57 protein-coding genes and 1 riboswitch (1 of these 58 running past the window's edge) are annotated in these 57,671 nt (G+C 38.6%); of the genes, 48 read left to right on the top strand and 9 right to left on the bottom strand.

What is annotated here, in order from left to right; all coding sequences use genetic code 11:
* Window positions 1–394 carry the 5' portion of a fructosamine kinase family protein gene (locus tag ACYVQZ_RS01185; RefSeq protein WP_461239571.1) on the bottom strand. The gene continues 446 nt to the left of window position 1, outside the view, so only the first 394 of its 840 coding nucleotides appear in the window; its start codon is at window positions 392–394; its stop codon lies beyond the left edge, outside the window.
* A gap of 15 nt (window positions 395–409) precedes the next feature.
* Entirely contained in the window at window positions 410–1,270 is an 861-nt protein-coding gene (locus ACYVQZ_RS01180; RefSeq protein WP_461239570.1) for an N-acetylmuramoyl-L-alanine amidase family protein, read from the bottom strand.
* Between the two features lie 370 nt (window positions 1,271–1,640).
* Between ACYVQZ_RS01180 and hisS the strand changes: the two genes are divergently transcribed.
* The 4 genes from hisS to ACYVQZ_RS01160 all read left to right on the top strand — a co-directional run bounded on the left by hisS (window position 1,641) and on the right by ACYVQZ_RS01160 (window position 6,659).
* A complete protein-coding gene (gene hisS, locus ACYVQZ_RS01175) occupies window positions 1,641–2,933 on the top strand; it encodes a histidine--tRNA ligase (RefSeq protein ID WP_461239569.1) in 1,293 nt (430 codons plus the stop codon).
* Between the two features lie 5 nt (window positions 2,934–2,938).
* Window positions 2,939–4,711, top strand: a complete 1,773-nt coding sequence (gene aspS, locus ACYVQZ_RS01170) for an aspartate--tRNA ligase (RefSeq protein ID WP_461239568.1) — start codon at window positions 2,939–2,941, stop codon at window positions 4,709–4,711.
* A 161-nt stretch (window positions 4,712–4,872) separates the two neighbouring features.
* Window positions 4,873–5,748 carry a YitT family protein gene (locus ACYVQZ_RS01165; RefSeq protein WP_461239567.1) on the top strand — a complete coding sequence of 292 codons (876 nt, stop codon included), beginning with the start codon at window positions 4,873–4,875 and terminating at the stop codon, window positions 5,746–5,748.
* Window positions 5,749–5,765: 17 nt separating this feature from the next.
* A complete protein-coding gene (locus tag ACYVQZ_RS01160; protein ID WP_461239566.1) occupies window positions 5,766–6,659 on the top strand; it encodes a deoxyribonuclease IV in 894 nt (297 codons plus the stop codon).
* On the opposite strand, the gene ACYVQZ_RS01155 is transcribed toward ACYVQZ_RS01160, so the two are convergent.
* Window positions 6,656–7,474: a pyruvate, water dikinase regulatory protein gene (locus ACYVQZ_RS01155; RefSeq protein WP_461239565.1), complete on the bottom strand. Its 819-nt coding sequence runs from the start codon at window positions 7,472–7,474 to the stop codon at window positions 6,656–6,658. The genes ACYVQZ_RS01160 and ACYVQZ_RS01155 overlap by 4 nt on opposite strands.
* Window positions 7,475–7,674: 200 nt before the next feature.
* Here ACYVQZ_RS01155 and rpsU point away from each other — a divergent pair, with 200 nt between their 5' ends.
* The 13 genes from rpsU (at window position 7,675) to ACYVQZ_RS01090 (ending at window position 20,921) form a co-directional block, all read left to right on the top strand.
* Window positions 7,675–7,860: a 30S ribosomal protein S21 gene (rpsU, locus tag ACYVQZ_RS01150; protein ID WP_010622233.1), complete on the top strand. Its 186-nt coding sequence runs from the start codon at window positions 7,675–7,677 to the stop codon at window positions 7,858–7,860.
* A gap of 79 nt (window positions 7,861–7,939) precedes the next feature.
* On the top strand, window positions 7,940–8,383 hold the full coding sequence (locus ACYVQZ_RS01145; protein WP_461239564.1) for a GatB/YqeY domain-containing protein: 444 nt from the start codon (window positions 7,940–7,942) through the stop codon (window positions 8,381–8,383).
* A 132-nt stretch (window positions 8,384–8,515) separates the two neighbouring features.
* Window positions 8,516–9,433, top strand: coding sequence for a PhoH family protein (locus ACYVQZ_RS01140; RefSeq protein ID WP_461239718.1), 918 nt, complete (start codon window positions 8,516–8,518; stop codon window positions 9,431–9,433).
* The gene (gene ybeY, locus ACYVQZ_RS01135; protein WP_461239563.1) at window positions 9,433–9,915 is read left to right on the top strand and encodes an rRNA maturation RNase YbeY; all 483 of its coding nucleotides are present in this window, start codon (window positions 9,433–9,435) and stop codon (window positions 9,913–9,915) included. Before ACYVQZ_RS01140 ends, ybeY begins: the two co-directional genes overlap by 1 nt.
* A complete protein-coding gene (locus ACYVQZ_RS01130; protein WP_461239717.1) occupies window positions 9,899–10,279 on the top strand; it encodes a diacylglycerol kinase family protein in 381 nt (126 codons plus the stop codon). The genes ybeY and ACYVQZ_RS01130 overlap by 17 nt, the downstream gene beginning before the upstream one ends.
* Window positions 10,280–10,294: 15 nt before the next feature.
* The gene (era, locus tag ACYVQZ_RS01125) at window positions 10,295–11,200 is read left to right on the top strand and encodes a GTPase Era (protein WP_461239562.1); all 906 of its coding nucleotides are present in this window, start codon (window positions 10,295–10,297) and stop codon (window positions 11,198–11,200) included.
* A 20-nt stretch (window positions 11,201–11,220) separates the two neighbouring features.
* A complete protein-coding gene (gene recO / locus ACYVQZ_RS01120) occupies window positions 11,221–12,009 on the top strand; it encodes a DNA repair protein RecO (RefSeq protein ID WP_461239561.1) in 789 nt (262 codons plus the stop codon).
* A 258-nt stretch (window positions 12,010–12,267) separates the two neighbouring features.
* Window positions 12,268–13,194 (top strand): glycine--tRNA ligase subunit alpha, encoded by a 927-nt coding sequence (glyQ, locus tag ACYVQZ_RS01115; protein WP_461239560.1) that lies wholly within the window; start codon window positions 12,268–12,270, stop codon window positions 13,192–13,194.
* Window positions 13,194–15,272 carry a glycine--tRNA ligase subunit beta gene (glyS, locus tag ACYVQZ_RS01110; protein WP_461239559.1) on the top strand — a complete coding sequence of 693 codons (2,079 nt, stop codon included), beginning with the start codon at window positions 13,194–13,196 and terminating at the stop codon, window positions 15,270–15,272. The genes glyQ and glyS overlap by 1 nt, the downstream gene beginning before the upstream one ends.
* 159 nt (window positions 15,273–15,431) lie before the next feature.
* Window positions 15,432–17,267, top strand: a complete 1,836-nt coding sequence (gene dnaG / locus ACYVQZ_RS01105; protein ID WP_461239558.1) for a DNA primase — start codon at window positions 15,432–15,434, stop codon at window positions 17,265–17,267.
* A gap of 17 nt (window positions 17,268–17,284) precedes the next feature.
* Window positions 17,285–18,433 carry an RNA polymerase sigma factor RpoD gene (rpoD, locus tag ACYVQZ_RS01100; protein WP_461239557.1) on the top strand — a complete coding sequence of 383 codons (1,149 nt, stop codon included), beginning with the start codon at window positions 17,285–17,287 and terminating at the stop codon, window positions 18,431–18,433.
* Window positions 18,434–18,733: 300 nt separating this feature from the next.
* Window positions 18,734–19,105, top strand: a complete 372-nt coding sequence (locus ACYVQZ_RS01095; RefSeq protein ID WP_461239556.1) for an MORN repeat-containing protein — start codon at window positions 18,734–18,736, stop codon at window positions 19,103–19,105.
* A complete protein-coding gene (locus ACYVQZ_RS01090; RefSeq protein WP_461239555.1) occupies window positions 19,095–20,921 on the top strand; it encodes an acyltransferase family protein in 1,827 nt (608 codons plus the stop codon). The genes ACYVQZ_RS01095 and ACYVQZ_RS01090 overlap by 11 nt, the downstream gene beginning before the upstream one ends.
* Before the next feature lie 91 nt (window positions 20,922–21,012).
* Here the strand turns inward: ACYVQZ_RS01090 and ACYVQZ_RS01085 are convergent, their stop codons facing one another.
* From ACYVQZ_RS01085 to ACYVQZ_RS01075, 3 genes are all read right to left on the bottom strand, one after another.
* Entirely contained in the window at window positions 21,013–21,441 is a 429-nt protein-coding gene (locus ACYVQZ_RS01085; RefSeq protein WP_461239554.1) for an Rrf2 family transcriptional regulator, read from the bottom strand.
* Between the two features lie 54 nt (window positions 21,442–21,495).
* A complete protein-coding gene (locus ACYVQZ_RS01080) occupies window positions 21,496–22,350 on the bottom strand; it encodes an NAD(P)H-binding protein (protein ID WP_461239553.1) in 855 nt (284 codons plus the stop codon).
* Window positions 22,351–22,510: 160 nt separating this feature from the next.
* Window positions 22,511–23,668: a multidrug effflux MFS transporter gene (locus ACYVQZ_RS01075; RefSeq protein ID WP_461239552.1), complete on the bottom strand. Its 1,158-nt coding sequence runs from the start codon at window positions 23,666–23,668 to the stop codon at window positions 22,511–22,513.
* Window positions 23,669–23,797: 129 nt separating this feature from the next.
* Between ACYVQZ_RS01075 and ACYVQZ_RS01070 the strand changes: the two genes are divergently transcribed.
* Genes ACYVQZ_RS01070 through pepT form a run of 3 tightly spaced genes read left to right on the top strand, consistent with a single transcriptional unit; the run spans window position 23,798 to window position 26,542 of the window.
* Window positions 23,798–24,493 (top strand): tRNA (adenine(22)-N(1))-methyltransferase, encoded by a 696-nt coding sequence (locus tag ACYVQZ_RS01070; RefSeq protein WP_461239551.1) that lies wholly within the window; start codon window positions 23,798–23,800, stop codon window positions 24,491–24,493.
* Window positions 24,490–25,305, top strand: a complete 816-nt coding sequence (locus ACYVQZ_RS01065) for a Nif3-like dinuclear metal center hexameric protein (protein WP_461239550.1) — start codon at window positions 24,490–24,492, stop codon at window positions 25,303–25,305. Before ACYVQZ_RS01070 ends, ACYVQZ_RS01065 begins: the two co-directional genes overlap by 4 nt.
* 4 nt (window positions 25,306–25,309) lie before the next feature.
* On the top strand, window positions 25,310–26,542 hold the full coding sequence (gene pepT / locus ACYVQZ_RS01060; RefSeq protein ID WP_461239549.1) for a peptidase T: 1,233 nt from the start codon (window positions 25,310–25,312) through the stop codon (window positions 26,540–26,542).
* A 51-nt stretch (window positions 26,543–26,593) separates the two neighbouring features.
* On the opposite strand, the gene ACYVQZ_RS01055 is transcribed toward pepT, so the two are convergent.
* Window positions 26,594–26,779, bottom strand: coding sequence for a YjzD family protein (locus tag ACYVQZ_RS01055; RefSeq protein WP_461239548.1), 186 nt, complete (start codon window positions 26,777–26,779; stop codon window positions 26,594–26,596).
* Between the two features lie 278 nt (window positions 26,780–27,057).
* Here ACYVQZ_RS01055 and dnaE point away from each other — a divergent pair, with 278 nt between their 5' ends.
* The 18 genes from dnaE (at window position 27,058) to ACYVQZ_RS00965 (ending at window position 46,958) form a co-directional block, all read left to right on the top strand.
* The gene (gene dnaE / locus ACYVQZ_RS01050; RefSeq protein WP_461239547.1) at window positions 27,058–30,417 is read left to right on the top strand and encodes a DNA polymerase III subunit alpha; all 3,360 of its coding nucleotides are present in this window, start codon (window positions 27,058–27,060) and stop codon (window positions 30,415–30,417) included.
* A gap of 6 nt (window positions 30,418–30,423) precedes the next feature.
* Complete coding sequence (locus tag ACYVQZ_RS01045) at window positions 30,424–31,140, top strand: transaldolase family protein (protein ID WP_461239546.1); 717 nt, start codon at window positions 30,424–30,426, stop codon at window positions 31,138–31,140.
* Window positions 31,141–31,363: 223 nt separating this feature from the next.
* Window positions 31,364–33,118 carry a pyruvate kinase gene (gene pyk / locus ACYVQZ_RS01040; protein ID WP_461239545.1) on the top strand — a complete coding sequence of 585 codons (1,755 nt, stop codon included), beginning with the start codon at window positions 31,364–31,366 and terminating at the stop codon, window positions 33,116–33,118.
* Window positions 33,119–33,295: 177 nt separating this feature from the next.
* Entirely contained in the window at window positions 33,296–34,171 is an 876-nt protein-coding gene (locus ACYVQZ_RS01035; RefSeq protein ID WP_461239544.1) for a CvfB family protein, read from the top strand.
* Between the two features lie 21 nt (window positions 34,172–34,192).
* Complete coding sequence (gene xerD, locus ACYVQZ_RS01030; protein ID WP_461239716.1) at window positions 34,193–35,080, top strand: site-specific tyrosine recombinase XerD; 888 nt, start codon at window positions 34,193–34,195, stop codon at window positions 35,078–35,080.
* A 38-nt stretch (window positions 35,081–35,118) separates the two neighbouring features.
* Window positions 35,119–35,481, top strand: a complete 363-nt coding sequence (locus ACYVQZ_RS01025; RefSeq protein ID WP_461239543.1) for a reductase — start codon at window positions 35,119–35,121, stop codon at window positions 35,479–35,481.
* Window positions 35,471–36,268, top strand: coding sequence for a segregation and condensation protein A (locus tag ACYVQZ_RS01020; RefSeq protein ID WP_461239542.1), 798 nt, complete (start codon window positions 35,471–35,473; stop codon window positions 36,266–36,268). The genes ACYVQZ_RS01025 and ACYVQZ_RS01020 overlap by 11 nt, the downstream gene beginning before the upstream one ends.
* Window positions 36,246–36,857: an SMC-Scp complex subunit ScpB gene (scpB, locus tag ACYVQZ_RS01015; RefSeq protein WP_461239541.1), complete on the top strand. Its 612-nt coding sequence runs from the start codon at window positions 36,246–36,248 to the stop codon at window positions 36,855–36,857. Before ACYVQZ_RS01020 ends, scpB begins: the two co-directional genes overlap by 23 nt.
* The gene (locus ACYVQZ_RS01010; protein WP_461239540.1) at window positions 36,829–37,539 is read left to right on the top strand and encodes a pseudouridine synthase; all 711 of its coding nucleotides are present in this window, start codon (window positions 36,829–36,831) and stop codon (window positions 37,537–37,539) included. Before scpB ends, ACYVQZ_RS01010 begins: the two co-directional genes overlap by 29 nt.
* A gap of 65 nt (window positions 37,540–37,604) precedes the next feature.
* Window positions 37,605–37,726: riboswitch (FMN riboswitch) on the top strand.
* A gap of 95 nt (window positions 37,727–37,821) precedes the next feature.
* The gene (locus ACYVQZ_RS01005) at window positions 37,822–38,388 is read left to right on the top strand and encodes an ECF transporter S component (RefSeq protein ID WP_461239539.1); all 567 of its coding nucleotides are present in this window, start codon (window positions 37,822–37,824) and stop codon (window positions 38,386–38,388) included.
* 80 nt (window positions 38,389–38,468) lie between these two features.
* On the top strand, window positions 38,469–39,497 hold the full coding sequence (locus ACYVQZ_RS01000) for a helix-turn-helix domain-containing protein (RefSeq protein ID WP_461239538.1): 1,029 nt from the start codon (window positions 38,469–38,471) through the stop codon (window positions 39,495–39,497).
* On the top strand, window positions 39,490–40,941 hold the full coding sequence (locus ACYVQZ_RS00995) for a RecQ family ATP-dependent DNA helicase (RefSeq protein WP_461239537.1): 1,452 nt from the start codon (window positions 39,490–39,492) through the stop codon (window positions 40,939–40,941). Before ACYVQZ_RS01000 ends, ACYVQZ_RS00995 begins: the two co-directional genes overlap by 8 nt.
* Before the next feature lie 62 nt (window positions 40,942–41,003).
* Window positions 41,004–41,540: an SAG1386/EF1546 family surface-associated protein gene (locus ACYVQZ_RS00990; RefSeq protein ID WP_461239536.1), complete on the top strand. Its 537-nt coding sequence runs from the start codon at window positions 41,004–41,006 to the stop codon at window positions 41,538–41,540.
* A 26-nt stretch (window positions 41,541–41,566) separates the two neighbouring features.
* A complete protein-coding gene (cmk, locus tag ACYVQZ_RS00985) occupies window positions 41,567–42,253 on the top strand; it encodes a (d)CMP kinase (RefSeq protein ID WP_461239535.1) in 687 nt (228 codons plus the stop codon).
* 70 nt (window positions 42,254–42,323) lie between these two features.
* Window positions 42,324–43,529, top strand: a complete 1,206-nt coding sequence (gene rpsA / locus ACYVQZ_RS00980) for a 30S ribosomal protein S1 (protein WP_461239534.1) — start codon at window positions 42,324–42,326, stop codon at window positions 43,527–43,529.
* 82 nt (window positions 43,530–43,611) lie between these two features.
* Window positions 43,612–44,922, top strand: a complete 1,311-nt coding sequence (gene der, locus ACYVQZ_RS00975; protein ID WP_461239533.1) for a ribosome biogenesis GTPase Der — start codon at window positions 43,612–43,614, stop codon at window positions 44,920–44,922.
* A 367-nt stretch (window positions 44,923–45,289) separates the two neighbouring features.
* The gene (locus tag ACYVQZ_RS00970) at window positions 45,290–45,565 is read left to right on the top strand and encodes an HU family DNA-binding protein (RefSeq protein ID WP_461239532.1); all 276 of its coding nucleotides are present in this window, start codon (window positions 45,290–45,292) and stop codon (window positions 45,563–45,565) included.
* Between the two features lie 139 nt (window positions 45,566–45,704).
* The gene (locus ACYVQZ_RS00965) at window positions 45,705–46,958 is read left to right on the top strand and encodes a tetratricopeptide repeat protein (protein WP_461239531.1); all 1,254 of its coding nucleotides are present in this window, start codon (window positions 45,705–45,707) and stop codon (window positions 46,956–46,958) included.
* A 57-nt stretch (window positions 46,959–47,015) separates the two neighbouring features.
* On the opposite strand, the gene ACYVQZ_RS00960 is transcribed toward ACYVQZ_RS00965, so the two are convergent.
* Window positions 47,016–47,834 (bottom strand): recombinase XerD, encoded by an 819-nt coding sequence (locus ACYVQZ_RS00960; RefSeq protein ID WP_461239530.1) that lies wholly within the window; start codon window positions 47,832–47,834, stop codon window positions 47,016–47,018.
* A 161-nt stretch (window positions 47,835–47,995) separates the two neighbouring features.
* Between ACYVQZ_RS00960 and dapB the strand changes: the two genes are divergently transcribed.
* Genes dapB through ACYVQZ_RS00935 form a run of 5 tightly spaced genes read left to right on the top strand, consistent with a single transcriptional unit; the run spans window position 47,996 to window position 53,360 of the window.
* Window positions 47,996–48,763, top strand: a complete 768-nt coding sequence (gene dapB / locus ACYVQZ_RS00955) for a 4-hydroxy-tetrahydrodipicolinate reductase (protein WP_461239529.1) — start codon at window positions 47,996–47,998, stop codon at window positions 48,761–48,763.
* Window positions 48,760–49,977 carry a CCA tRNA nucleotidyltransferase gene (locus ACYVQZ_RS00950; RefSeq protein ID WP_461239528.1) on the top strand — a complete coding sequence of 406 codons (1,218 nt, stop codon included), beginning with the start codon at window positions 48,760–48,762 and terminating at the stop codon, window positions 49,975–49,977. The genes dapB and ACYVQZ_RS00950 overlap by 4 nt, the downstream gene beginning before the upstream one ends.
* A 5-nt stretch (window positions 49,978–49,982) precedes the next feature.
* Window positions 49,983–51,875, top strand: a complete 1,893-nt coding sequence (locus tag ACYVQZ_RS00945; protein WP_461239527.1) for an ABC-F family ATP-binding cassette domain-containing protein — start codon at window positions 49,983–49,985, stop codon at window positions 51,873–51,875.
* Between the two features lie 15 nt (window positions 51,876–51,890).
* Window positions 51,891–52,850: a thymidylate synthase gene (locus ACYVQZ_RS00940; protein ID WP_461239526.1), complete on the top strand. Its 960-nt coding sequence runs from the start codon at window positions 51,891–51,893 to the stop codon at window positions 52,848–52,850.
* 27 nt (window positions 52,851–52,877) lie between these two features.
* Window positions 52,878–53,360 carry a dihydrofolate reductase gene (locus ACYVQZ_RS00935; protein WP_461239525.1) on the top strand — a complete coding sequence of 161 codons (483 nt, stop codon included), beginning with the start codon at window positions 52,878–52,880 and terminating at the stop codon, window positions 53,358–53,360.
* Between the two features lie 18 nt (window positions 53,361–53,378).
* Here the strand turns inward: ACYVQZ_RS00935 and trhA are convergent, their stop codons facing one another.
* A complete protein-coding gene (gene trhA / locus ACYVQZ_RS00930; protein ID WP_461239524.1) occupies window positions 53,379–54,017 on the bottom strand; it encodes a PAQR family membrane homeostasis protein TrhA in 639 nt (212 codons plus the stop codon).
* A gap of 209 nt (window positions 54,018–54,226) precedes the next feature.
* Here trhA and ACYVQZ_RS00925 point away from each other — a divergent pair, with 209 nt between their 5' ends.
* From ACYVQZ_RS00925 to ACYVQZ_RS00905, 5 genes are all read left to right on the top strand, one after another.
* The gene (locus tag ACYVQZ_RS00925) at window positions 54,227–55,069 is read left to right on the top strand and encodes a DegV family protein (RefSeq protein ID WP_461239523.1); all 843 of its coding nucleotides are present in this window, start codon (window positions 54,227–54,229) and stop codon (window positions 55,067–55,069) included.
* Window positions 55,070–55,153: 84 nt separating this feature from the next.
* Window positions 55,154–56,089, top strand: coding sequence for an SGNH/GDSL hydrolase family protein (locus ACYVQZ_RS00920; protein ID WP_461239522.1), 936 nt, complete (start codon window positions 55,154–55,156; stop codon window positions 56,087–56,089).
* Window positions 56,090–56,095: 6 nt separating this feature from the next.
* Window positions 56,096–56,704 carry a YpmS family protein gene (locus tag ACYVQZ_RS00915; RefSeq protein ID WP_461239521.1) on the top strand — a complete coding sequence of 203 codons (609 nt, stop codon included), beginning with the start codon at window positions 56,096–56,098 and terminating at the stop codon, window positions 56,702–56,704.
* Between the two features lie 20 nt (window positions 56,705–56,724).
* Window positions 56,725–56,946: a YozE family protein gene (locus ACYVQZ_RS00910; RefSeq protein WP_461239520.1), complete on the top strand. Its 222-nt coding sequence runs from the start codon at window positions 56,725–56,727 to the stop codon at window positions 56,944–56,946.
* Window positions 56,947–57,189: 243 nt separating this feature from the next.
* On the top strand, window positions 57,190–57,654 hold the full coding sequence (locus ACYVQZ_RS00905) for a DUF1307 domain-containing protein (protein ID WP_461239519.1): 465 nt from the start codon (window positions 57,190–57,192) through the stop codon (window positions 57,652–57,654).
* Window positions 57,655–57,671: the final 17 nt, after the last annotated feature.

The raw sequence follows: 57,671 nt of genomic DNA, 5'->3' as shown, positions 1-57,671 counted from the left end.
ATTGCCAAGTATTGTCTTTTTTGATGGCGCCTGATTCATGCACGCTATCGAAACCAAATTGTTGGGCACTTTGATGGTGCATTTGTGCCACTGCCTGGCCTAAATCTGCTTGGCTACCAGTACCGGTTTCAATCCAATTTAACATCAGATAGGCATCACCATTGATATTACCTTGGGCGATTGGTTTAGGAGTTGTCACCACTTGACCAATCAATTTTAAACCAGCAGCCTCGTGATCAAAGTAGGTCGATGGATGATGTGGTTGAACCTTTAAAAAATAAGTTTGAGTAGGTGTTTGAAGTTGATAGGCGTCGTTAATGTCACCTCCGCTAACCGGTTTAACCTGAGTAATATTGTCGAGTGGTAATTGGCTAATCCATTGTTGATTGATCATATTCAGACTTCCTTTTTAATTTGATGCATTAAAGTACTCTTTTAATCCAGTTGTAACTCGTGATGCGACCTTGAGTTGATAAGATAATTTTTGAATTTGTTTGAAATCATGTTTGTCATTGATGTAACCCATTTCACACAGCACAGCGGGACGGGTATTGTCACGAATAACTAAGAAATCACCGAATTCAACGCCCCGGTTTGCTAGACCTAAATTATCAAAATTAGCATTCAACGTTTCTGCTAAATGATGAGAAGTCTTTTTATGATAATAATAGGTGGTTAAGCCAGTGGCCTCGTTGCGATGAGGGGATGAATCAAAGTGAAAACTGATAAAAGCATCTGCATGCACCTTTTCGGCCAGGGCAGGGCGTGGTTTAAGGCCCACATACTTATCATCATCGCGCACCATAATTACGTGGGCACCTTGCATACGTAGTTCAGTTGCTACTGCTTGGGCCATTTTTAAGGTGTACGTTTTTTCCATATAGGACGCATTATTAGAATTTTTGTACTCTGCGCCAGAATCCGAGCCACCATGGCCGGCATCAAGAACAATCGTTGCTTCCGATAAGCGAGTTGCTTTTTTGAGATTGTCACGTCGATTCACTAACCAGCTAGCTACCCAGCCAAATTCGTGATCATTAATCCGAACCTTGTACCAGTCATTTTTTTCGTCTAAAACATTTAAACGGGTTTTATGGTTAACCGTTTTTAAAACTTTATTATTTAAGCCGGGACCTTTTCGAATATTAACGTTGGTCACACTAACGACAATTGTTTTTTGCCGTGTTAAGGCAAACACCAGGCCAAGGGTGCAAATAATAAACGTGATTAAAATAATGAGTTGTCGATGAGTTGGACGAAAATCTGGCATGAGCTACTCCTTCAGCAGTGTATTCTAAAAGTTAAGTTTAAGAATTATTCAAGCCAAAAGCAAGTAATTCGTGAAATACCTTGACTTTAAAGTCAATTTCGAGTAATTTTTAATAGTAAATTAATATTTTGCCGATGACAAAGAATGCTAACAGGCTTGTTTTTAAAGAGAACAAAACACCGCTGAAAGTTTTGTAAACGATAATGTTAGTTGACACTTTTGAGGTGGGAATCTATCCCGTCATTATTGACGTTATCCAAGAGATACACTAAGGTGGTACCGTGCGAAAGCACCCTTGTTATTTAACAGGGGTGCTTTTTATTCGGTTCATTAATCGACATATACCTATTATTAAAAGGAGGGATCGTGCATGCGTTATCAACGTCCAAAAGGGACAGCTGACATTTTACCGGGTCAGTCTGAGATTTGGCACTATGTTGAAGAAACAGCACGTTTATTATTTGAGGATTATCGTTATCGCGAAATCCGGACACCGTTATTTGAAAACTTTGAAATTTTTGCTCGCTCAGCGGGTGATACATCTGATGTTGTGACAAAAGAAATGTATGATTTCAAGGATAAAGGAGATCGTCATATTGCGTTACGACCAGAGGGTACTGCTGGTGTCGTACGGGCCTATGTAGAAAATAAATTATATGGTCCAGATCATACGAAGCCTTACAAGGCTTATTACATGGGACCAATGTATCGCTATGAACGACCGCAATCAGGCCGCCAGCGTGAATTTCACCAAATTGGTGTTGAAGCGCTCGGTGCAGATTCTCCTGCTTTAGACGTTGAAGTGATTGCAATGGCCATGGAATTTTTCAAGCAATTAGGAATTACGGGGCTTAAAGTGGCCATGAATACGTTAGGTGATTTAGAAAGTCGACAAGCCTATCACCAAGCCCTAGTCAATTACTTAACACCATTTAAAGATCAGTTAAGTGAGGATTCACAAGAACGCCTAGATAAAAATCCGTTACGTGTTTTAGATAGTAAAGACGAACAAGATAAAACAATCGTGGCTAATGCACCTTCAATTCTAGATTATTTAACCGATAGTGCGCGTCAACATTTTGAACAAGTAAAAACATTATTAAATGCACTGAATATCGAGTATGAAATCGATTCAAACATGGTTCGCGGCCTCGATTATTATAATCATACGATTTTTGAAATTATGGTGAATGACAAAGCGCTTGGCCATGGATACACGACAATTTGTGGTGGTGGTCGTTACGGCGGTTTAGTCGAGCAATTGGGTGGCCCAGATGATAGTGGAATTGGATTTGCGATTGGGTTTGAACGTTTATTGCTGTTATTAGAATCACAACAAGTTGAGATTCCTAATCGAAATCCACTAAATGTCTACGTTGTCGGTATCGGGGCAGAGACACAAAGTGAGTCTTTGAAACTCGTTCAAGCGATTCGTGATGCTGGCTTTAGTGCTGATCGTGACTATTTAGATCGTAAGCCAAAAGCGCAGTTCAAGACGGCAGATAAGGAACAAGCACAGTTTGTGATGACCATTGGTCAAAGTGAATTAGAAAAGCAAGAGGTTCACTTTAAGTCGATGGCAACTGGTGAAGAAGATACATTAGCACTATCCGATGTTTACCAAGACTTCGGCAAAATTTATGATCAATACACAAAGGGGTAAGAGAAATGAAACGAACAAGTTATGCAGGATTGGTTGACGCATCATTTGTTGACCAAGATGTTGTTTTAAAAGGATGGGTTCAAAAGCGTCGTGATTTAGGTGGTTTAATTTTTATCGATCTGCGTGATCGCGAAGGAATCGTTCAATTAGTGTTCAGCCAAGAATACGGTAAAGAAGCTTGGACGGTTGCTGATGGTCTTCGTAACGAATACGTGATCGAAGTTAAGGGAACAGTCAAGAAGCGTTCTGAAAACGAAATTAACCCCAAAATGAAAACTGGTCAAGTTGAAGTTGAAATTCATGAAGCGCAATTATTAGCTGCTGCTAAGAATCCACCATTTTATATTGAAGACGACATCAATGTTTCTGAGGAATTAAAATTAAAATATCGTTATTTAGACTTACGTCGTCCAGAAATGCAACAAGCACTCAAAATTCGCAATGAAATTACAAAAGCCACACATCGTTATTTCGATGATAATGGTTTTTACGACATTGAGACACCTGATTTGACTGCATCTACCCCTGAAGGAGCACGTGATTACTTAGTTCCTTCACGTGTCTACCCAGGTTCATTTTATGCATTACCACAATCACCTCAATTATTTAAGCAATTATTAATGGGCGCCGGTTTCGATCGTTATTACCAGATTGCGCGATGCTTCCGTGATGAAGATTTACGTGGTGATCGCCAACCAGAGTTTACACAAATTGATATGGAAACCAGTTTCTTATCTGCAGAAGAAATTCAAGAAGAAACAGAAGGGTTATTAAAACAAGTCATGCATGATGTGATGGGGATTGATATTACAACACCAATTCCACACATTGATTGGCAAGAAGCCATGGATCGTTTTGGCTCTGATAAACCGGATATTCGATTTGGCATGGAATTAACTGATCTGTCAGATGTTGTTAAAGACATTGATTTTAAAGTATTCCAAAATGCACTTAATAATGGCGGTTTTGTTAAAGCAATCTGTGTTCCAGGTGGTGCAGAACAATATTCACGTAAGGACCTAGATGTTAAGACACAATACATCGAACGGTTTGGTGCTAAAGGAATGGCGTGGATTAAAGTCACTGACGAAGGATTTACCGGACCAGTTGGGAAGTTCTTAAAAGTGAAACAAGATGAAATTAGTGCCGCAGTCGGTGCTAAACCAGGTGATTTAATCTTGTTTGCAGCCGATAACTTCAAGATTGTTTCTGATACATTAGGTTATTTGCGTAAAGCAATTGCTAAAGAAATGAAGATGATTGATGAAGATCGCTTTGCCTTTAGTTGGGTCGTTAACTGGCCACTCTTCGAATACGACGAAGGTATTAAGCGTTGGACAGCTGCTCATCATCCATTTACAATGCCAAACGAAGAAGATGTTCACTACTTAAATGATGGTGAAGACCCACATAAGGCACATGCCCAAAGTTATGATATTGTCTTGAATGGCTATGAATTGGGTGGTGGTTCAATCCGTATCCATACTCGTGAAGTTCAAGAAAAGATGCTGAAAGCACTTGGATTTACGCCAGAACGTGCTGAAAAAGCATTTGGTTTCTTGATGGAAGCCTTAGATATGGGCTTTCCACCTCATGGTGGTTTAGCAATTGGATTAGATCGTTTCGCAATGTTATTGGCTAAACGCGACAATATTCGTGACGTGATTGCCTTTCCTAAGAATTCAAAAGCCACAGAACCAATGACTAAAGCCCCATCAAGAGTAGGCGACAAACAATTGATGGAATTGGGATTATATGTTGCTCCTGAAGAAGACTAATTGTTAAAACTGACAATTAAAGATGAAAAATGATGCCCTTCGATTGATTAATCGATGAGCATCATTTTTTAAATTCTGACAAACCTTGTAAAATGAAGTTGTTCAAACTGTGGTCTTTGTTATAATCAACATACGAAATAAATTCAAGAAACGAGAAATTCATGGACGACTTACAAAAATTAATTGAACGACATCAATACATTGGTAGAGCGGGGACTGCATTTATTTATTCCATTTTTGTTTCAATTGCAGTGAATTTTTTTTGGACCCCTGGGAAAATTTATTCATCAGGTGTCACTGGATTAGCTCAATTGGTCACCACCTTGACGCAACGCTATGCACCTTTTGAACTCAGCACTGCCTTAATGCTGTTTGTCTTAAATATTCCGTTGTTTATTTTGGCCTGGTTTAAAATTGGTCACAAATTTACTATTTTTACATTTATGGCAGTTGCGTTTGCTAGTATTATGATTCGACTGGTCAAACCGATGACATTGACGCATGATCCATTAATTTGTGCATTATTTGGTGGTGCGATTAACGGGTTTGGAACCGGGATGGCGTTAAGATATGGGATCTCAACCGGTGGACTCGATATTTTAGGAATTGTGTTACGGAAAAAAACAGGTAGTAAAATGGGTACGATTAACATTATGTTTAATTCATTAATCGTGGTGGCTGCCGGATTCGTCTTTGGTTGGCCGTATGCCCTATATTCAGCCATTGGTTTAGTGGTGAATGCCCGTGTTCTCGACATGATTTATACCAGACAACAGTTGCTCCAAGTCATGATTGTGACTGGTCGACCGAAATCAGTCACTGACAGTATTCAAAATCACATGCGTCGCGGAATTACGATTGTTCATGATGCTGAAGGCGCCTATCATCATGATGATAAAGCTGTTTTGTTTACGGTCATCTCGCGATATGAAATGTATGAATTACAAGAAGCTATGCAAGAATCGGATCCGAAAGCTTTCGTCTCAATGACTGAAACAATTCGAATTATGGGCCGTTTTTACGAACCGAAACTTTAATTAAAGGAGCAAGTTAAATGTTAATTGGATCACACGTGGGAATGAAAAACCCCAATATGTTACTTGGTGCAGCTAAAGAGGCGGTCAGCTATGATGCGAATACCTTTATGATTTATACGGGTGCACCACAAAACACGAAAAGAAAACCAATTTCAGAAATGAAGGTTGAAGAAGGCGCGCAGTTCATTGCTGAACACCATCTCTCACATATTGTCGTGCATGCGCCTTATATCGTGAACTTGGGTAATACAATCAAACCCGAAAACTTCAAATTTGGGGTGGAATTTTTACATGAGGAAGTAAAAAGAGCTGCTGCCTTAGGCGCAACTCAAATTACCCTTCATCCGGGTGCTCATGTTGGTGCTGGTGCGCAAGCTGGTTTGAATCAGATTATTAAGGGACTCAATGAAATTATCGAAGCCGACCAAGTTCCCCAAATTGCCATTGAAACAATGGCGGGCAAGGGCACAGAAGTGGGCATTAATTTTGAACAATTAGCTAAAATGATTGATGGCATCACTTTAAATGATAAAGTGTCAGTGACTTTTGATACCTGCCATACTAATGACGCAGGCTACGATATCAAAAATGATTTTGATGGTGTTTTGAATGAATTTGACCACGTGGTCGGAATTGATCGTTTGAAAGTATTGCATTTAAATGATTCCAAAAACGAACAGGGGGCACACAAAGATCGGCATGCTAATATCGGCATGGGCACCATTGGTTTTGAAACCCTGAATTATATTGCCCATCATCCACAATTAGAGACGGTACCAAAAATATTAGAGACACCTTACGTTAAAATTGACGATAAACATAAGGTGTCTCCATATGGAGCAGAAATTAAAATGTTAAAAGAACAAAAATTTAATCCACAGTTTATGGATCAATTAATTGAACAGGCTTAGTCCATCATCATTGGATCAAGTCCTAGTTCAGTTGTGATTAGCGTGGCAGTTTCTTCAATTGATTTATTCGCCACGTTAATGACCAAACAACCTAATTTTTTAAAAATTTCATTGGCATGCTCAAGTTCTTGATGAATTTGTTTTTGATCAGTGTAATTACTATCCGGGTTCATACCATAAGAAATTAAGCGTTGTTGCCGAATTTTTTCCAAGATGGCAGGAGAATTAGTTAAACCGACAATTTTAGCTGGGTCAACGTCCCAAAGCTCTTTAGGCACTTCTGTGTGCGGTACTAATGGCAGATTCGCCACGCGAAAGTTTTGATTTGCTAAGAATAGTGATAATGGCGTTTTGGATGTTCGTGAAACACCAACTAAGACAAGATCCGCAGCCAAGAAACCGGCTGGGTTTTTTCCATCATCATTAGTGACCGCAAATTCCATTGCGGCAATCCGGTCGAAATATGCATCTGTCAGACTGTGATTAATGCCGGGTTCTTGCACAGGTTGCTGACCGGTCACGGCACTTAATGTTGCGATGGCAGAATTTAAGGCATCATATTGAGTAAGATTATTTTGCTGACAAAAATCGATGATAATGCTTGAAAAGTCATGTTTCATTAAGGTATGAAAAATGAGTGCATGTTGCTCTTTAGCGGTTTCTAAAATGGTTAACAACCGTTCTTTGGAAGTTGTAAAGGGAAACCGTTTAATTTTGACTTTGATTTTCGGAAATTGTGAAATAGCTGTTTGGAGAGTTGAAATAGCAGTTTCTCCACTAGAATCTGAAACAACAAATATATTTAATGTCTGCATAAGCCGATGCTCCTCAATAGATTTAATGTCAGTATACAAAATAATTAAAGTGAACACAAAATCATGAAAATATTTTCATGAATTCAATTCACAGTATTGACGATAAAAAATTAGTTTTGTATAATGGTTTCTGACAGTATAACTATGTCTTTTTTTGGACAGTTTACCGTGAACTTTTAGCTCGGAGGGAGGGAATTCATATGGCAAAAACAGTCGTTCGTAAGAATGAATCTCTTGATGACGCTCTTCGACGCTTTAAACGCACGGTTTCAAAAAACGGTACGCTTCAAGAATACCGTAAACGCGAGTTTTACGAGAAACCAAGTGTAAAACGTAAGTTGAAATCAGAAGCGGCCCGGAAACGTAAGAACAAGAAGCGCTTCTAGTCGTTAATGCTCCTGAGTCGAATGTGTTTTCATTCGGTCAGGAGCTTTTCTTTTTGAATTAAAATTGGAGGCTAATTAAATGAGTTTATTAGAAACTTTAAATAATGATATGAAAACAGCCATGAAGGCAAAAGATAAAGAGACATTAAGTGTTGTGCGAATGCTTAAGTCTGCTGTGATGAACGAACAAATTAACTTAGGCCATGATTTAACTGAAGATGAAGAAATTGCAGTGTTATCACGTGAATTGAAACAACGCAAAGACTCTGTCGCCGAATTTAAAAAGGCCGATCGTGATGATCTTGTTCAAAGTACGAGTGACGAAATTAAAGTTGTCGAAAAATACTTACCTGCACAACTTTCTGAAGAAGAGGTGCAAACAATTATTAAAGAAACCGTTGACCAACTTGGTGCTAATAGCATGGCTGACTTTGGGAAAGTCATGGGTGCTGTTATGCCTAAATTAAAAGGCCAAGCAGATGGTAAATTAGTTAATCAAACAGTTAAAAAACTCTTACAGTAAGCTTTCATTGGTTTAATAAAATAAGCATGGTAAAATTAACTAAATGCTTTTAAAGGAGATTGCTATTTGAACAACGATACAACGCAACCAACTGAACAGAAATTTAAAATTTCAAATCCAAAAGTTGAAGCAATGCTTTTGGGAACACAAGATAAATACGTGACGGTGATGGAAGAAGGACTAGATGTCACCGTTGCGCCATTTGGAGATCAACTCAACATTTCAGGTACTGAGGAAAACGTCACATTGACAATTGCGGTGTTGCGAAAGCTAACCCAGTTGATTCAACAAGGAATGGCGATTGGTAGTCCTGATATTGTGAGTGCCATTAAGATGGCTCAAAAAGGAACATTAGACTACTTTTTGGATTTGTACAATGAAATTCTCATTAAGGATCGCAAGAATCAACCAATTCGTGTTAAAAACTATGGTCAACGGCAGTATGTGAAAGCAATTCAAGAAAATGATGTTGCTTTCGGAATTGGACCTGCAGGAACTGGGAAAACGTTTTTAGCAGTCGCCTTAGCCGTTGCGGCACTCAAAAAGGGCGATGTAGAACGCATTGTTCTGACACGACCAGCTGTTGAAGCGGGCGAGAGCCTGGGTTTCTTGCCAGGGGACTTACGAGAAAAAGTGGATCCGTATTTACGGCCGATTTATGATGCACTTTATCAAATTTTAGGTGCAGAACACACACAACGTTTAATGGACCGGGAAGTCATTGAAATTGCGCCATTAGCATATATGCGTGGTCGAACACTGGATAACGCGTTTGTTATCTTAGATGAGGCCCAAAACACGACCAATTCGCAAATGAAGATGTTTTTAACGCGTCTAGGGTTTGGATCAAAGATGGTTGTTAACGGTGATATTTCACAAATTGACTTGCCACGTGGTTCTAAGAGTGGATTAGTCAATGCCCAAAACATTTTGAAGAATGTGAAGCAAATTGAGTTTGTGTCATTTAGTGCAGATGATGTCGTTCGTCACCCTGTTGTTGCAAGTATTATCACAGCTTATGAAAAGATTGAAAGTAAGGATAACCGCTAATGGATCTCGAAATATATGATGAAACTAAAGACAAAGTTGATCAAGAACACGTCCAATTAGTTCGTGACGTACTACAGTACGCTGGTGAATATTTAAAGTTAAAAGACGATACCGAAATGTCGGTTACGTTTGTTAATAACCCACGCATTCAAGAATTAAATAAACAGTATCGCAATGTTGATCGGGCAACTGATGTGATTAGTTTTGCGATTGAAGACGACGCGGATGATGATTTTCCGGTGATTATGGACGATGAATTAGCTCAACAAATTCCTGAAAATTTGGGTGATATTTTTGTCTCAGTGGATAAAGTTGGCGAACAGGCTAAGTTTTTAGGCCATTCGAATGAACGCGAATTAGGCTTTTTGGTTGTTCATGGATTTCTGCATTTAAATGGGTATGATCATCAAACACAGGCTGATGAAGATGAAATGTTTACCCTACAGAGGAATATTTTAGATGACTATGGGCTCAAACGATAAACAAGTTAATAAGAATCACCGATTGATTCAGGCTTTGAAGCACGCAGTTCAAGGTAGTCGATCTGTTGTTTTACAGGAGCCCAACATGCGCTATCATATTGGAGCAGCAGTGATTGCTATTATTGCGGGCTTTTATTTTCAGATAGATGAATTTGAATGGCTCTGGATAATTTTAGCTATTTTTAGTGTGTTTTTGAGTGAGTTTGCTAATACCGTGGCAGAATCATTGACTGATCTAATCGTGCAAAAAAAGTATGATCCGTTAGCAAAACGCATTAAAGATGTGTCAGCTGGTGGTGTTTTATTATCAGCGATTTTTGCTGTAATTGTCGGTGCAATTATTTTTATCCCAAAACTTTTCTAAATGGAGGTAATTTAAGTGGATAATCCCAACTTTAAATCAGGTTTTGTCGCCTTAATTGGACGCCCAAACGTTGGTAAATCAACGTTATTAAATTATGTAATTGGCCAAAAAGTGGCCATTATGAGCAATGTGGCGCAAACGACCCGTAATAAAATTCAAGGTATTTACACTACTGATGATGCCCAGATTGTGTTTATTGATACGCCTGGTATTCATAAGCCACAAACTAAACTGGGCGACTTTATGGAAAAATCAAGTTTGTCCGCGTTAGACGAAGTTGATGCGATCTTGTATGTTGTTAACGCGCAAGAAGATCGTGGTGCCGGTGATAATTTTATTATCGATCGATTAAAAACGGTTAAGCAGCCAATTTATTTGATCATCAATAAAATTGATCAGGTCACACCAGACCGGCTTGTTGCGGTTACTGAACAATATAAAAATGTTTTACCATTTGATCAGATCATTCCAGTCTCAGCCTTACAAGGTAATAATGTGAATGCATTATTAAAACAACTCGTGTCTGATTTACCAAATGGACCACAATATTATCCTGCAGATCAAGTTAGTGATCATCCGGAACGATTTGTTGTAGCGGAACTAATTCGGGAAAAAATTTTTGAATTAACTCGTCAAGAAATTCCGCATTCTGTGGCGGTTGATATTGAATCAATTAAGCGTAAAAATGAAACGACCATTGATGTCTCAGCAACGATTATTGTTGAGCGTGATTCTCAAAAGGGAATCGTGATTGGTAAAGGTGGTTCAATGTTAAAAAAAATTGGGACATTGGCCAGACAAGATATTGAACGGTTGATGGGTGATAAAGTGTACCTACAATTGTGGGTGAAGGTCGTGGACCATTGGCGTGATAAAGCATCAATGCTAAAAGCATATGGGTACCGTAAGACAGATTATTAAAGAGTGAAGGAGCGATCACGATGGCATTACAAAATAGCCAGTTTAATGGCATTATTATGTATCGGCGTGACTATCGTGAACGTGATTTACTGGTTAAATTATTAACCCAAAAATTTGGCAAAAAAATGTTTTTGGTTAAAAATGCCAAAAAAAGAGGTGCATTGATTGCACCGGATATTTTGCCGTTTACAATGGGCAGTTATATTGGTGCGATTAATCAACAAGGAATTAGCTTTTTAAATGCCGCAAAAGAAGTAACCCATTTGGAAGGTATCACAAACGATATCAGTAAAAATGCCTATACGACTTACATTCTAAGCTTAATTGACAGTGCATTTCATGATGATCAACCAATCAGTCTTTGGTATCAAAAAGCTAGGACTGCAATGACGTTAATTAATGAAGGCGCGGATGAAGAAATTATTACGAATATCGTTGAAGTGCAGTTGTTACCATTCTTTGGCGTGGCGCCACATTGGCAAGATTGCGTTGTTTGTCATCGGACCGATTTAAAATTGGATTATTCGAGTAAGTATGGTGGCTTGATTTGCCAAAATCATTTTCATTTAGATGACTTTCGCCTTCATTTGGATCAAAAAACAGTGTACTATTTGCGACAATTTTCAGTAATCAAATTAGATCAAATTTCGTCAATCAATGTGAAACCAGCAACAAAAAAAATGTTGCGCAAAGTAATTGATGAACTCTACGAAGAAAATGTCGGATTACATTTGAAGGCCAAACATTTTATTGATCAGATGGGTGCGTGGGCAGATCAATTATCGCAATCGCGTCGAGATGAGGATTGACAATTAAGCACCCGTCTACTATTATTAATTAGAAATCAACAGTGATGACGAAGAATAAATTAATCAACGCAGCGAAGTGGGATAGTGGAAGCCACGACTAGATTAATTAAGGCACTTCAGCAGCTGAACTGAATAGTTATGAAATGAAGCTGTTTTGCGTAAGCAAAAAAGCAGGGTGGAACCGCGAAAAATCGTCCCTGTAGAGACTCTATCAGTCTTTACAAGACGATTTTTTATTTTTGAGAGGAGAGACAAATAATGACTAAGAAATTAGCTGTACAAGATATTATTCTAACGTTGCAAAAATATTGGGCCAGTCAAGGCTGCATGTTGATGCAAGCTTACGATACTGAAAAAGGGGCCGGAACAATGAGTCCGTACACTTTTTTACGCGCCATTGGACCTGAACCATGGAATGCTGCCTATGTCGAACCATCAAGACGTCCAGCTGATGGTCGTTATGGGAATAACCCTAATCGGTTGTATCAACATCATCAATTTCAAGTCGTTATGAAACCTTCACCAGACGATATTCAAGAACTGTATTTGAATAGTCTGCGAGAACTAGGCATTGAACCACTAGAACATGATATTCGCTTTGTCGAAGATAACTGGGAAAACCCATCAATGGGTTGTGCCGGTGTTGGTTGGGAAGTTTGGCTTGATGGGATGGAAGTCACCCAATTTACATACTTCCAAGTGGTTGGGGGACTGGAAATGGACCCCGTGGCATCTGAAGTTACTTATGGACTTGAACGATTAGCACAATACATTCAAGACGTGAATAATGTGTTTGATCTAGAGTGGGCTGATGGTGTGCATTACGGTGATATTTTTAAGGAACCTGAATTTGAACACTCAAAATATAGTTTTGAAATGAGCAATGAAACCATGCTCATGAACTTCTTTGAAGAATATGAAAAAGAAGCTAAGCGGCTAATTGCAGCAGGATTGGTCCATCCCGCTTATGATTATGTTTTAAAGTGTAGCCATACATTCAATTTACTGGATGCCAGAGGAGTCGTTTCAGTGACCGAACGTGCCGGCTATTTATCGCGCATTCGCAATATGGCCCGTTCAATTGCCAAAGCTTTTGTGGCCGAACGAAAGAAACTTGGTTTTCCATTAATAAAAGACGAAGCAAAGAGACAAGCATTATTACAAGATGAGGAGGCGACTAAGTAATGACACATTCATTTTTGTTAGAAATCGGTGTTGAAGAAATGCCCGCTCATGTTGTGACACCTAGCATTGTACAATTAGTCGCACGGGTATCTGATTATTTGGCTAAGGAACGGATTGAATTTGGTGAAATTAAACCATTTGCAACACCCCGAAGGTTAGCAATTCTTATTACTGATTTAGCAGATAAACAACCAGATATTGATACCCAAGCAAAGGGTCCTGCTAAAAAGATTGCTCAAGATGAGAATGGTAACTGGACAAAAGCTGCCATTGGTTTTACCCGAGGCCAAGGATTGAGTGTTGACGATATTACATTTAAAGAAATTAAAGGTACTGAGTATGTCTTTGTGGACAAACACATTACTGGAAAACCAGTGACCGAGGTGTTGACGGGCTTAAATGAAATTATTGAAGCGATGAACTTCCCCACAATGATGAAGTGGTCGACACATAAATTCCAATTTGTGCGCCCTATCAAATGGTTAGTCGCATTACTTGATCAAGAAGTTGTACCATTTTCTATTTTAGATGTGACAACGGGTAACCAAACTAAAGGACACCGCTTCTTAGGCCATGACATCACGTTGAACAATGCTACTGATTATGAAGCAGCACTAGAAAAAGAATTTGTCATTGCGGATCAAGATAAACGCAAGCAATTAATTACTGAGCAAATTAATACAATCGCCACTGAAAATGACTGGGTGGTTGATTTAGATGCTGATTTATTAGAAGAAGTTAATAACTTAGTTGAATGGCCAACTGCTTTTAGTGGATCGTTTGATGAACAGTATTTAATTTTACCTGATGAGGTTTTGATTACCTCAATGAAAGAACACCAACGGTTCTTTTATGCTCGGGACCATGCTGGTAAATTATTACCTAACTTTATTTCAGTTAGAAACGGTAATACTGATTTTCTGGATAACGTGGTACGCGGGAATCAACGTGTGTTGACAGCCCGCTTAGAAGACGCCAAGTTTTTTTATGAAGAAGATCAGCAATATACGATTGCTCAATATGTTGATCGATTAAAACATGTTAGTTTCCATGATAAGATCGGTTCAATGTATGAAAAAATGCAACGTGTTGAAGTGATTGCTCAGGTAATTGGTCAACAAGTTGGCTTGTCACAAGATAAATTAGCAGATCTGAAACGTGCTAGTCAAATTTATAAGTTTGACTTAACCACGGGGATGGTGGGTGAATTTTCTGAATTGCAAGGTGTGATGGGTGAAAAATACGCCTTGTTGCAAGGAGAAAATAAGGCTGTAGCTACCGCTATTCGTGAACACTACATGCCAATTTCAGCAGAAGGTGAATTACCACAAACTACAATAGGGGCAGTTCTATCAATTGCTGATAAATTAGATACATTGGAAAGTTTCTTTGCTGTAGGAATGATCCCAAGTGGATCCAATGATCCGTACGCACTTCGTCGCCAGAACTTTGGCGTCGTGCGCATTATAGCAGAGCGTAACTGGCATATGCCATTATTAAATATGATGCCAGTATTTGTGGAACAGATGAAAAATGCCCATGTCTTACCAAACTTTGATATGACTGCTCATCAAGACGAATTACATGGCTTTATGATGGACAGAATCAAACAGTGGTTTAGTGATTCAGACATTCGTCACGATATTGTTGATACAGTTGTTGAAGGTAATCAACCAGATATTGCTAACATCTTGGAATCAGCCAAAACAATCAATGATCATAAAGATGATGCTCATTTTAAGAATGCCATTGAAGCATTGACACGGGTATTGAGAATTTCTAAGAAGGCCCAATATGACGCCAACGAATTAACAGTTGATCCAACCTTATTTGAACATCCATCAGAACAAAAACTTTATGATGCGGTTCAAACGCTGAATCAACAGGCAGTTCACCAAAGTATGACTGATAATTTTGCAGCATTAACGAAGCTGGAACCACTGATTGAAGCCTATTTTGATGAGAACATGATTATGGCTGATGATGAGAAGATCAGAGATAATCGTTTGAAGCAACTCTCTATTTTAGCCAAATTAATTTTTATGGTTGGTGATCTAGACGAATTAATCGTCAAATAGAGGAGATACTTGACAAAGTTGTGCTAAAAAGTTTCATTTTATTGACAAAAAAATTGTTTGTGTTAACATGTATTTTGTATAAGTTTGAAGATTTAAGTCGCATCCGGTTGGAAGCGACTTTTCGTGACTTACAGGTAAATGGAACGGGGTGAATGATGGATGGCAACAAAAATTCCAGAAGAAGTAATTGACTCTGTTCGCGACGGCGTTAATATTGCTGATGTCGTCGGTCAATATGTGCAACTCAAGAAATCAGGTAAAAACCTGTTTGGATTATGTCCATTTCATGAGGAAAGAACTGCTTCGTTTTCAGTCAATGAAGACAAGCAGATTTTTCATTGTTTTAGCTGCGGTCGTGGTGGTAACGTTTTTCGTTTTATTATGGAAATTGAAAATCTGAGTTTCCCACAAGCAATTTTAAAAGTTGCCGCAGATGCTGGTATTACTGTTCCAGAACAATATCAGTCTGTTGGTCAAAGTAAGCCAGTTGATACTAAACAAGGCAAGCTCATTGAGTTACACGAGCAAGCTGCCAAATTATATCATCATATTCTTGTGAATACGGATCTCGGTAAACCGGCACTGGCCTATTTAAACAAACGTGGTATGAGTGACGCCACCATTGATCAGTTTAATATTGGCTATGCACCCAATTCGCGTTTACTTTTACCATTCTTCACGGAAAAAAAGATTGATTATCAAGAAATGCGCCGAAGTGGCTTGTTCGGTGAAGATGAGACCGGTCAGTTGCATGATCGATTTGTTGATCGTGTGATGTTTCCAATTCGAAATGACCGTGGGGCAACGATTGCCTTTTCCGGGCGGTTACTGTCAACCGAACAAACGGACATGCCGAAGTATTTGAACAGTCCAGAAACGGAAATTTTTAATAAACGCAGAACCTTATTTAACTTTGATGTCGCCAAAAAAAGTGCACGCAAAACACAAGATTTGATTTTATTTGAAGGCTTTATGGATGTGATTGCAGCGACGAGTGCTGGTGTGACAAATGGTATTGCGTCAATGGGAACAAGTTTGACCGAAGAACAAGTCAATATGGTGGAACGTGTTACCAGTAATATTCAAATTTGCTATGACGGCGATAGTGCGGGTCAAAATGCGACTAAACGGGCGATTGAGTTAATCAGTAATCAATCCAATCGACTGGAAATTGGCGTTATTGCCATGCCTAGTGGAATTGATCCAGATGAGTTTTTGCAACAAAATGGTCAACAAGCGTTTCAAGACCGCATTAACGATGCCCGCGAAACGCCGATTGCGTTTCAGATGCGCTTTTTACGCCATGGCATGAATCTCGATAATGAAGCAGATCAACTTGATTACTTGAACAGTGCATTAAAGTTAATTGGTCGCTTATCGCAACCGATTGAGCAAGATATTTATTTAAATCAGTTAGCGACGCAATTTAATTTGGATAAGGATCAGTTAAAACGCCAATTGCATCAAATTGCACAAAATGATGCAGCTTTGCAAAATAATCAGCGTCAAGCAAATCATTCACATAAAGAAAAAACGCCAGTGTATCGGCATCAAGTTGAACAAATCGACCAAGTTCAATTAGCTGAAAAAACATTGCTGAAGGCGATGTTAAATGATCATGATGTCTGGTTGCACGTGCAAAGTGTGGACGGCTTCAGTTTTGCCCATGAACAGTATCAAACACTGTATCTACTAGCGGGTAGTTACTTTGCGGAGCATCAAACGTATCAGGTGGCCGAGTTTAGTGATTTTATTGATGATGAGCAGTTACGTCAATTATTGATCGAAATTGATTTAATGGATGGTACCTCGCAATTTAGTTTGGAAGCAGCTAATGATTGCATGGCCATCATTATGAAGAAGGCACCGTTGAAACAGCAAATTCAAAGTAAAAAAGCGCAATTACGCGAAGCAACACATTTGAATAATGAAAAATTACAGCAACAATTAACCATTGAGTTAGTTGAATTATTGAAACAACAACAGCAAATATAAACGGGGGCAACAAATTTATGGCAGATCAAGAAAAAAACAAAAAAGTCGTTGAACAACAAGCAAGTGCCAAAATTGATCAAAAAAAGATGGAAAAAGCTGTCCAAAAGTTGATCAAGGATTACAAGAACAAAAAAGAGATTCAATACGATGAACTGACTGATCGCATTGCGACACCATTTGAATTGGAAGCTCCCGCCATGGATAAGTTAATTCAATTGGTTGAAGACGCTGGAATTAGTGTGGTGGATGAAAATGGTGAACCAGATCCCCGTGCATTAAAGAGCGCCCAACGTGTTTCCAAAAAAGAATTAGATGATACTTCAGCACCCGCTGGCGTTAAAATTAATGACCCTGTCCGGATGTATTTGAAAGAAATCGGACGCGTTAACTTGTTAACAGCAGATGAAGAAGTACAACTAGCGTTGCGAATTGAACAAGGCGACGAAAGTGCTAAGCAAGAATTAGCTGAAGCCAACTTACGATTGGTGGTATCAATTGCCAAACGATATGTCGGTCGGGGGATGCAATTCCTTGATTTAATCCAAGAAGGTAATATGGGGTTGATGAAGGCCGTCGAAAAGTTTGATTACCGTAAAGGGTTTAAATTTTCAACCTATGCCACTTGGTGGATTCGTCAGGCGATTACACGTGCAATTGCTGACCAAGCTAGAACAATTCGAATTCCCGTGCATATGGTGGAAACCATTAATAAGTTGATCCGTATTCAACGTCAACTACTTCAAGATTTAGGTCGCGAACCGACGCCTGAAGAAATTGGTGCTGAAATGGATATGCCAACTGAAAAAGTTCGTGAGATTTTAAAAATTGCTCAAGAACCTGTTTCATTGGAAACCCCAATTGGTGAAGAAGATGATTCTCACTTAGGTGATTTTATTGAGGACCAAGATGCCACTAGTCCAGCAGACCATGCTGCCTACGAATTGCTTAAAGAACAATTGGAAAGTGTGTTAGACACATTAACAGACCGCGAAGAAAATGTGTTACGTCTGCGCTTTGGTTTGGATGATGGCCGAACTCGCACACTTGAAGAAGTGGGGAAAGTCTTTGGTGTGACGCGTGAACGAATTCGACAAATTGAGGCTAAGGCGTTGCGCAAGCTTCGTCATCCATCACGTTCAAAACAGCTTAAAGATTTCTTGGAATAACAGATAGATAAAAATAACAACCGTTACTAATAATGGTTGTTATTTTTTTGTAAACACAAAAAAATTTTTAAGGCCTTAACTGCGTGGTTGGTGTGGTGTCATAAATATGGATTCACATGACGACAAATAATGAAGGTGATTTTTTAAATATATTAAGATATTTGTAAATAGATTCTGATAAGCTATATTCATTGATCTATTATTTTAGTATAATTAATAGGTGATTTTCTGGGAGGAAATAAAAATGAAAAATTGCGTCTTTTTGAAGAAAACGGCTTTGCGAAACGGGGACTATTAACAATGAAACGTAGCATCATAGAAATCTTAGTTGTGCTATGTTTAATTGCTGCTGGCGTTTTTAGCATGATTAATCTGTCATCTCATCAGGCTCATTATGTATTAGATCATCAGCGAATTAATTATACAGGGCGCATTTTTAAAAATAAATTTAACGGCCAAGGCAAGTTATCTTTTGCTAACCACGACCAATATGTTGGTAATTTTAAAGATGGGCAATTTAATGGAAAAGGTAGTTTTGTTTCGCACAAAAAGTGGACATATAAAGGAACATTTCGTGCAGGCTTACCGCATGGTAAAGGGACGCTAACGACTGCTGATCACCATGTCTATCATGGCGTATTTAAAAAAGGAGCGTTAGAACATGCGAATTAAATGGTTTAGTTTAATTAGAATTGCCGGATTGTGTTCTGTTTTAACGTATCATTTTTTTGCGAATATGTATCCAGGTGGCTTTATTGGCGTCGACATATTTTTTACTTTTTCTGGTTTTTTGATTACGGCTTTGATGATTGATGAGTTTTCCAAAACAAATGGTTTTGGCTTAATTGCTTTTTATCGTCGCCGATTCTACCGAATTGTACCGCCATTGATTATGTCAATATTAATTGTCACACCACTGACTTATCTGGTAAACCCAGATTATATTGTCGGACTAGGCAAACAAATTGCTGCCGCTGCAGGCTTTGTGACGAATTATTTTGAAATTGCAACTGGTGGAAGTTACGAAAGTAAATTCATTCCTCATTTGTTTGTTCATACTTGGTCATTAGCTGTGGAAATGCATTTTTATATTATTTGGGGATTACTTGCAGCTATCTGTGCGCACGTCGTTAGTCGTCGTGGTTACTTCACGGCTAAAGCGACACAAGTTTTTCGTAAATGTATTGGTATTCTTTCCTTTATTGTTGCAGTTACCAGTGCCACTTTGATGGCATTGAATAGTGCAGGATTAACTGATTTTTCTAAAGTCTATTTTTCAAGTGTCACGCATAGTTTCCCATTTTTTATTGGCGCAATATTGGCGAGCCTGACGGGCATTAAAACAACTACTTATAGATATGAACGGATTTCAAGAAGTGCAAACAGGATTGTCACAATTTTGTTCTTAGTGGTTGATCTGGGCATCTTATTTTATTTGGGGCGAACACTTCAATTTTCATTACGTTCAACGTATATTTGGGGAATTTTGGTTGCTAGTTTATGCTCGACAATTGGAATATTTTTGACGCGTATTTTGCATGATGTCACACCGAATATCGATGAACCTAAGTGGATAACATTTATTGCAGATACGAGTTACAGTATGTATCTGTACCATTGGCCGCTCTTCGTTATTTTTTCAAAATTGATGAGTGTCCCATATGCAACATTATTGACTGTTGTGATTGGACTACCATTATCAGCAACTTCTTATTATGTGATTGAACCGTTGATTGCTGGAAAACGCCCCAACTTCATGGGCACCAGATTTTTGACCGGTATTAAAGTATGTATTGCCTTAATTGCAATTGAATTGATCGGTATTGCTGGATATACAGTTCATATTGCACCCAAATTGACGAGTCTTGAGCAACGTCTTTGGATTAGCGGTTTATATCAATCTGCAGATCAAATTAAAACATCTAAAGACGTTATTCTGGCAGCTGTTAAGAATGGCGGTAGTAATATCGGTGCGATTCCAAAAGGGGTTTCAATTGTGGGCGACAGCGTGACATTGGGTACCCGTTCTTATTTGAGTCAGCATGTGCCCGACAGTACTGTTGATGCTGCAGGGGAACGGACAATGGATTTGGCATATAATGTTGTGATGACTGCGCAAAAAAATAATGTTTTGCGCAGGAATGTGGTGATATGCATTGGGACCAATGCATTGGATGGCACCCAGGATCAACTTGATAAATTAATTTCCGATCTTGCTCCGGGTCATCGGTTGATTTTAATGACACCATATGATCAACGTGCAGATCCAAGCTGGAATTCTTCAAAATTAGCTGACTATGAAAGGACGCTACCGGCTAAACATAAATTTATCACAATTGCAGACTGGCAAAGAGAAGCTGCTAAACATCCAGATGTGTTTGCTGGAACTGATGGTGTCCATTTTGGTGGTCGTCATAGCGGCGATGTGATTTATGCTCAGACTGTGAATGACGCACTTGTGAGAGCCAAAAACACACCAGTCAAGTAGCTTATTATGAAGTTTTGAAGATACTAATCTGTAATACAAAAAGGACTAACGCCTCATATCTTGAGGTGTTGGTCCTTTATTCTTAACTGCATTATTTGGTTTGGTCGCGAACCAAAATATCATCAATCAAACTTTGTAAACTAATAGCTGCCATTTGTTTTTGAGCGGCTTCTTGCACTTGTTGATAAGCCTGATTTAAAGTTGCCTGGATATTACCACCAACGATGCATTGCATGTTGGTTTTATCGTCTACATGAAGGAGTTGAGGGTCATCTTCAATCGCTAAATAGATATCTAATAAGGAAATGTCATTGGCCGATCGTGCAAGCTTAGGATCAATTTTTCCGGGGCTAGTTTTTAATAAACCAGCTTGAACCAGCAAAGACATTAAGCGCCGAATTAAACTGGGATTGGAATCAACACTGGCTGCAATGGCACTACTAGATAGATCAGTATCAGGAAGGATATCAATATAGGCTAAGATGTGGACTGCATCACTTAATTTGTGTGAATATTTCATAGCACTCACTCATTTCTTTAGATTAACAAGTCTATGATAACGTAACTAACACAATTATTTAACTAGTTTTTGGAGTGCATCTGTTAGAGATGGTAATTGATGGCCCAATACATCGGTTAAATCAGTTGATTCCTCAGCTAAGTCACCAATTTTGATGAGCTGTTGAATGCCACTGATAATATCAATCGTTGCTGAATCGAGACCAGCTTGATTGAGTTGGCCACGGTAGGTACTGTCACTGACGCTTTGGATAGCAAAAGATTGATTAGTTACTTTTTGGAGAGCGACAGCTAAATCTGCGTAGGTTCTTGATGGGCCTGCAAATTCGTAAATAGTTTTAGGGTTATCTAATAGTAAAACTTTTGCGGCTGCTTGAGCATAATCTTGTTCTAGTGCCCAGCCAACATGACCATCACCAGCTGAATAAACAAACGGCTGACCAGCTTGTGCGCTTTTGATATAAGACATTTCATTTTCTAGATACCAATTATTACGTAGAAAACTTGCGGGTATTTGAGTTTCTTTAATTAAAGCTTCTGTTGCTTTGTGGTCACTGGCAAGTGGTGCCTTGGCACGATCTGCATGTGGGAAACTGGTATAGGCGATAAACTTAACATTTGCTGATTTAGCCGCATTTACAACATTTCGGTGTTGCTCTAAGCGAGGCACTTCTGCGCCAGGTTGTGAAGAAATAAATAACAAGCGATCAACGCCAGCTAACGATTGTACTAATTGTTCAGGTTCTTCGTAACTAGCAGGGAGAATCTCAACGCCCTCTGGGAGAACTTCTTTTGCTTTAGCAGTGTTCCGTGCTAAGGCAATAATGTCAGAATTATCAATTTTTGAGCTGAGTAACTGAATAGCACTTTGTCCGAATTTACCGGTTGCGCCTGTGATTGCATATTTCATAATAAACGAATCTCCTTTTTTTATTAACAAGTTATTTTAAAAGTAACATGTTACAAATAAAAAAACAAGTATTTTATTTTGATGAAATTATTTTTACCCCAAAACAAAACCAGAAATTCAAATGAACTGAATTTCTGGTTTTGTTAAGTGTGCAAAGAGATTAGTTGCGCAGGAGATAGTAACTAACTAATGCTAATAGTTGAAAAGCAATAATCACACCAATCATTGGGGCTGCTGAACTGGTACCAAATAGCCCGACAATTGGAGAACTGAGACCACCCATGATATTACCGCACAATCCTAAAATAGCAGAAGCACTGCCTGCGTTTGTGCCAGGTGCTTGCATTGCTAGAGCGGTCGTGATTGCTGATAAACAACCAAAACTAGCAATAATAATGAAAATTCCTAAAATCGTGAGGAGATTAATATTAATGGTTTGTGTATTGACTAAAATCAGTACGGCGATTAGAAGTGGAATAATTAACGATGTGGTTAAAATTTGCCGATTAGTAAAACGATCGACTAGTCGTCCGGCTAAATAACTCATCAAGGCAATTCCACTACCGTTAATGGCGTAGAGCAGACTAAACATTTGCGTTGAGAGATGAAAAACCTGTTGATAGACAAACGAGGAACCTGCAATATATGAAAATAGAACACCACTACCAAATCCTAAAATTAAAGTCGGCTGCAAAAAAGATTTACTGAAATAGGCGCGCCGATTTGTCGGTAATGCTTCAACTGTCACCATTTTTGTTTCTGGTAAGATAATGATAGTACCGAGTAACAAAAGCAGACCAATCACTGTCAGACAGCCAAAAATCATTTGCCATTCAAAAAAAGTTAAAATTCCCGCGCCAATAATAGGCGAAATTACGGGAAAAATGCCATTGATTGCCATTAAAGTGGCATAAAACTGTGTTAATTTGCGTCCACTAAATAGATCTTTGGCAATTGCACGGGATAAGACTTGACCAGCGGAGCCGGCTAAACCTTGAATAAAACGAATACCCAAAAATAACCAAATATTATGGACAAACATCAAAATTGCAGAAGTAATTGTAAATACCAATAAGCCGATAATTAAGGGGTTTCGGCGACCAATACGATCGCTAAGTGGTCCAATAACCAATTGGCCCAGTGCCAGACCAATTAAGCAAGTGCTAATACTTAATTGCACTAATGAGGTATTGGTTGATAAAGCATGTTGAATCGCAGGTAAGGCTGGTAAATACATATCCAATGATAACGGCCCAAAAGCACTGAGTGTTCCTAATAATAAAGTTAATGTCCATTTTACTTTGGGCTGATTTTGCATAATGGTCGCTCCTAGAATAAATTAATGTTTCTATCATAACTTATTTGACGGGTATTTAGCTAGTTTTCCTTTTGCCAAACTTGCTTTATACTAATATTAAATGATTTTTACACGAGAGAGAGGAACAACATGGATGCACATCATTTATCAGATCGACTGGCGACGGTGGCAGCCTATGTCCCGTTTGGCGCCCGTTTAGCAGATATCGGGTCTGATCATGCTTATTTACCAGTTAACCTAGTTTTAACTAAACAAATAAAATATGCCGTGGCGGGGGAAGTTGTCCGTGGACCATACGAAAATGCCCAACATGAGATCGAACAAGCACAGGTTAAAGAACAAGTTATGCCACGACTAGCTGACGGGTTAGCAGCAATAAACACTGAAGATCAAATCGATACTGTGACGATTGCTGGAATGGGTGGTGCACTAATCACCCATATTTTATCGACTGGAGAAACTAGTTTAGTAGGTATTAAACAGCTCATTTTGCAACCAAATGTGGGTGAGATGCTCGTGAGAACCTGGCTAATGGAACATCACTTTAAAATTGACGCAGAACGAATTGTAAAGGAAGACGATCACATCTATGAGGTTATAGTGGCAAAACGCATTAAAGGTAGTGTGCATTATTCAGAAAGAGAGCTTAAATTTGGTCCATTCTTGTTGCAAGCAAAAACATCAATCTTTATTGAAAAATGGAAACTGGCTTTGCAACGACTTGAGCATTCTTTAGCAGAAATGAAAAAGGCCCAGCAAATGCCGGCTAGTAAGATACAAGATTTTGAGAAGCAAATTAGTGAAATTAAGGAGATGATTGCATGATTGCACAAGATTTAATTGATCAATTTGAATTATTTGCATCACCCAAGATTGCGTGGGAACACGATCCAGTTGGATTACAACTTGGTGATCCAAATCGAGAAGTGAAAACGGTGATGACTACGCTAGATGTTCGCCCTGAAGTGGTAGATGAGGCAATTGAACAAAAAGTTGATTTTATTTTTGCTCATCATCCAATGATTTTTCATCCAGCCAAAAATTTGAACTTAACAGATCCACAAAATGCGATGTATGCACAATTAATTAAACATAATATAGTTGTCTATGGTGCTCATACGAACCTGGATAATGCCAATGGTGGCATGAATGACTGGCTAGCTGAACAATTAGGCATAACACAAGTTCAACCTTTATTAGATGGTGGTAGTGATCCCGTGAGCGGTGAACGTTATGGCATGGGGCGAATTGGTCAATTGGATCAGGCATTTACCCCACATGAATTTGCCAATTATTGTCGAGAACGGTTCGGTGTCACAGGTGTTCGACTGATTGATGATGGCAACAAAAAAGAGATAAGCAAGGTAGCTATTTTAGGCGGCGCTGGTGGCGAATTTTATTTAGATGCACTTAAACAAGGAGCAGATGCTTATGTTACGGGAGATGTATCGTATCACGTGGGTCATGATATGATTGCCCATCACCTAACTGTTGTCGACCCAGGTCATCATATTGAACAAATTTGTAAACCTAAACTGCGTGCATTATTTCAAGAATGGAACGTCAGGTTTAACTGGGGCATCCAAGTGAGTGAATCACAACTTAACACAGATCCATTTGAATTTATAACGAGGTGACGTTATGTCAAAGTATCCACAACTTTTACCACGATTTTTAAAATATGTTAAACAGGAAACACGTTCAGATGAAACATCTCAAACGATTCCTTCGAGTCCGTTAGAAACTAAATTTGCGCAAAATTTGTGTGATGAACTTCAAAATCTAGGGCTCACGAACGTGCGAATTCATGAAAAAAATGGCTATGTTTTGGCAACTCTTCCCAGTAACTTAGCATTTGATGTACCGAAGATTGGCTTGATTGCCCATATTGATACAGCCGACTTTAATGCTCATAATGTTAATCCACAAATTATCGAAAATTACGATGGTCAGAGTGAAATTCAATTAAATGAAACATTTAAACTAACCAGGGATGAATTTCCAGCGTTAGAAAACTATAGAGGACAGACGTTAATTACCACTGATGGAACTACATTGTTGGGTGCAGATGATAAAGCAGGTGTTGCCGAAATCATAACGATGGTGCAGTATCTACTAGCTCACCCAGAAATCAAACATGGAACCATCCAGATTGGCTTTGGACCAGACGAAGAAATCGGGACGGGGGCAGATCATTTTGATGTAGCAGATTTTGATGCTGATTTTGCCTATACAGTCGATGGTGGACCACTTGGCGAACTAGAGTATGAAACTTTTAATGCAGCGCAGGCGCGTATTGAAATTCAAGGTAAGGAAGTTCATACGGCTACTGCAAAGGGCGTTATGGTTAATGCCTTACAACTGGCAATCGATCTGCATAATCAATTGCCAGAACATGACCGTCCTGAATTAACTGAGGGTCGTGAAGGGTTTTACCACTTGGACAAATTGACAGGTAATGTTGATCACGCAACGATGAATTATATTATTCGTGATCATGATCGCCAGCAGTTTGAGTATCGGAAGCAAACAATCGCCAAAATTTTGGCAATGCTAAATGATCAGTTTGCGACACCCAGAATTGAACTGACATTAACTGATCAATACTACAATATGAAAGAAGTTATTGAGAATCATTTTGAGGTTGTGACATTGGCAAAACAGGCCATGGAGGCACTCGGCATTAAACCTGATATATATCCCGTTAGGGGCGGAACGGATGGTTCAAAAATTTCATTTATGGGGCTACCAACCCCTAATTTATTTGCTGGTGGAGAAAATATGCATTCACGATTTGAATTTGTGTCACTGCAAGTGATGGAACAGGCTGTCGATGTCTTATTGAAAATTAGTGAATTAAATAGTCAGCAATAAAAAACGACCGTGAAAGTGGGACTTTCACGGTCGTTTTTTTGTTTAAGTTGATTAATTCGCTTTTTTACTAATTGCAGTAATCGCATTAACTGCGATGAATGCAGTAACCATAGCGACAATACCCATCTGCGTTGGGTCAGCAGTTGCGCCTTGAAGTTGACCACCAATGTAACCTAATACTTCACCAAGTAAAAAGGCCCAAAACAAGACAACAATATTTTTAATTAGCCATTGCATTTCATTCACCTCACGTTTTACAGACTCAAGTGTATCACATTTTCTAGAAGAGTGGTTAAAATAATTCTGCAAAAACATTTAAAATGATTGGTATAGATTAATTGATAAAATTGGTAAATTTGTAAATATTCCATAAAATCCTTGACAATTAAAGCAATAAACTTCAGTATTGAATTTGGTATAACAAATCTAATCTGATTGGTATACCTTTTTAATAATTTTAAAAATGAAGAGATGGAGGCGGTTTTTGGTATAATCATTTTGAGAGGATGATTGCGATGAATTTTGTGTCTTTGCAGGTATTAAGTACCTATAGTCTATTGCAAAGTACAACTACCATAACCGAACTAGTACAAGAGGCCAAGCAACGTGGGTATCAGTCACTGGCATTGACGGATATGAATGTGTTATATGGCGCAGTTGATTTTTATAATGCTGCAACAAAAGCAGGAATTCATCCAATTATTGGATTAACGTTAGAAACTGCTGGATTAACTAGCGATACTACTTTTCCAATTGTATTGCTAGCAAAAGATCAGCAAGGTTACCAGAACCTAATGCGGTTATCAACGGCCTATCAAACAAAGCAACCTAATACATCACTTGATCTCACCAGCTTATTATCGCTATTACCTCATCTATTTGTGATATTACCAGCGAACGGTGAATTTATGACACTGCTGAAAAATGGGCAGCAGGCTGATGCTATCAAGTATATTCAACTACTAAAAAAGGCCTGTGATGCTGACAGCCTACTTATTGCCATTAATACGCAGCTGGATACAATTTTACGCGCAACATTAGTTGATTTTAGTGAGCAACAAGCAATTAAGTTGGTGGCAATGAATCGAGTTGGTTATTTAAACAGCGAGGATCATTTTGCATTAGAGGTCTTACGGTCGATTGATCGGGGTGACAAATTCAATCACCCATTAGCATTGGCTGACCAAAAAGGAACCCATTGGTTAAAACCAATGCAAGAAGTCATGACCGATTATGAAAAAGTGCAGTTGGACGAAGCTGTTTTTCAAACACAGTGGGTGAGTGATCATTGCAATGTGCAATTTGAATTTAAAGCACCAGTCTTGCCTCATTTTGTTAATGATCAGAACTTATCATCAGCACAATATTTGAAACAGTTATGCATTGATGGACTTCGCCACAAACAAATGGCGCCGAACGTGGCATTGACCGCATATCAACAACGGTTAAAAACGGAGTTAAACACCATTCATGAAATGGGCTTTGACGATTATTTTTTGATTATTGCTGATGTGATGCAGTTTGCCCATCAAGCGAAGATTACCACCGGACCTGGACGAGGATCTGCTGCTGGGTCATTAGTGGCTTACGCACTGTCAATTACGGATGTCGATCCCTTAAGGTATCAATTGTTGTTTGAACGCTTTTTAAATCCACAAAGAGCCCAAATGCCTGATATTGATTTGGATATTCCAGATAATCGTCGTGAAGAAGTGTTGCAATATGTGCACAATAAATATGGTCATGATCGAGTAGCGCAAATTATTACGTTTGGGACCTTAGCGGCTAAACAAGTTATTCGTGATGTTGGTCGAGTGTTTGGCCTAACAACCACTGCCCAGGCAGCTTGGAGTAAAGCAATTCCAAATCAATTGCATATTTCATTACAACAGGCCTACCAAGATTCGCAGCGGTTGCAAAATATGGTGAAAGATAATCAGACCAATCAATTACTGTTTCAAACAGCTTTAAGATTGGAAGGGCTTCCAAGACATTATTCGACACATGCTGCGGGAATAGTCTTGTCTGACCAGCCGCTGGATCAAATTGTGCCACTACAGGATGGTAGCGATGGATTGTTAATGACGCAGTTTCCTAAGGATACTGTTGAGGCACTAGGGTTGTTAAAGATGGATTTCTTAGGGCTTCGTAATCTAACGATTATGGATCGCACGCTGAAGTTAATTCATCAAAAAGGTCAACAGTTTGATATTAAACAAATCAATTTGGAAGACCCGCAAACGCTTGGCTTATTTCAAGCAGGTGACACAAATGGTGTGTTTCAGTTTGAATCGAGTGGAATTAAAAATGTGTTGCGCAATCTGCATCCAGATAATTTCGAATTGATTGTGGCGGTTAACGCACTGTATCGTCCGGGACCTATGGAAAATATTGATCAATTTATCAAACGAAAAAATGGTCAAGAACCCATTGAATATCCAGATAGCTCATTAGAACCCATTTTAAAACCAACCTATGGAATATTGGTTTATCAAGAACAGGTCATGCAAGTTGCTTCACAAATGGCCGGTTTCTCATTAGGCGAAGCCGATTTATTACGGCGCGCAATGAGTAAAAAGAAAACAGCAACGATGGAAAAGATGCGGTCAAAATTTGTGACAGGTGCTGAGCAAAATGGCTACGCTCATCAGGTTGCTGAGCAAGTGTTTGATTATATCGATCGTTTTGCAAATTACGGGTTTAATCGCTCGCATGCGGTGGCTTATTCTAAAATGGCGTTTGAAATGGCTTATTTAAAAGTTCACTTTCCGGAGTGCTTTTTTCCATCATTGCTTAATTCGGTGACTAATAATCCAGCTAAAATTAAGATTTACTTAGTGGAAGCCAAACAACATGGTGTACAAGTGGTCGGACCACAAATTAACCACAGTCAGGCGCAGTTCGTAACGGTGGATCAGCAAATTATCTTTGGCTTTAGTAGCATTAAAGGGTTGCGTCGCGATTTTGTGCAAGAAATTTTGCAGGAGCGTGAAGCCAATGGTTCATTTAAAAATCTTACCAATTTTATACAACGAATTGATGTCAAATGGCGCAAGCCTGATTATCTGGAACCTTTGATTTATACCGGAGCTTTTGATGGCTTAGGTTATAATCGTGCTGAATTAATTGAAGCATTACCTAAGTTATTAGATAGTATCGAACTCACCGGTGCATCGCTTAGTTTATTTGAAGAACTGGCGCCAACGATTGAACCACGTTCGGAATTTTCACTTGAACAACGCTTGTCGTTTGAAGAACAATATTTGGGTGCCTACTTATCAGGTCATCCAGTTAGTCAATATCAGCTGTTGGCTGACAGACAGCAAGTTAGTCAAATTGCAACACTGCAAGCAAATCAGACCGTGACAATTTTATTATTTGTAAACCATGTGAAAACGATTCGTACCAAACGCGGTGATCAAATGGCGTTTGTCTCTGGTAGTGATCAAACTTCAGCCATTGATGTGACTGTTTTTCCAAATTTGTATAAGCAGGTAGCTGAGTTACTTGTTAAAAACAAAGTCCTATTGATTAATGGTCAAGTAGAAACAAATCGAGGCTTGCAGGTGGTTGCCAAAAAGATTGTTGACGCCAAAGTGGCGTCACAAAAAATTCAGCGACCAGCAAAACAACGCTGGGTATTAAGAATTGACGAGCATCATCAGCAAAACGAGGTTGATCAGCGATTACGAAACTTTTTAAAACAACATTCAGGTCAAGTGCCAGTTGTTTTATTTTATCCAACTACTGATCAAAAGATTATGTTAGAAAAAGAATTTTGGCTGAGTGATGATCAAACATTAAAGCATCAATTAGCAACAATTATTGGCTCTCAAAATGTAGTATTACAAAAACTTCCCCTACGAAAGGATTGACAGACAATGGAACCTAAATTTGATATTGAAGTATATTCAGACGGAGCAATTATTGACGACATGCGTGAGGTCGCTAAACACGATTATGTGACGGGCTTTACTACTAACCCATCGTTAATGAAAAAAGCGGGCATCACTAACTATATGGCATTTGCCAAACAAGTTTTAAGTGAATTCCCAGGCTACAGCATTTCTTTTGAGGTGTTCGGTCATGATAAAGATACAATGTTAAAAGAAGCCAAGACCATTTCCGCCTTAAGCCCAGATGTTTTTGTTAAAATTCCAGTCTTATTAGCAAATGGTGATAGTAATGCTGATTTAATTCATGAACTATCTCATGCTGGTGTGAAAGTAAACGTGACAGCAATTGCCACAATTGACCAAGTGAAAGAAGCATTGGCTGCAGTTGACGACAATACCGACTCAATCATTTCAATTTTTGTGGGCCGAGTTGCTGATGCTGGTAACGATTCAGAAAGTTTTGTTACTGAAAGTGTTAAATTGACCAATGCCCATCCAAAAGCCAAATTGTTGTGGGCTTCAACGCGTGAAGTTTATAATGTTTATCAGGCGCAAGCGGCAGGAGTAGATATCATTACTGTGCCACCAACGATTTTAGCTAAACTAGCAAAAGTGGGCAAAAGTCCACTGCAAGTTTCCCTTGATACCGTTAAGGGATTCGATAAGGATATAACTGAATTAGGATTTAGTATTTTAGATTAATTTCAACTTATTATTAAAATTAATTTTTAATTAATAAAAATAGTTAAATAAAAGCGACTTCATTGGGGCAAAGGATCGTCAAAAAGGCTCTATGAAGCCGCTTTCATTTATAAAAAAAGAAAAAATCAGCAGACAATAATTTTTAAAAGTGTTAGAATGTTTCCTGTATGAAAAAGGGAATTTCCCGAACTATTCAGATTACGCTAAAGGAGAGATTTTACTTATGAAAAAAACCAAGATTGTAAGTACACTTGGTCCCGCTAGTACTGACGTGGATACAATTGTTAAATTGATTAATGCTGGAGCAAACATTTTTCGTTTTAACTTTTCTCATGGCGACCATGAAGAACATTTAGGTCGGATGACAAACGTCCACAAAGCGGAAGAAATTACTGGTAAAACCGTTGGTATCATGCTTGATACAAAGGGCGCTGAAATCAGAACCACAGTTCAAAAAGAAGGTAAAATTGAATATAATATTGGCGATCAAGTTCGCATCTCAATGGATGACTCTATTGAAGGAACAAAAGAAAAAATCGCTGTGACATATCCTGGTTTGTTTGACGATGTTCACGAAGGTGGCCACGTCTTATTTGATGATGGTTTAATTGACATGTTAATTGACCAAAAGGATGAAGCCAAAAAAGAATTAGTATGTACCGTTCAAAATCATGGACTACTTGGCTCACGTAAAGGGGTCAATGCACCAGGTGTTTCAATTAATCTTCCAGGGATTACTGAAAAAGATGCTAGTGATATTCGTTTTGGTTTAGATAACGAAATTAACTTTATTGCAGCTTCATTTGTGCGTAAACCTCAAGACGTGATGGATATTCGTGAATTACTTGAAGAAAAGCATATGGAACATGTTCAAATCTTTCCCAAGATTGAATCTCAAGAAGGTATCGACAACTTTGATGAAATTTTAAAAGTTTCCGATGGTTTGATGGTTGCTCGTGGTGACATGGGTGTCGAAATTCCGGCAGAAAATGTACCGTTGGTGCAAAAATCATTGATTAGAAAATGTAACTTGATTGGCAAGCCAGTGATCACTGCTACTCAAATGTTAGATTCAATGCAAGAAAACCCACGTCCAACCCGTGCTGAAGCTTCAGACGTTGCCAATGCCGTCTTTGATGGTACAGATGCAACGATGCTTTCTGGTGAAAGTGCCAACGGTGACTATCCAGTTGAAGCCGTTGCCACAATGAATCGCATTGACATGAAGTCAGAAGATCGTCTTGAAGATTTTGGTACTGAAACATTTGATTTCAATACTTCAGACGTCACTGAATCAATTGGTTCAGCTGTTGCTCGTACAGCCAAGGCTTTAGGCATTCACACAATTGTTGCGGCCACTAATTCTGGTTACACAGCTCGTATGATTTCTAAGTATCGTCCTAATGCTGACATTCTGGCATTAACTTTTGATGAACGAACACAACGTGGATTAATGATTAACTGGGGCGTTCAACCATATATTGTTGACAAGCCATCAAACACAGATGATATGTTTGATTTAGCAGCACAACAAGCTGTCGAATTAGGCTTTGCTAAAGAAGGCGAACAAATCATTATTACTGCTGGTGTTCCAGTTGGCGAACGCGGTACAACTAACTTGATGCGTGTTCAATTAATTGGTTCAAAGCTTGTTCAAGGCCAAGGTGTGGGGGATCAATCTGTTGTCGGTAACGCCGTCGTTGTTGATTCAGCTAGCGATGCAATTGCCAATGTCACTGAAGGCAGTGTCCTAGTGGCTAAGACAACCGATAAAGACTTTTTACCAGCCATTGAAAAAGCTAGTGCGCTAGTCGTTGAAAATGGCGGTTTAACGTCACACGCCGCTGTTGTGGGCATTTCAATGGGTATTCCAGTTGTTGTAGGCGCTAAAGAGGCTACGACTAAAATTGGTAATGGCCAACAAGTAACAGTTGATGCTCGCAATGGTTCTGTTTACAAAGGCTCAGCAAACGTTTAAAAAATAATTGAAAAAATTATCTGAATTAAGAAGGGAGACCGTGACGATTCGCCACAGTCTCCCTTTTACATAGTATTGTCTAAAATGAAAATTAGCTTTTTCATTCACCGCACAATCTTTGCAAAACCAAGGTAGACGTGTAAAATGATTGTCAGTAAAGAAAATGAGGAATATAAAATGAATGACATATTAGGTCGCGTGATAACCGCCGTAATGACGGATGAAAACGAAAAGTATTACTTTGTCCAACATGATAAAAATGGACAAACGTTTCAATTGGCCAAAACTGATTACCAAGAAACACTGCATATTGGTGGCCAGGTAAAAGGGTTTGCCTATGAGAATGAAGATCATCAGTTACAACTCACCACTAAAATTCCGACTATTTCAGTGGATCATTATGATTATGGGACTGTAGTGGCCGTTCGTCGTGATTTAGGCGTGTTCGTAGATATTGGGTTACCGAATAAAGATATTGTCGTTTCCATTGATGACTTACCGACGCTAAAGGAACTATGGCCTCAAAAAGGTGATCGATTATTAATTAGTTTGACGGTCGATCATAAAGATCGGCTATGGGGGATCCTCGCCGACGAAGGTATTTATGATGCAATTAGCAATCGTGCAGATGCTAGTTTTAAAAATCGAGACATGTTTGCGACGGTTTATCGGCTAAAGATGGCGGGCACACTCGTCTTAACGGATACCTATGAGTTAGGCTTTATCCATCCAAGTGAACGCGATCAAGAACCACGACTGGGTGAACATGTTAAGGTTCGGGTGATTGGTATTTCTGATTACGGAATTTTAAATCTATCCATGAAACCACGTGCCTATGAAGCTATTGGTGAAGATGCACAAATGTTATTAGCAATGTTAGAGCACAGTCAAAATGGTGAATTACCTTACACGGATAAAACAGATCCCGACACGATTCGTGAAATTTTCGGGATCAGTAAAGGACAGTTCAAACGGGCCATTGGTCATTTGTTAAAGCAGCGACTCGTTAAACAAGAAGATGGCAAGTTGATCTTGTTAGCAAGTCAAGATTAGGCAGGGGATGTGAATCATTTGATTCAAGATCAAATTAATGATTATTTACATTATCTAAAAGTCGAACGTGGTCTAGTTAATAATACGATCGTTAGCTATCGGCAGGACCTGCTGGCTTTTGCTGCTTATTTGGCGCAGCAAAAAATCACTGACCTACAAGCTGTTGACCGATATGTTATTTTAAATTATTTAGCAAGTTTACAAGACGCCAATAAGGCAAAAACGTCTATTAGTCATGTTGTTTCGACTTTGCGACGTTTTTTTGCGTATCTGGTGGACATGGACCAAATCAGCAATGATCCAATGCTCCATGTTGATCCTCCTAAAACGGGACATCATTTACCGCAGGTGTTAACAAAAAATGAAGTTGAAACATTATTGCACGCACCAGATTTACAAAAAACATTAGGGGTTCGTGATCGCGCTATTTTAGAAGTGATGTATGCAACAGGACTACGGGTGAGCGAACTGGTTAACTTGACGCTTGATGAATTGCACTTAGAAATGGGCTTGATTCAACCTTTAGGAAAAGGGGACAAGGAGCGGATTATTCCGATCGGTGATGTGGCGGTCAAGTGGTTAACACGCTATCTTCAAGAAGTTAGACCCAAACTATTGAAACAACAGCATAGTCCCTATGTTTTTTTAAATGCTCATGGCCGTCATCTGAGTCGCCAAGGTATTTGGAAGAATTTGAAACAGTATGTGCAGGCTGCAGGCATTACCAAAAACGTGACCCCGCATACGTTGCGCCACTCTTTTGCCACTCACATTTTAGAAAATGGCGCCGATTTAAGAGTTGTTCAAGAATTACTTGGGCATTCCGATATTTCAACGACGCAGATCTACACCCATATTTCACAAAAGCGGTTGACTGAGGTTTATCAGAAATATCATCCGCGAGCATGATATAATACAAAGGTAACTAAATTGGAGGACACAAAGTAGTGCTGATTAAGTACAGAGATGACTATGAAAAAATTACGATGGGACTTTTGTCATTTGTCCCAGAGTTAAAAAATATCAAACGCCTAAAAGCTGAAATGAATTGGTACACCTCTGGCGAAGACCGGGCTCTATACCTATGGCGTAGTGAAGATGAACACTTTACTGGCGTCGTCTGTATTGAAACTGGTGAACACTATATTTTAGTGCAACGCTTGTCGTTTACACCGGCTGAAAGAACAGGTCGCAATATTTTTGCCTTGTTGTCCGCAATTTCTAATTTAGCACCGACCAAAAAAATGATGGGCACGTTGGCCACGCAGCCACTGATTACGAACTGGGGGCGCACTCATTATGGCAAATAATGAAGATTTTACACTTGTATCGCAGCCTAAAATTAAAGTCAGTGATTTTGAGGGGCCACTGGATTTATTACTCCATTTGATCAGAAGTTCTGAAATGGATATTTATGATATTCAAATTAGTGCCATCACGGAACAATATTTAGCCTATCTTCATCAGATGCAAGATCACCAATTAGAAGTGGCTGGTGATTATCTGGTGATGGCGGCCACATTAATGGCCATTAAAAGTAAATTGTTGTTGCCGACTGATGATGAGCCACTGGAGCTGGATGATCAGCAAGAAGAACCTGTTGATCCAAGACAAGAGCTAGTTGATCAGTTATTGGAATATCAACGCTATAAAAAAGCGGCGGTTGAATTAAAACAAAAAGAACATGATCGTCAGCAAGAATTTACCCGGCAAGCGGCCAGCATTCCAGCCGGTGTAACGGGTAGCAAATTAGCGCCAGGTTTAACACTGGAACAATTACAACAGGCATTTAGTAAAGTTTTGAAACGCCAGCAATACAATACGGTGGTTAATCAGACAGTTCAAAGCGAACAAGTCAGCATTGCAGAAAAGATCAAACAAGTGTTTATGACGGTGAAACACGGACCGGTATTGTTTGAGGAGTTATTTACGGGTCAGATTTTACTAGATGACCTCGTCACTACGTTTTTGGCGGTGTTAGAGTTAGCAAAACACCAAGCAATCGTTGTCGCTCAGTCGACATTATTTGGTGATTTAACCCTTGATTCTGGTCCCCAAAGTGAGGAATATGCGCATGACCAATTTGGAACAGATTGAAAGTTTATTATTTATTAGTGGCGATGAAGGTATTTCATTGACCGACCTAGAAAATATTACTGGTTTTATGCGGCCAGCCATTACATTAATGTTGGAAAACTTAGCGTCCAAGTATGAAGCAGATGCAGATAGTGCTCTGATTTTATTGAATAGTGATTCAACGTATCGGCTAGCAACTAAAAAAGAGTTGGCATCCTTAATTAAACGTTATTTCGAAGTGCCATTAACCACACCATTATCACCGGCACTGTTGGAAGTTTTGGCAATAATTGCCTATCGTCAACCAATTACGCGCATTGAAATTGATGATATTCGTGGGGTACAAAGTTCGGCTTCGATCCAAAAATTAATTTTGCGAAATTTAATCGAGGAAAAAGGACGCCTAGATGCACCGGGAAGACCGTTTTTGTATGCTACAAGTAACTATTTCTTAGACTATTTTGGCTTGACTGCCTTAGACCAATTGCCACCATTGAGTGAACAATCAGAAATCGATCCACAAGAATTATCGGGAGATTTATTCTTACAAGCTTTTGAAAATCGGAAAAATGGAGAACATAATGGAACGACTACAGAAAATAATGGCTGAAGCCGGTGTTGCGTCCCGACGAGCCTCAGAAAAATTAATTGAAAGTGGCCACGTCAAGGTTAATGGCGAAGTCATTACGCAACTCGGCACAAAAGTGAGTCGCACTGACGAAATTGAAGTTGACGGAGTGCCACTTGAAAAACAGCGTCTTGAATATTATTTATTAAATAAACCACGTGGGGTTATTTCGAGCGCGCATGATGAAAAAGGCCGAAAAACGGTCGTTGATGTGTTAGCTCCAGAAGTGACAACCCGTGTTTATCCAGTAGGACGCTTAGATTATGATACGACCGGTGCCCTACTGTTAACTAACGATGGTGAATTGGCCAATCAGATGACGCATCCTAAATTTGAAGTGGAAAAAAGCTACATTGCTAAAATTAAAGGAATTCCTAATAATGACGAATTGAAGCAATTGCGATTGGGTGTCATGATTGACGGTCATAAAACGAAACCAGCGAAAACAAAGTTGTTAGAAGTAGATCGTCAAAAAAAGACAGCCATTGTCAGAATTGTGATTCATGAAGGTCGCAATCATCAAGTTAAAAATATGTTTCAAAAAATTGGTCACGACGTGCTGAAATTGCACCGAGAAAGTGATGGTATTTTAAACGTGCAAGGCTTGCAACCAGGCAAATGGCGTCGGTTGAAACAAGAAGAAATCAAACGACTAAAGGATTAAAAACAAATCTTTGACACAACTTAATTCCGTGATATACTTACATTGTGCTAGTAAAAAATAAATAGGTTCGTCTTCAGGGCAGGGTGTAATTCCCGACCGGCGGTGATAGCCCGCGACCTGCATTTAGCAGTTGAATCTGGTGGAATTCCAGGTGCCGACAGTAAAGTCTGGTATAAAGAAGATTTTTGGCTGATAAATTGCAACCGTAAATCTTTTTGATTTGCGGTTTTTTTATTGGTCTGCTTCATCATTTGAAGATGGCCTTCACGCGGAGGTAGTAAAATGAAAGTAGCTAGTATTCGTACCACAGTTGGTGTTGCTCTTTTGGGTGCCATTTCGTTTCTGTTGATGTTTATCGAGTTTCCGGTGATTCCAATCGCACCATTTTTGAAGATTGATTTTTCGGATGTCCCGGTTCTCATTGGTCTGTTAGTTTATGGACCACTGGGCGCAACGGTGATCACGGCTTTGAAATGTTTAATTCATGCAATGGCCTATGGCATGTCGTTACCAGAATTGATTGGTGTCTTTAGTAGCTTTTTAGCTTCAATGACATTAATTTTGCCATTTTGGTTAGTGATGAAACAACATCATTTAACGCTCAAAAAACGGTATGTGCTGGGAATTGTGCTCGCCACCATTTCAATGACTGTTGTGATGTCATTGACTAACTGGTTAGTTGTTTTGCCATTATACATGCAAGTCTTGGGCATGAAACTTAGCATTGCTTTACCAAAATTAGTTTTGTTTGCAGTTGTGCCATTCAACTTGATCAAAGGTGTTTTAGTGGGGACGGTCTTTGCCCTAATTGCTAACCGGCTGCAACACTGGCTCAATCATCAAATTTAAATCAAAATTTATTCAGAAGTCTGGTAATTTACCAGGCTTTTCTTTATGCTTAATGTTAATGAAGTTCAAAGGAGTTTGCAGTGACGTATTTAATCACATTATTATCAAATACACAGGCGCGACGTATTCGAGTCATCGAAAATATCTTGACCAATCATCGCACGGTGGCAACCTTATTTTGGGGGATGCGGTATCAAATTTTGCCGTATTTAGATTTTGATCATGGTTTGCGGCGACCATTGTACGAACAACAACTCAGGCAAATGCAAAGTAATGGGTTAGTGACAATTGAAAATCAACAGATCATGTTGACAAGCAATGGGCAAGCAGCTAAAGAAAATTATATTACCAGTCACTATCAGCCGCAATTTGTAGATAAGTGGCTTCAATTTCAGACAGATAACATTCAAATTTTAATGTTGTTAGCTGTGCAGGTGGTCTCTGAATATAGCTACCAAAATACTCATTACGCGCCCTTAGTTGATAACGAACAGGCAAAACGAACAGTTAAAAGATGGTTTCATGCGCAACAGAAATCAGTCATGGTCGAACAATTTAGTCAGGAAATAGCGCAGTTTTTAGAAACGTTGCCAGACAACGAAGCTAATTTTTTAGCATATCAATTAGTGGGACACCAATCCTCGGGATTGGCTGGAAGTCAAATTACAACATTGGTGGGCCAGTCAAATGACGACATTCAAATCATGCAAAAAGATTTATGGAGTGGCTTCGCTGCTTTTGAAATTGACCTGCAAGGAATAATTAGTCAGTTATTAAAGCCATATCAAGCAAACTTACCAGTGAGCCAAAGTGCCCAGCAGTCATTTGAATTATTTGATCGCGGTAGAACACTTTCTCAAATTGCACACCAACGGCGGTTAAAATTAAGTACGGTGAGGGAGCATTTGCTGGAAGTCGCCATTTTTACAAAAAATCAGTTTCCTTACCCTAAGTTACTGAACCAGCAACAAATTGCACAATACAATCAATTATATAAAGGCAACATTGATACGTGGCAATTTCACCCAATTGACGGTGAAGATGCTTCTGAACAGTTCTTTTTGTATCGGATGTTTCAAATTATGAGGAGTTATCAAGATCATGGTTAGTGAAACGCAGTTAACACAAGTGTTACAAGATAAGTTTGGCTTTGATCATTTTCGTGAAGGCCAATTGCCAGTTTTACAGTCAGTTTTAAACGGCCAAAATACATTAGCTGTGTTGCCAACTGGGGCCGGAAAAACACTACTGTATCAATTACCGGGTTACCTACTAAAAGGTAGTATCTTGATAGTGTCTCCATTACTATCGCTGATGCAAGATCAAGTCGCTAGGTTGCAAATGAGCGGACAAAAAAAAGTTGTGATGCTCAGCTCAATGCAAAATTTCCAAGAACGACAAATAGCGTTAAATCACCTACAACAATTTGATTACATTTTTGCATCTCCGGAAATTTTGGCGCAAGAGAATGTCAAAAAGGCGCTAATGCGAATTGAATTAGGATTATTTGTGATTGATGAAGCCCATTGTGTTTCTCAATGGGGACCAGATTTTAGACCAGAATATTTGATGCTTAAACAACTACTGACGATGTTACATATGCCACCAGTTTTAATGTTGACGGCAACTGCTCCCAAAAAAGTGCAACAAGATATTATCGACAAATTAGGACTAAAGGATCAAAGTGTCAAAAAAGTCATTCAATCAGTGGATCGTCCGAATATTTATTTAGCTACACAAAAGTTGGCCAATGAACAGGAAAAAAATGAACGATTGGTGCAGTTATTAAACCAGATTCATGGACGAGGCATTGTCTATTTTTCCAGCCGGAAACAAGCAACTCAAATTGCGCAATATTTGCAGGAGCATCAAATTAACGCTCAAGCTTACCATGCTGGTATTAGCGCAACGACTCGTTATAAGTTACTACATCAATTTATGCATAATGACATTGATGTGATTTGTGCAACTAGTGCCTTTGGGATGGGCATTGATAAGGATGATATTCGTTTTGTGATTCACTATCATTTACCTGCTAATATCGAAAATTATGTTCAAGAAATTGGTCGTGCTGGACGTGATGGTCAGCAAAGTTTGGCTGTTTTACTGTATAGTGGAGGGGATGAATTTATTCCTCGACGATTAAAAGCATTGACGATACCAAGTAATCAGGTGATTGCAGATTTTGTGCATGGACGCTTAAAAAAAGACACGTTGGGTGATCTAGGTGAATTGTTAGATTATTATGTTCGCAGTGGTCAAAGCGAAACACAAATTAACGAGTCATTTACACAAAGTAAACAACTATTTGAAGAAAAATTGCAACGAATGCTAGATTATGCCAACGCACAGACGTGCTTACGCCAACAAATTTTGCAATATTTTGACGAGCAAGTTAATCAACATGAAGAGAATTGTTGTAACTTCACCACCCACGAAATTAGCAATGAGATATTGGCACACTTACCGCAAGAAAAACAACTCACAAAAACAACACCACTTAAATTAAATTGGCGTAACCAATTATCCAAATTATTTTTTGTTAATTCTTAATTATTTAAAAATCGTGGTATGATACAATAATTGCAGGAAAGATTGCAAAGGAGGCTCATTTGATGAGTGATAAAGAACAAAAAGAGCCCAAACATGAGCAAAAGCCATGGGACAAAACTTTTGCCGATGGTGAGGATCGTGATCAAGAAGGTAATTTATCACGAACCAAACATCGCAAACAGAATTCACATAATTCAATGATTACGACTGTCTTAGTTTTGTTAATTATTGTCTTAGCAGCAACACCAGTCTTTTATTGGTGGAATAATCAAAGCTCATTTAACCATCCTAAGTCAGATACTGAGCAAGTTGCACAGTCAAGTAGCAGCCATAAAAAGGCGACTAAGAAAAAAGCTAGTTCTACTAAATCAAGTAAGAAAAAAGCAAGTAGTGAATCTAGTTCTGCTAAAAAAGAGGAATCTAGTACTGAAAGTAGTTCCTCTTCGTCTACTGATGAAAAATACATCACTGTACCGGCTGGTCAAGGGCTATACCGGGTTGCCGTTAACAATGGCTTAACGGTTCAAGAACTGTGCCAGTTAAATGGAATTAGCCAAAATGCTAGTCTCACACCTGGTCAACGGTTACGAGTTAAATAAGATAATGTTTGGGAGACAAAGAAATTATGGGAAAACCATTACAAGTGGCAATTGATGGACCGGCTTCCGCGGGTAAAAGCACGGTGGCTAAATTAGTTGCTAAGCATTTTAGTTATGTCTATTGTGACACGGGTGCGATGTATCGTGCCATTACGTTTAAAGCACTACAAGAAAAAGTTGAGTTGACTGATGATCAGGCGTTGACAACGTTAGCAGTGAATAGTCGGATCGTGTTTGAGCCGGGTGAAGACGAACAACGGGTCTTTATTGACGATCAGGAAGTCACACGAGAAATCAGATTACCTGACGTTACAAACAACGTTTCGGCAGTCTCAGCAGTTCAAGGCGTTCGAACACAATTGGTTAAACGACAACAAGAAATTGCTGATCTAGGTGGCATTGTGATGGATGGTCGTGATATTGGTACGACGGTTTTACCACATGCTGAAGTCAAAATTTTCTTGGTTGCTAGCGCACAGGAACGCGCACAAAGACGCTATAAAGAAAATATAGCTAAGGGCATAACAACACCTTTAGATGAACTACAAAAAGAAATTGAATTGCGTGATCAAAAGGATTCCACACGTGCCGTGTCACCGTTGACACAAGCTAAAGATGCGATTCTTTTAGATACGACATCGTTAACTATTAACCAGGTCGTTGAAAAGATTAACGAAATTATCATAAAAAAACAAAACGAATTGGGAGAATGACTGGAATTATCGCTCGATTTTCGGTATTATTAAGGGTAGAGCTGATTGTCGCAAGGAGGAAATTTTTTTCATGGCTGAAAATGAAGATAGAAATGACTTATTAAACGCTTTAAATAGTGTAGAGGATGTTAAAGTTGGGGATGTTGTCAAGGGTGAAGTACTTGCCGTTGATGATGATCGTCAAGCAATCGTTGGTATCGAAGGAGCGGGTGTTGAAGGTGTCGTTCCGGCCAAAGAACTATCAACAAAGCCAGTTGAAGATATTAATGATTCTGTTAAGGTCGGGGATGTCTTAGACCTTGTTGTTATTTCAAAAATTGGAAATGACAAAGAAAATGGAAGTTACTTACTTTCACATCGTCGTCTCGAAGCACGTAAAGTTTGGGACGAAATTCAACAAAAATTTGAAAATGGTGAAACCATTACTGCACCTGTTACCCAAGTTGTTAAGGGTGGCCTCGTTGTTGACGCTGGTGTTCGCGGATTTGTACCTGCTTCAATGATTACTGATCACTTTGTTGAAGATTTAAATCAATTTAAAGGTGAAACACTTGAGTTTAAAATTGTTGAAATTGAACCAAGCGAAAACCGCTTGATTCTCTCACACAAAGCAATTGTTCAAGAACAACATAAAGAAGCTGCTAAAGAAATCTTTGCTACTTTACAACCAGGTCAAGTAGTTGAAGGTACTGTTGCCCGAATGACTAACTTTGGTGCATTCGTTGATCTTGGCGGCGTTGATGGTTTGGTTCACGTTTCAGAAATTGCATACGAACGTGTTGAAAAACCTTCAGATGTCTTAAAGACTGGCGAAAAGGTTAATGTGAAAGTCTTATCTGTTGATCCTGAAAAGCAACGTATTTCACTTTCAATTAAACAAACATTGCCTGGCCCATGGGATGATATCGCTGAAAAAGCACCAGAAGGTAGTGTCCTTACTGGAACTGTTAAGCGTTTGACTAGTTTTGGTGCGTTTGTTGAAGTATTCCCAGGCGTTGAAGGATTAGTTCACATTTCACAAATTTCACATAAGCATATTGCTACGCCAGCCGATGTTTTAACACCTGGCCAAGAAGTTCAAGTGAAAGTTCTTGAAGTACATCCTGACGAACAACGTTTAGGATTATCAATCAAAGCACTTGAAGAAAAACCTCAAGCTGCTGAAGATAAGGCACAACATCAATCAGTAAATGTTGCTAAAGATGCTCCTGAAGAAGAGAGCGGTTTTACTTTGGGTGATTTGATTGGTGACGAACTTAAAGATTCACAAGAATAAAACAAACTTTAAACCAAAAAATGAGGCTGGGATAATTTAGTCCCGGCTTCCTTTTTGTCAAAAAAGAAAAAGAGGTGATCATATGGCAAATCCAACTGTGGCTGTTGTTGGCCGTCCCAATGTCGGTAAATCAACTGTGTTTAACCGGATTGCAGGTGAACGAATTTCAATCGTGGAAGATACTCCAGGAGTGACGCGCGATCGAATTTATGCCCATGCGAACTGGCTGGAACAAAAATTCAACCTCATTGATACTGGTGGAATTGAGTTATCACAAGCACCATTTATTACACAAATCCGAGAACAAGCTCAAGTTGCGATTGATGAAGCAGATGTGATTATTTTCCTTGTTGATATCAAGACGGGAATCACAGATGCTGACGAACAAGTCGCACAGATTTTATATCGGGCTGATAAGCCGGTTGTGTTAGCAGTTAACAAAGTCGATAATCCTGAACTTCGCAGTGAAGTCTATGACTTCTACTCACTCGGCTTTGGGGATCCGTACCCAATTTCTGGCGTTCATGGACTTGGCATTGGTGATTTACTTGATGCAGTGGTTGATAAATTTCCAGACGAGAACGAACAAGTAGAGGACGACAGTATTTCATTCAGCTTAATTGGTCGTCCTAATGTCGGGAAATCTTCGTTGGTTAACGCCATTTTAGGCCAAAACCGTGTCATCGTTTCCAATGTGGCTGGCACGACTCGTGATGCAATCAATACGCAGTTTACTAGTGCCGATGGTCAGAAATATACGATGGTAGATACTGCCGGTATTAAAAAACGTGGCAAAATATATGAAAACACAGAACGCTACGCACTGCTCCGAGCAATGAAGGCCATTGATGATAGTGATATTGTGTTAGTTGTTCTGAATGCAGAAGAGGGAATTCGTGAGCAAGACAAACGAATTGCTGGCTATGCGCATGAAGCGGGTCGTGGAATTATCATTGTTGTTAACAAGTGGGATACTGTTGAAAAAGATGGTCAAACCATGTCGACGTTTGAAAATATTATTCGTGAAGAATTCCAGTATCTAACCTATGCACCAATTGTCTTTGTGTCTGCTAAAACAAAACAGCGACTGGATAAGGTACCAGATCTGATTAAAAAAGTTTACGATCACCACACAATGCGCATTCAGTCGTCCGTTTTAAATGATGTCTTAATGGATGCTGTTGCGGCTAATCCAACTCCGACGCAAAGTGGTAAACGATTAAGAATTTACTATATGACTCAGGTTGCCATTCAACCACCAACATTTGTTATTTTTGTCAACGATCCGGAATTAATGCATTTTTCATATGCACGCTACTTGGAAAATCGGATTCGTGAAGCATTTGATTTCACGGGAACGCCAATTCATTTGATTAAGCGTAAACGAAAATAAGAAAAATCGTGATGATCACGATTTTTTTTATTTGTTGATTTTTTTTATTAGAATAAATATGATTCATATAATTTTTTTAGATGAAAAATAGGGTTTACAATTAATGTTTTTTGAATATCTACTTATCGGTTGATATATACCTAAACGTAATAAAATCGGGTGAATTGTTAATGTTATTAGTCATTTTATCCCCTTTTTCGATGAAAATGTCCGAAAATCGCTTGCTATAGGGGTTTAGCTATGATAATGTTATCAGTAGAAATGATACGGTTTCCCGTTATTGTTTCGTTAATTTTGGACCACTCAAAATTAACAATAAAAATGGGTGTAACTACATCCGATCTTCTTGGTGGGAGGTGAAAATTACATGGCAAACAAAGCAGAATTAGTTAACAGTGTTGCATCAGCAACTGGCTTGACTAAAAAAGATGCTACTGCTGCAGTTGATGCAGTATTTAGTTCAATCCAAGCATCATTAGCTAAGGGTGATAAGGTACAATTGATTGGCTTTGGTAACTTCGAAGTTCGTCAACGCGCTGCTCGCAAGGGTCGCAATCCACAAACTGGACAAGAAATTCAAATTCCAGCAAGCAAAGTACCTGCATTCAAGCCAGGTAAGGCTTTAAAGGACGCTGTTAAATAATTCTTTATTTATCGGGCGTTAACCAGTATGCTATGCATACTGGTTTTTTGTTTGCTCATGTAATGAGGTGGTTTTAATGCCATTTTTATCGAAACCTGTTATCATATTAAGATGAGTTTTAAAACAAGAGGGTGTAAAAATGAGTTATTCTGAAAAAATGTTAGATCAACTGTCATCAGGACAACTAGATGACGCCAAAAAATCTTTCGCCTTGGCATTGCGTCATGATGACGATGATATGTTGTTTAGCTTGGCAGAAGAATTATATGGTCTGGGTTTCATTCGTCAAGCACAGCGAACATACTTAAAGTTATTGGATCGCTATCCAGATGAAGATGTTTTAAAAACAGCATTAGCGGATATTGCAATTGACGAGGGTCACAACGACGAAGCACTATCCTATATTTCGCAGATAAAACCAGATTCTGATGCTTATTTAGAGGCATTATTGGTTGCAGCAGATTTATATCAAACACAAGAATTATTTGAAGTTAGCGAACAAAAATTAAAAGAAGCCTATCAGATTGCGCCACAAGAACCGGCTGTTTTATTTGCATTGGGTGAATTCTACTATATGATGAATCAATTTGATGATGCGATTTTTTACTATTTTGAACTAATCAAAGCCGGCCAAACGGTCTTTTCTCAAGTTGATATTGCCGGTAGACTAGGTATGTCATACGCACAAAGTGGCCAGTTTGAAAAAGCGCTTGGTTATTTTAAACAAGTTAAACCAGAATTTCGTTCAACTGATATTTTGTTCCAGACAGGATTAACACAAGAAAAGTTGAAGCAGTATAAAGAAGCTCAAGAAACGTTGCAAAAATTGATTGAAAAAGATCCACAATATGCTTCAGCTTATCAGGCATTGGCTAATGTTTACGAGCAGACCAATGATTATGAAAGTGCCTTAGCAACATTGCAAGAAGGTCTGGGTGTTGATCGCTACAATGAACAATTGTATAAACAAGCCGCTTCAGTGGCTAGTCATTTAGGAGAAGAAAATTTGATGGCACAATACCTGCAAGCCGGGCATGAAATTGACCCTGACAACTTAGAGTTGGTGCTTGATTATAGTAATTTATTGGTCAAACAGAATCGTCACGCGGATAACATTGATCTCTTACAACCGTATATTGAAAATGATGAAATTGACCCGCAGATCTATTGGAATTTGGCCTTGTCGTATCAAAATCAAGAACAGTTTGACTTAGCCACCAAAAATTATGATGCCGCCCGACCATATTTTGCTAACCAACCAGATTTTTTGAAAGAAAGCTTTTTCTTTTATCGCGAAAATGGGCAACCAGAGTTGGCACAAGCACAACTGCATCAGTATCTTGAATTAGTCCCTAGCGACAGTGAAATGGGTGCAATGCTAGACGAAGATTAAGAATAAGTAGTGCTAAAATTTCCAATCACTAAAAAACAGACGTCGTAAAAACGACGTCTATTTATTTTGAATTAGTAATTTTCGATAGTATAAAAGCGACTGGGGATCGAGTCCTAGTTGTTTTTCTAACTCTTGATCATTTAATGTCGGGTGGAATTGCAAAAAATGAAGAACATAGCTTTGATGTAAATACTTTGGTGCTAATGAGAAACCGAGATAGTGACTGTCAGGTTTAAGATATTTGTGCAGACCGGGTAAGCTTAGTTGAGGATGTTGGATATCTATTCGTTGCTTTAAAAAAATGTCCGCACTGTGTTGTTTGTGTTGGAGTGGTGAAATAAAATCATTGAATTGTTGGCGAAAAGATTGTTGGGTATTAGTTAATGTGAGATCTTGCCACGCCAAATAAAACTGTGGTTGTAAAATTTCAGCAACTTGATATCCGTTCGCTAGCAGTAATAACGTTAATTTTGTATACCAATGTAGTTGTGGATCATTCAAAATATCATCCAACTTTTCCAGCCAGGTGTATGAGATTGTGCTTTGAGCAGCTTTCGGTTGCCCATGTAAATTAATGGTGGGGAGATGGGTATTTAACTGATGGGTAAAAAGATACTTAAAATAATTGTTTAATTGTGATAGCCATTTGTTATAGGTGGCAGGACTCACGTTTTGATGTTGCGTGATGAATGACTCAATATCACGATCGAAAATATTGTTTACACTGGGGTTGGTTTGAAAACTAGAGGTGGTTGCCATAAAATCAAAAAATTGCGTTAAGGTTTGATTGATCGACGCGATAGTGGCCGCAGATTTTTGCTGATTTTGTAAAAAAAGATTAAACGGAGCTTGATATGGATATGCGATTTTAATCACCTAATTTTAAATAAAGTTAATAGTAAAAAGTTACCTTAACTTTAACATAAAAAACAAAGCGCTGCAAAACCCGCAGCGCCAAAAACAAAACAATCAGTTTAATCGAGGTGCAAAATCTGGTAAGATAAATAGGAAATTCGATAACTAAGGAGTGACCAATTTTGATTAAAGTAATTGTGGCTGGCTATCAAGGAAAAATGGGACAAAAGACCATTAACATGGTGCAGGAACACGATGGATTTGAGTTAGTAGCGGTATTTGGTCCTGATTTAAACAAACAAGATAATTTACCAGCAAGTGTTAGCGTTTTTCATGATTTGAAAGACATTGATATTGATGCTGACGTTTGGATTGATTTTACGGTGCCAAGCTCAGTTTATACCAACACTAAATTTGCCTTAGAACATGGTTATCGACCAGTTGTTGGGACAACTGGATTAACAGATGAACAAGTTGAAGAACTTAAACAAATTGCCAAACAACATCAGATTGGCGGCTTAATTGCCCCCAACTTTGGTATCAGTGCGGTCTTATTGATGCAGTTTGCGCAACAAGCAGCTAAATACATGCCAGATGTGGAAATTATTGAAATGCATCACGATCAAAAGGTTGATGCACCTAGTGGAACGGCGTTAAGTACGGCCAAATTAATTGACCAGGTTCGTCCTGCTCATCAGCAAGGCAATCCAAATGAAAAAGAAACTTTGGCCCATGTCCGTGGCGGTGAATACAACGGCATTCGCATCCACGCTGTTCGCTTACCAGGTCTAATTGCACATGAACAAGTGATGTTTGGTGCGCTAGGTGAAGGATTAACGATTCGTCAAGATACATTTGACCGACAATCATTCATGAGTGGCGTTGCCGTCGCCGTTGAAAAAATTGGTCAGTACAATGAATTACTCGTAGGACTTGAGAATATTTTATGATTATCAAAAAATTACCAAATGAATTTGAACAAGCACGTCCCATCATGCAAAAAATTGAAGCCGCTGGTTTTGAGGCTTATTTTGTTGGTGGCAGCGTTCGTGATACAATCTTGGGCGATCCAATCCATGATGTTGATATTGCGACCAGTGCTTATCCAAATGAAATTAAACAAATTTTTGATCACACAGTAGATACTGGCATCGAGCATGGCACCGTCATGGTTTTAGAACACGGTGTCGGGTATGAGACCACCACATTTCGAACCGAATCAGGGTATCAAGACTATCGTCGACCTGATTCAGTGAAATTTGTGCGCTCTTTGTCAGAAGATCTGCAACGGCGCGATTTCACTATCAATGCATTAGCTATGCGTGAAAATGGCGAAGTGATTGATCTCTTTAATGGTCTCAAAGATTTAAAAAATGGTGTTTTACGTGCAGTTGGTGATGCCAATGAACGTTTTCATGAAGATGCATTACGAATGATGCGTGCAGTGCGTTTTGCCAGTCAATTGGATTTTGATATTGAACGACAAACTTTAGCGGGCATTCAAAATAATGCACCATTGCTAGAAAAAATTGCGATTGAAAGAACACGAGTGGAATTAGAAAAATTATTTTTAGGTCAGAATCCACCTGCTGGAATAAAAGCATTTGTGAACACCAATTTGTATCGATATTGTCCTGTACTACAAGCCTTCGGCAATAATTTATTACAATTGACGACTTTAGAGGATTGGCAGTTAGCCACCAACGCTGAAGTTTGGGCCTTATTATCGTATACGTTTTACTTCCACAACAATCAGATAACGCAGTTTTTGAAACAATGGAAAGTCTCTAATAAAACCATTGAACAAACTCATCTTATTGTTGATGCTACAAATGGGTTGCTAGAAGAAGAGGTATCTGCGGATTTATTGTTCAAAACGGGGCATGATCTATTAATTAGTGCTGATCATGTGGCTGATCTTTATGGTAATGAAGTTCAAATAGACAATCTGCTCACAGATTATGAAGCATTACCTATTAAACAAAAAAGTGAACTACAAATTAATGGTAAACAATTAATTACTGAAGCCGGCCTAAAGCCAGGCCCTTTGATTGGTAAAATCATTGCTAATCTTGAAAGGCAAGTAATTGCGGGTGATTTACCCAATCAACACGATCAATTAGTGACTAGTGCCAAAATGTTAATCGAAAAGGAGCAACTCTAAGAGTTATGCAGACGTTACGTGCTGAAAATTTAACAAGTGTCTATGGTGAAAAAACGTTATTTGACCAACTGAATTTTTTGATTAATGAAAATGATCGAATTGGTTTAATTGGTACCAATGGGAGTGGTAAAACATCTTTGTTGAACGTGATCAGTGGTGAAGTTCATGCCGACAACGGCGAAATTATCGTCCCAAATGATTACACAATCGGCTTTTTGCATCAATTGCCAGTGTTAGATGATCAATTATCTGTCTTGGATGCTGTTTTTGCTGGTGGTCAAGAAATTTTTAAGGTTATTAGAAATTATGAAGATACATTGGCACAATTAGAACAGAATCCAGAAGATGAAGAGACCATGGCGCGTTTCACCAAAGCTCAAAATTTGATGGATCAAAAAGGTGCATGGAATGCTGAAAGTGAAGTTAAAACGATCTTAACGCAGCTTAAAATTACGAATTTGGCACAATTAGTTGGTGATTTGTCTGGTGGACAAAAAAAACGTGTTGGCTTAGCACAGGTCTTAATTCAGGCGCCTGATTTATTGTTATTAGATGAACCTACAAACCACTTGGATATTGATTCGACAGTTTGGTTGCAAGACTATTTGTCTAACTATTCAGGTGCAGTGATTGTTGTCACCCATGATCGATACTTTTTAGACCAGGTGGCAAATAATATTTGGGAATTATCGTTTGGGAAGTTATACGAATACAGCGGTAATTATCAAGAATACGTCCAAAAAAAGGCCGAACGAGTTAGTTTGGAAGCTGAAACTGAACACAAACAACAACAACTCTATAAAAAAGAGCTGGCCTGGATGAAAACGGGTGCTAAAGCACGGTCAACGAAGCAAAAGGGTCGCATTAATCATTTTCATGAATTAGAACAAAACGTGGGTAATCTGCAAGTTGATGAAGATGTGGATATTAATCTTGGTCAACAACGACTGGGTAAAGATGTGATCAAAATTGAAGATGCCAAGTTAAAATTTGGTCAACGAGTTATTTTAGATGATTTCAGTACCTTAATTCAGGCAGGGGACCGGGTTGGGATTACCGGTGAAAATGGAGTCGGCAAATCGAGTTTACTTAATGTCATTGCCCAAAAACAGCAACTAGACTCAGGCTTAGTTAAAATCGGTGAAACTGTCCATTTGGGTTATTATACGCAACAAACTGAACCCATTGATGAAGACAAACGGATGATTAATTATTTGAGTGAAACGGCACAAAACATTACTGATAAAAATGGTAATGTGGTTAGTGTGACTCAGTTGTTAGAGCAATTTTTGTTTCCACGTTTCATGCATGGGACATTAATTCGTAAATTATCTGGTGGAGAAAAGCGACGGTTATTTTTACTAAAAATTTTGATGATGCAGCCAAACGTTTTATTGCTCGATGAACCAACCAATGACTTAGATATTGCAACTCTAACCGTTTTAGAAGATTATTTGGATAGTTTTAATGGCACAGTTATCACTGTTTCCCATGATCGCTACTTTTTAGATAAAGTTGCTGACCAGCTGCTTGTATTTGAAGGGCAAGGGAAAATTAAGCCATTTGAGGGACGTTACAGTGATTATTTGAGTCAACGTCAGGAATTAATTAGCTCAACCAATAAGAAACCAGAGACATCTAAAAAACAAACTCCTAAAAAAGATCAAACAGCTGACGGTAAACGTAAATTGACGTATGCTGAACAAATGGAATGGGACCAGATTGAATCACAAATCGACGAGTTAGAGCAACAAAAACAAAGTATTGCTGCTCAAATGAACGATAATGCCAGTGATTATGACAAACTTGCTAAATTACAAGAAGACTTAGACAATGTCAATCAAGCTATTGATGATAAGACCGATCGTTGGGAATACTTAAGTGAATTTGCCGAATAAAAGGAGGGTATCGAAATGACAAATAGTAACGAATTGCAATATTTAGAAATGGCTAAAAAAGTATTGAATGAGGGCCATCAAAAAACAGACCGGACAAATACTGGGACACATTCATTATTTGGCTATCAAATGAGATTTGACCTCAATGAAGGATTTCCATTGTTAACCACTAAAAAAGTGCCATTTGGGTTGATTAAAAGTGAATTACTGTGGTTTCTAAGAGGTGATACCAATATCCGCTTTTTATTGCAGCATAAAAATCATATTTGGGACGAATGGGCATTTAAAAAATGGATTGAAAGTGCGGAGTATGGCGGACCTGATATGACTGATTTTGGCCATAGAAGTTTAGTCGATGATGCATTTAATACCGACTATCAAGAACAAAAGCAACTATTTTGTGACCGCATCTTAAATGATGATGCTTTCGACCAAAAATATGGTGATCTTGGCTTAGTATACGGGAGTCAATGGCGGGCATGGAAGACCAGTACTGGTGATACAATTGACCAAATTCAAACCGTCATCGATCAAATTAAAAAAACGCCAGATTCACGGCGTTTAATTGTTACTGCCTGGAATCCTGAAGATGTACCAACGGTTGCATTGCCACCGTGCCATACTATGTTCCAATTTTATGTGGCGGATGGCAAACTCAGTTGTCAACTCTATCAACGCAGTGGTGACATTTTCTTAGGCATTCCGTTTAACATTGCTAGTTATGCTTTACTGACGCATTTAATTGCTAAAGAATGTGACTTACAAGTGGGTGAATTTGTGCATACCCTTGGTGATGCCCACATTTATAACAATCATATTGATCAAATCAAAGAGCAATTGACTAGAGCGCCAAAAGAGGCACCAAAATTGATTTTACCAACTGAAAAGAAGCCGCTTGAGGCTTATGAAATGGCTGATATTAAACTTGAGGGTTATGATCCATACCCGGCCATCAAGGCCCCTGTTGCTGTTTAATCTTATTTTAGCGAGGAGTAAGACATCATGATTGGATTTATCTGGGCAGAAGATCGAAACCATGGTATTGGTATCAATGGTCAATTACCATGGCATTTACCAGCTGACATGAAACACTTTAAAACGCTGACCACTGGTCACGTGGTTGTCATGGGTAAACACACATTTGACTCCATCGGCAAACCACTGCCGAATCGACGTAATATTGTTTTATCAACCACGATGGCGCCTGTTGAAGGGGTCGAGATCGTCCGAAATGTGGAGGCACTCAAAACATTGTTAAATTCAATCTCAGATGATATTTATATTATGGGTGGCGCAGTTGTTTATGACTCCACATATCAATTGGCAACGCACTTATTCAAAACGGCAATTGCTCATGAATTTAAGACGGACACAAAAATGGTTCCCATTAATTATGATGAATGGGAACTCATTGAGCAAAAGTCATTTAACGCAGATGATAAGAATCAATATGATTACACATTTGAGACCTATCAAAAACGGTAAATTTTGAACTTAATTGTATTATACAAATAGCAATATTGAAAAGTACATCAGGATGGTTCCACCAAGCACAAAGAAGTGCCAGACGAGATGAGCATAAGGCCAACCCGGTTTGCTATAAACAAGCGCACCCAGTGTGAACGTGACGCCACCCAACACGAGTAGCGTAAAACCAACAAGGCTTAGATTTGTCCAAAGTGGTTTGAAGGCGAAGACGCATAACCAGCCCATGATGACGTAGATGGCAGTGGAAAGTGGCGTTGATTTTTTCAACCAAATGCTTTTATAGACGACACCACAGATCGCCATTAACCAGATCACGCCAAACAAAGTCCAACCTAGCCAACCAGAAATGGCGACTAGACAATATGGTGTATATGTACCAGCGATTAAAATAAAAATCATCGAGTGGTCAAACACTTGAAACACGTTGTGTGCTTTTGTAAAAACTAACGCATGAAACATAGTGGACGTTAAATAAAATAGAATCAAAATACTGCCATAAATTGTGAAAGTCACGATGCGGATTGGACTGTGGAGAGAGACTGCTCTAATAATGAGAAGTACTAGACCAGCAATTGCTAAAGCAGTGCCCAAACCATGTGTAATGGTGTTGGCAATTTCAATTAAAATGGTGCGTTTTTTGGTTTGTAGTTGCATGATAAAGCTCCTTATAGAATCGTGATGTAATTTAGTTTTCGAATGAAAATAATAGGTACTTCTGCTATACTGTTTAGTAAATAATACTTGATATTAGATTGACTGAACGATTTACAAAAATGGATCTATGTATTAAACTAGGTTATCTAGTTTTATGAACTAGATAGAGTATATCATATTTATAAAATGTCGGAAAGTGTGGTCGAATCATGACGAAGATTAAAATCGTCACAGACTCTTCAGCAGGTTTAACTGAAGAAGAAATTTCAAATTATAATATTACAATTATTCCATTGTCAGTGATGATTGATGGAACAATTTATGTTGAACGGGAAACCATTACTAATGAACAATTCCCAGAATTAATGAAAAACGCACAGTCGTTACCGAAAACGTCTCAACCACCAATTGGTAAGTTTGTTGACGCATTTGATCGACTCGGTGAAGACGGTAGCTCAGTGATTTGTGTCAACATGATGGAATCAATTAGTGGAACAGTTCATGCAGCTGAACAAGCCGCAACGCTTAGTAAAACGGATGTCACGGTGGTAGATAGTCAGACGACTGACCGTGGTTTAGCCTTCCAAGTAGTGGAAGCTGCTAAACTTGCACAAGAAGGCGCAGATGTTGATACAATTGTAAAAAAAATGGCATCTGTTCGTGATCGCTCAAAACTTTATTTGGGTGTTGTTAACTTGAACAATCTTGTAGCTGGTGGCCGAATTAGCAAGGTGGCTGGTGCGCTCTCAAATCTATTAAATATTAAGGTTGGTCTGGAAGTCACTGGTGGTAAAATTGAAATTCGGATGAAGGGTCGCGGTATGAAGGCCCTTAATAAGTACTACGCTGATGTTTATGAAAAAATGCAAAATGGTCCGAAGATTAAATCAATTGGCATCTCACACGTGCAAGCGACAGAAGTTGTTGCCAAAATGCAAGAAAAGATCACTTCTTTGTTTCCAGATGTACCATTGGTCATCAGAGAAACAGTGCCAATTATTGCCACTCATGCGGGCATTGGGGCTTTTTGTTTAATGTATTATACTGAATAAAACATAACTAATTACCTAAGGTTGGAGTCGAGTTGTGATGCTCCGGCCTTTATTGTTATACATATATCAAGTTGGAGAGCAAATATGGTTAAGAAAAAAATAGTTGTTTGGATTGGCATCGTTATTGCGATTTTGGTCATTATTGGTGGGGGCATTTATTTTGGCACCCAACAGACCGGTAATCAAAATCACCCAACGTCGAAACAAGCAACCAAAAAAGTAAATCAGAATAAAAAAACAATTCATTTAATTGCCTTGGGAGATTCATTAACACAAGGGGTTGGCGATCAGAAAAATAATGGCGGTTATGTCGGCATTATTAAGACTAAGCTGGAGAAAAGGGACCATACCTCAGTTAAAACAACTAATTACGGCATTGCTGGGGATCGATCTGATCAAATTTTAAAACGGTTGAACAACGAAACCAAATTTCAAAATAATCTAAAAAATGCTGATGTCATTGTGATGACGGTTGGTGGCAATGATTTAATGCAGTCGCTAGAGTCGAATGCGTTTGTTTCTTCAAAAACAAAGTTTTCGGATAAAATGAGCGCCGCTAATACAACTTACAATCAAAAGTTAAATGAATTGCTTAAAAAGGTTAGACAATATAATGGTAAGGCGCCTATCTTTCTATTTAGTGTGTACAATCCATTCTATGTCTATTTTGCCAATGTGGACTCAATCACAACGGCGGTCACAAATTGGAATTCAACCTCACAAGCAACATTAAAGGGTTATGGTCCCGCATATTTTGTGAATGTTGACGATTTAATGTCACATGGGCAATATCAAACAAAGGCACAACAACAGCAGCTTGAAGACAAAGCTACCAAAACGAATGCTAAAAATATGAATGAAAAAGAAGTGAATCAAATTATGAGTCAAAAAAATCATAATTTAAATCACTACATTTCAACCGATGATAATTTTCATCCTAATCATTTAGGGTATGAAAAAATGGCAGATAAATTATTTAAACAAATGCAACAACATGATAGTTGGCTAAAAGAGGAGTAGGGATCAATGCGCACAAGTGAAGTGAACAAAAAAAAGCAACGTGAACATAATTTTTGGAAGTGGGGCTTTATTGGACTGATTGTGGTTCTCTTAATTGGTGGGGGGTATCTTTATCATCAAATAACAGCGCCTGTAGAAGCACCAGGTAGTACTTCAGCACCAAAGAAAAGTGATTCTTCTTTTGAAGTTGATTTAAATAAAAAGCAGATTAACGCGCTTGCTGCAAACTATTTAACCAAGTTACAAAAAGGGCAGAAGGTTAAATATCGTTTCTTTGTGGGTGAAAATGCAACAATCACTGGTAAAACAAAATTTTTAGGGGCAACCATTAATTTTGCGTTGAATTTTACACCGAAAAAACTAGCCAATGGCAATGTGTTATTAAAGGCGAAGGGTCTAGCTGTCGGTCATTTAAATTTGCCAATTAAATATGTCATGGGTTATGTTAAAAACAACTACAAAATCCCTAACTGGGTCAAATTAAATCAGAAGAAGAAAACTATTTTGCTAGATTTGAATAAATATAGTAAACACCACAGTTTGCACTACTCAGCAGAAGAGATTAATATGCAACAAGGTCATTTTCGCTTCTTGGTGACCATTCCGAAAAACTAGCAATGAAAGTGAGAATTAACATGCGACAAAGCTTTTACCAATACTTAATGACACAGCGTAATCCAAGTGGAGCTGACGAGATTGCTGAATTTGCGAATAATGCTTTTTATGATCAAGCATTTCCAAAACAGTCACAAGATTTTGATGAGATTTCGCATTACTTAGAAGAAAATGCAAACTATTTACAGGCAATGACGATCTTTGATGATGCTTGGCAACGATACTTGAATAAAATGAATTAAGATTTTTACAATATAGCAGTACTTGAATGATTGAGCCCAATCATGACTAAAGTAAAAACGGAAAAATATATAAAATAGAATTTCACCTAACTAAATACTTGATATAAGAGCATTTTGAATTGTTACATTAATTTATAAAAGATGCCCCTCCTACAAAAGAATGTTATTTTTTTATTTTATTATTTAATATTGACGAATAGTAAATATTTAGATAATCTTATTTTATATATAGGGGGGATTATCATGAAAAAAAGAAGCATTTTTGGCATCTTAATGGTGTTATTACTTTCAATTGGGTTGTCTGCATGTTCAGCAACTGAAACATCGACATACAAAAAGACTCAGGACAATACAACAGCAACGGATAAAATTACGCATCGAGGCGACAAGGTGCTTTCGGAAAATGAAACAGTAACGAGTGATTATAGTGGTACTGGTGCAACTGCAGATCAGCTTAAAACTGTAACGAGTACCGTTAAGAGCAAAATGGATGAGTACGGTAAGAAAAAAGGAATCGATACCAAGTTTAAAGTTGACGGCCAGAAGATGAAAGTTCAAGTTAAAATCGATTATTCCAAGGTATTAGCGGATGACTTGAAGGCAATTGATAGCAATTTCGCTGGGTCAGGCGTCAAGAAAGTTAGTTATAATAAAACCGTCAAGCAATTGAAGAGTGATGGTTATAAGCTTCAAAAAGGTAATGATTAGAGTTTAAATTTAATAAT

The organism is Paucilactobacillus salsurae, from assembly GCF_054784995.1.
Note: the sequence above shows the minus strand (reverse complement) of the source record. Positions and strands in the feature narration are given on the sequence as shown.

Coding starts and splice junctions, on each gene's coding strand:
- ACYVQZ_RS01180 (WP_461239570.1), bottom strand. CDS start 1,270: ATGCCAGATTTTCGTCCAACTCATCGACAACTCATTATTTTAATCACG.
- hisS (WP_461239569.1), top strand. CDS start 1,641: ATGCGTTATCAACGTCCAAAAGGGACAGCTGACATTTTACCGGGTCAG.
- aspS (WP_461239568.1), top strand. CDS start 2,939: ATGAAACGAACAAGTTATGCAGGATTGGTTGACGCATCATTTGTTGAC.
- ACYVQZ_RS01165 (WP_461239567.1), top strand. CDS start 4,873: ATGGACGACTTACAAAAATTAATTGAACGACATCAATACATTGGTAGA.
- ACYVQZ_RS01160 (WP_461239566.1), top strand. CDS start 5,766: ATGTTAATTGGATCACACGTGGGAATGAAAAACCCCAATATGTTACTT.
- ACYVQZ_RS01155 (WP_461239565.1), bottom strand. CDS start 7,474: ATGCAGACATTAAATATATTTGTTGTTTCAGATTCTAGTGGAGAAACT.
- rpsU (WP_010622233.1), top strand. CDS start 7,675: ATGGCAAAAACAGTCGTTCGTAAGAATGAATCTCTTGATGACGCTCTT.
- ACYVQZ_RS01145 (WP_461239564.1), top strand. CDS start 7,940: ATGAGTTTATTAGAAACTTTAAATAATGATATGAAAACAGCCATGAAG.
- ACYVQZ_RS01140 (WP_461239718.1), top strand. CDS start 8,516: ATGCTTTTGGGAACACAAGATAAATACGTGACGGTGATGGAAGAAGGA.
- ybeY (WP_461239563.1), top strand. CDS start 9,433: ATGGATCTCGAAATATATGATGAAACTAAAGACAAAGTTGATCAAGAA.
- ACYVQZ_RS01130 (WP_461239717.1), top strand. CDS start 9,899: ATGGGCTCAAACGATAAACAAGTTAATAAGAATCACCGATTGATTCAG.
- recO (WP_461239561.1), top strand. CDS start 11,221: ATGGCATTACAAAATAGCCAGTTTAATGGCATTATTATGTATCGGCGT.
- glyQ (WP_461239560.1), top strand. CDS start 12,268: ATGACTAAGAAATTAGCTGTACAAGATATTATTCTAACGTTGCAAAAA.
- glyS (WP_461239559.1), top strand. CDS start 13,194: ATGACACATTCATTTTTGTTAGAAATCGGTGTTGAAGAAATGCCCGCT.
- dnaG (WP_461239558.1), top strand. CDS start 15,432: ATGGCAACAAAAATTCCAGAAGAAGTAATTGACTCTGTTCGCGACGGC.
- rpoD (WP_461239557.1), top strand. CDS start 17,285: ATGGCAGATCAAGAAAAAAACAAAAAAGTCGTTGAACAACAAGCAAGT.
- ACYVQZ_RS01095 (WP_461239556.1), top strand. CDS start 18,734: ATGAAACGTAGCATCATAGAAATCTTAGTTGTGCTATGTTTAATTGCT.
- ACYVQZ_RS01090 (WP_461239555.1), top strand. CDS start 19,095: ATGCGAATTAAATGGTTTAGTTTAATTAGAATTGCCGGATTGTGTTCT.
- ACYVQZ_RS01085 (WP_461239554.1), bottom strand. CDS start 21,441: ATGAAATATTCACACAAATTAAGTGATGCAGTCCACATCTTAGCCTAT.
- ACYVQZ_RS01080 (WP_461239553.1), bottom strand. CDS start 22,350: ATGAAATATGCAATCACAGGCGCAACCGGTAAATTCGGACAAAGTGCT.
- ACYVQZ_RS01075 (WP_461239552.1), bottom strand. CDS start 23,668: ATGCAAAATCAGCCCAAAGTAAAATGGACATTAACTTTATTATTAGGA.
- ACYVQZ_RS01070 (WP_461239551.1), top strand. CDS start 23,798: ATGGATGCACATCATTTATCAGATCGACTGGCGACGGTGGCAGCCTAT.
- ACYVQZ_RS01065 (WP_461239550.1), top strand. CDS start 24,490: ATGATTGCACAAGATTTAATTGATCAATTTGAATTATTTGCATCACCC.
- pepT (WP_461239549.1), top strand. CDS start 25,310: ATGTCAAAGTATCCACAACTTTTACCACGATTTTTAAAATATGTTAAA.
- ACYVQZ_RS01055 (WP_461239548.1), bottom strand. CDS start 26,779: ATGCAATGGCTAATTAAAAATATTGTTGTCTTGTTTTGGGCCTTTTTA.
- dnaE (WP_461239547.1), top strand. CDS start 27,058: ATGAATTTTGTGTCTTTGCAGGTATTAAGTACCTATAGTCTATTGCAA.
- ACYVQZ_RS01045 (WP_461239546.1), top strand. CDS start 30,424: ATGGAACCTAAATTTGATATTGAAGTATATTCAGACGGAGCAATTATT.
- pyk (WP_461239545.1), top strand. CDS start 31,364: ATGAAAAAAACCAAGATTGTAAGTACACTTGGTCCCGCTAGTACTGAC.
- ACYVQZ_RS01035 (WP_461239544.1), top strand. CDS start 33,296: ATGAATGACATATTAGGTCGCGTGATAACCGCCGTAATGACGGATGAA.
- ACYVQZ_RS01020 (WP_461239542.1), top strand. CDS start 35,471: ATGGCAAATAATGAAGATTTTACACTTGTATCGCAGCCTAAAATTAAA.
- scpB (WP_461239541.1), top strand. CDS start 36,246: ATGACCAATTTGGAACAGATTGAAAGTTTATTATTTATTAGTGGCGAT.
- ACYVQZ_RS01010 (WP_461239540.1), top strand. CDS start 36,829: ATGGAACGACTACAGAAAATAATGGCTGAAGCCGGTGTTGCGTCCCGA.
- ACYVQZ_RS01005 (WP_461239539.1), top strand. CDS start 37,822: ATGAAAGTAGCTAGTATTCGTACCACAGTTGGTGTTGCTCTTTTGGGT.
- ACYVQZ_RS00995 (WP_461239537.1), top strand. CDS start 39,490: ATGGTTAGTGAAACGCAGTTAACACAAGTGTTACAAGATAAGTTTGGC.
- ACYVQZ_RS00990 (WP_461239536.1), top strand. CDS start 41,004: ATGAGTGATAAAGAACAAAAAGAGCCCAAACATGAGCAAAAGCCATGG.
- cmk (WP_461239535.1), top strand. CDS start 41,567: ATGGGAAAACCATTACAAGTGGCAATTGATGGACCGGCTTCCGCGGGT.
- rpsA (WP_461239534.1), top strand. CDS start 42,324: ATGGCTGAAAATGAAGATAGAAATGACTTATTAAACGCTTTAAATAGT.
- der (WP_461239533.1), top strand. CDS start 43,612: ATGGCAAATCCAACTGTGGCTGTTGTTGGCCGTCCCAATGTCGGTAAA.
- ACYVQZ_RS00970 (WP_461239532.1), top strand. CDS start 45,290: ATGGCAAACAAAGCAGAATTAGTTAACAGTGTTGCATCAGCAACTGGC.
- ACYVQZ_RS00965 (WP_461239531.1), top strand. CDS start 45,705: ATGAGTTATTCTGAAAAAATGTTAGATCAACTGTCATCAGGACAACTA.
- ACYVQZ_RS00950 (WP_461239528.1), top strand. CDS start 48,760: ATGATTATCAAAAAATTACCAAATGAATTTGAACAAGCACGTCCCATC.
- ACYVQZ_RS00945 (WP_461239527.1), top strand. CDS start 49,983: ATGCAGACGTTACGTGCTGAAAATTTAACAAGTGTCTATGGTGAAAAA.
- ACYVQZ_RS00940 (WP_461239526.1), top strand. CDS start 51,891: ATGACAAATAGTAACGAATTGCAATATTTAGAAATGGCTAAAAAAGTA.
- ACYVQZ_RS00935 (WP_461239525.1), top strand. CDS start 52,878: ATGATTGGATTTATCTGGGCAGAAGATCGAAACCATGGTATTGGTATC.
- trhA (WP_461239524.1), bottom strand. CDS start 54,017: ATGCAACTACAAACCAAAAAACGCACCATTTTAATTGAAATTGCCAAC.
- ACYVQZ_RS00925 (WP_461239523.1), top strand. CDS start 54,227: ATGACGAAGATTAAAATCGTCACAGACTCTTCAGCAGGTTTAACTGAA.
- ACYVQZ_RS00920 (WP_461239522.1), top strand. CDS start 55,154: ATGGTTAAGAAAAAAATAGTTGTTTGGATTGGCATCGTTATTGCGATT.
- ACYVQZ_RS00915 (WP_461239521.1), top strand. CDS start 56,096: ATGCGCACAAGTGAAGTGAACAAAAAAAAGCAACGTGAACATAATTTT.
- ACYVQZ_RS00910 (WP_461239520.1), top strand. CDS start 56,725: ATGCGACAAAGCTTTTACCAATACTTAATGACACAGCGTAATCCAAGT.
- ACYVQZ_RS00905 (WP_461239519.1), top strand. CDS start 57,190: ATGAAAAAAAGAAGCATTTTTGGCATCTTAATGGTGTTATTACTTTCA.